Origin of the sequence: Pelomonas sp. BJYL3, assembly GCF_027257975.1 — a bacterium.
Lineage (GTDB): Bacteria > Pseudomonadota > Gammaproteobacteria > Burkholderiales > Burkholderiaceae_C > Roseateles_B > Roseateles_B flavus.
The window spans coordinates 1-57671 of record NZ_JANZKX010000005.1; the positions used below are offsets into that span (position 1 = coordinate 1).

Annotated in this window: 40 protein-coding genes (1 of these 40 running past the window's edge); 20 read left to right on the plus strand and 20 right to left on the minus strand. The window is 69.1% G+C overall.

All coding sequences use genetic code 11. The features are described 5' to 3' along the window. From O9Y01_RS15665 to O9Y01_RS15675, 3 genes are all read left to right on the plus strand, one after another. Positions 1-457 (plus strand): phosphopantetheine-binding protein (locus O9Y01_RS15665; RefSeq protein WP_269632544.1); only part of this gene is annotated, 457 nt, incomplete at its 5' end. Further along, positions 457-10989, plus strand: a complete 10533-nt coding sequence (locus O9Y01_RS15670; protein WP_269632545.1) for a non-ribosomal peptide synthetase — start codon at positions 457-459, stop codon at positions 10987-10989. The genes O9Y01_RS15665 and O9Y01_RS15670, both read left to right, overlap by 1 nt. Further along, positions 10986-11744, plus strand: coding sequence for a thioesterase II family protein (locus O9Y01_RS15675; protein WP_269632546.1), 759 nt, complete (start codon positions 10986-10988; stop codon positions 11742-11744). The genes O9Y01_RS15670 and O9Y01_RS15675 overlap by 4 nt, the downstream gene beginning before the upstream one ends. Before the next feature lie 23 nt (positions 11745-11767). Here the strand turns inward: O9Y01_RS15675 and arfB are convergent, their stop codons facing one another. From arfB to O9Y01_RS15690, 3 genes are all read right to left on the minus strand, one after another. Then, positions 11768-12160, minus strand: coding sequence for an alternative ribosome rescue aminoacyl-tRNA hydrolase ArfB (arfB, locus tag O9Y01_RS15680; protein ID WP_269632547.1), 393 nt, complete (start codon positions 12158-12160; stop codon positions 11768-11770). Between the two features lie 85 nt (positions 12161-12245). Beyond that, complete coding sequence (locus tag O9Y01_RS15685) at positions 12246-12593, minus strand: GFA family protein (RefSeq protein ID WP_269632548.1); 348 nt, start codon at positions 12591-12593, stop codon at positions 12246-12248. A gap of 28 nt (positions 12594-12621) precedes the next feature. Then, complete coding sequence (locus O9Y01_RS15690; protein WP_269632549.1) at positions 12622-13158, minus strand: nuclear transport factor 2 family protein; 537 nt, start codon at positions 13156-13158, stop codon at positions 12622-12624. Positions 13159-13274: 116 nt separating this feature from the next. On the opposite strand from O9Y01_RS15690, the gene O9Y01_RS15695 reads away from it, so the two are divergent. After that, complete coding sequence (locus tag O9Y01_RS15695; RefSeq protein ID WP_269632550.1) at positions 13275-13733, plus strand: hypothetical protein; 459 nt, start codon at positions 13275-13277, stop codon at positions 13731-13733. 465 nt (positions 13734-14198) lie between these two features. Here the strand turns inward: O9Y01_RS15695 and O9Y01_RS15700 are convergent, their stop codons facing one another. The 6 genes from O9Y01_RS15700 to O9Y01_RS15725 all read right to left on the minus strand — a co-directional run bounded on the left by O9Y01_RS15700 (position 14199) and on the right by O9Y01_RS15725 (position 22517). Continuing rightward, entirely contained in the window at positions 14199-15122 is a 924-nt protein-coding gene (locus O9Y01_RS15700) for an aldo/keto reductase (RefSeq protein WP_269632551.1), read from the minus strand. Between the two features lie 4 nt (positions 15123-15126). Further along, entirely contained in the window at positions 15127-17517 is a 2391-nt protein-coding gene (locus O9Y01_RS15705) for an alpha-amylase family glycosyl hydrolase (RefSeq protein WP_269632552.1), read from the minus strand. Next, positions 17514-18404, minus strand: coding sequence for a maltose ABC transporter permease MalG (gene malG, locus O9Y01_RS15710; protein ID WP_269632553.1), 891 nt, complete (start codon positions 18402-18404; stop codon positions 17514-17516). Before malG ends, O9Y01_RS15705 begins: the two co-directional genes overlap by 4 nt. Positions 18405-18611: 207 nt before the next feature. Continuing rightward, on the minus strand, positions 18612-20219 hold the full coding sequence (gene malF, locus O9Y01_RS15715; protein WP_269632554.1) for a maltose ABC transporter permease MalF: 1608 nt from the start codon (positions 20217-20219) through the stop codon (positions 18612-18614). 7 nt (positions 20220-20226) lie between these two features. Then, entirely contained in the window at positions 20227-21402 is a 1176-nt protein-coding gene (gene malE / locus O9Y01_RS15720) for a maltose/maltodextrin ABC transporter substrate-binding protein MalE (RefSeq protein ID WP_269632555.1), read from the minus strand. Next, on the minus strand, positions 21399-22517 hold the full coding sequence (locus O9Y01_RS15725) for an ABC transporter ATP-binding protein (protein WP_269632556.1): 1119 nt from the start codon (positions 22515-22517) through the stop codon (positions 21399-21401). Before O9Y01_RS15725 ends, malE begins: the two co-directional genes overlap by 4 nt. A 403-nt stretch (positions 22518-22920) precedes the next feature. Between O9Y01_RS15725 and O9Y01_RS15730 the strand changes: the two genes are divergently transcribed. The 7 genes from O9Y01_RS15730 (at position 22921) to O9Y01_RS15760 (ending at position 34288) form a co-directional block, all read left to right on the plus strand. Beyond that, a complete protein-coding gene (locus tag O9Y01_RS15730) occupies positions 22921-25404 on the plus strand; it encodes a glycogen/starch/alpha-glucan phosphorylase (protein WP_269632557.1) in 2484 nt (827 codons plus the stop codon). Between the two features lie 16 nt (positions 25405-25420). Beyond that, a complete protein-coding gene (glgB, locus tag O9Y01_RS15735; RefSeq protein ID WP_269632558.1) occupies positions 25421-27598 on the plus strand; it encodes a 1,4-alpha-glucan branching protein GlgB in 2178 nt (725 codons plus the stop codon). Continuing rightward, the gene (locus O9Y01_RS15740; protein WP_269632559.1) at positions 27595-28524 is read left to right on the plus strand and encodes an alpha/beta hydrolase; all 930 of its coding nucleotides are present in this window, start codon (positions 27595-27597) and stop codon (positions 28522-28524) included. Before glgB ends, O9Y01_RS15740 begins: the two co-directional genes overlap by 4 nt. Then, positions 28521-30680, plus strand: coding sequence for a glycogen debranching protein GlgX (glgX, locus tag O9Y01_RS15745; protein ID WP_269632560.1), 2160 nt, complete (start codon positions 28521-28523; stop codon positions 30678-30680). Before O9Y01_RS15740 ends, glgX begins: the two co-directional genes overlap by 4 nt. Before the next feature lie 27 nt (positions 30681-30707). Beyond that, a complete protein-coding gene (malQ, locus tag O9Y01_RS15750; protein WP_269632561.1) occupies positions 30708-32240 on the plus strand; it encodes a 4-alpha-glucanotransferase in 1533 nt (510 codons plus the stop codon). A gap of 152 nt (positions 32241-32392) precedes the next feature. Next, positions 32393-32983, plus strand: a complete 591-nt coding sequence (locus tag O9Y01_RS15755; RefSeq protein ID WP_269632562.1) for a hypothetical protein — start codon at positions 32393-32395, stop codon at positions 32981-32983. A gap of 108 nt (positions 32984-33091) precedes the next feature. Continuing rightward, entirely contained in the window at positions 33092-34288 is a 1197-nt protein-coding gene (locus tag O9Y01_RS15760) for a cation:proton antiporter (protein ID WP_269632563.1), read from the plus strand. A gap of 15 nt (positions 34289-34303) precedes the next feature. Here O9Y01_RS15760 and O9Y01_RS15765 read toward each other — a convergent pair whose 3' ends face one another. The 4 genes from O9Y01_RS15765 to O9Y01_RS15780 are packed head-to-tail and all read right to left on the minus strand — an operon-like array spanning position 34304 to position 37486. Continuing rightward, positions 34304-34723 carry a DUF6463 family protein gene (locus O9Y01_RS15765; protein WP_269632564.1) on the minus strand — a complete coding sequence of 140 codons (420 nt, stop codon included), beginning with the start codon at positions 34721-34723 and terminating at the stop codon, positions 34304-34306. An 11-nt stretch (positions 34724-34734) separates the two neighbouring features. Beyond that, positions 34735-36093 (minus strand): ABC1 kinase family protein, encoded by a 1359-nt coding sequence (locus O9Y01_RS15770; RefSeq protein WP_269632565.1) that lies wholly within the window; start codon positions 36091-36093, stop codon positions 34735-34737. Then, complete coding sequence (locus O9Y01_RS15775) at positions 36090-36626, minus strand: DUF2867 domain-containing protein (RefSeq protein ID WP_269632566.1); 537 nt, start codon at positions 36624-36626, stop codon at positions 36090-36092. The genes O9Y01_RS15770 and O9Y01_RS15775 overlap by 4 nt, the downstream gene beginning before the upstream one ends. Then, complete coding sequence (locus tag O9Y01_RS15780) at positions 36623-37486, minus strand: TetR/AcrR family transcriptional regulator (RefSeq protein ID WP_269632567.1); 864 nt, start codon at positions 37484-37486, stop codon at positions 36623-36625. The genes O9Y01_RS15775 and O9Y01_RS15780 overlap by 4 nt, the downstream gene beginning before the upstream one ends. Before the next feature lie 318 nt (positions 37487-37804). On the opposite strand from O9Y01_RS15780, the gene O9Y01_RS15785 reads away from it, so the two are divergent. Both O9Y01_RS15785 and O9Y01_RS15790 read left to right on the plus strand, forming a co-directional pair. Then, positions 37805-39991: a lipoxygenase family protein gene (locus tag O9Y01_RS15785; RefSeq protein WP_269632568.1), complete on the plus strand. Its 2187-nt coding sequence runs from the start codon at positions 37805-37807 to the stop codon at positions 39989-39991. Positions 39992-40057: 66 nt separating this feature from the next. Further along, entirely contained in the window at positions 40058-40597 is a 540-nt protein-coding gene (locus O9Y01_RS15790; RefSeq protein WP_269632569.1) for an NADPH-dependent FMN reductase, read from the plus strand. 112 nt (positions 40598-40709) lie between these two features. On the opposite strand, the gene O9Y01_RS15795 is transcribed toward O9Y01_RS15790, so the two are convergent. The 7 genes from O9Y01_RS15795 to O9Y01_RS15825 form a co-directional block, all read right to left on the minus strand. Further along, a complete protein-coding gene (locus tag O9Y01_RS15795) occupies positions 40710-45734 on the minus strand; it encodes a diguanylate cyclase domain-containing protein (RefSeq protein ID WP_269632570.1) in 5025 nt (1674 codons plus the stop codon). A 556-nt stretch (positions 45735-46290) separates the two neighbouring features. After that, entirely contained in the window at positions 46291-48882 is a 2592-nt protein-coding gene (gene acnB, locus O9Y01_RS15800) for a bifunctional aconitate hydratase 2/2-methylisocitrate dehydratase (protein ID WP_269632571.1), read from the minus strand. 36 nt (positions 48883-48918) lie between these two features. Beyond that, positions 48919-49338 carry a type II toxin-antitoxin system VapC family toxin gene (locus tag O9Y01_RS15805; RefSeq protein ID WP_269632572.1) on the minus strand — a complete coding sequence of 140 codons (420 nt, stop codon included), beginning with the start codon at positions 49336-49338 and terminating at the stop codon, positions 48919-48921. A 37-nt stretch (positions 49339-49375) separates the two neighbouring features. After that, complete coding sequence (locus O9Y01_RS15810; RefSeq protein WP_183102869.1) at positions 49376-49633, minus strand: AbrB/MazE/SpoVT family DNA-binding domain-containing protein; 258 nt, start codon at positions 49631-49633, stop codon at positions 49376-49378. 136 nt (positions 49634-49769) lie between these two features. Continuing rightward, on the minus strand, positions 49770-50312 hold the full coding sequence (locus O9Y01_RS15815) for a hypothetical protein (protein WP_269632573.1): 543 nt from the start codon (positions 50310-50312) through the stop codon (positions 49770-49772). Between the two features lie 186 nt (positions 50313-50498). Beyond that, positions 50499-51494 carry an HpcH/HpaI aldolase/citrate lyase family protein gene (locus O9Y01_RS15820; protein WP_269632574.1) on the minus strand — a complete coding sequence of 332 codons (996 nt, stop codon included), beginning with the start codon at positions 51492-51494 and terminating at the stop codon, positions 50499-50501. Between the two features lie 107 nt (positions 51495-51601). Then, positions 51602-52588, minus strand: a complete 987-nt coding sequence (locus O9Y01_RS15825; protein WP_269632575.1) for a malate dehydrogenase — start codon at positions 52586-52588, stop codon at positions 51602-51604. 305 nt (positions 52589-52893) lie between these two features. On the opposite strand from O9Y01_RS15825, the gene O9Y01_RS15830 reads away from it, so the two are divergent. The 7 genes from O9Y01_RS15830 to gltA all read left to right on the plus strand — a co-directional run. Further along, positions 52894-53688 (plus strand): GntR family transcriptional regulator, encoded by a 795-nt coding sequence (locus O9Y01_RS15830; protein WP_269632576.1) that lies wholly within the window; start codon positions 52894-52896, stop codon positions 53686-53688. A 103-nt stretch (positions 53689-53791) separates the two neighbouring features. Next, entirely contained in the window at positions 53792-54238 is a 447-nt protein-coding gene (gene sdhC, locus O9Y01_RS15835) for a succinate dehydrogenase, cytochrome b556 subunit (protein ID WP_269632577.1), read from the plus strand. A gap of 20 nt (positions 54239-54258) precedes the next feature. After that, positions 54259-54621, plus strand: a complete 363-nt coding sequence (sdhD, locus tag O9Y01_RS15840; RefSeq protein ID WP_269632578.1) for a succinate dehydrogenase, hydrophobic membrane anchor protein — start codon at positions 54259-54261, stop codon at positions 54619-54621. A 3-nt stretch (positions 54622-54624) separates the two neighbouring features. Then, positions 54625-56400, plus strand: a complete 1776-nt coding sequence (gene sdhA / locus O9Y01_RS15845) for a succinate dehydrogenase flavoprotein subunit (RefSeq protein ID WP_269632579.1) — start codon at positions 54625-54627, stop codon at positions 56398-56400. A gap of 10 nt (positions 56401-56410) precedes the next feature. Further along, the gene (locus O9Y01_RS15850; protein WP_269632580.1) at positions 56411-57118 is read left to right on the plus strand and encodes a succinate dehydrogenase iron-sulfur subunit; all 708 of its coding nucleotides are present in this window, start codon (positions 56411-56413) and stop codon (positions 57116-57118) included. Between the two features lie 50 nt (positions 57119-57168). Beyond that, on the plus strand, positions 57169-57438 hold the full coding sequence (locus O9Y01_RS15855) for an FAD assembly factor SdhE (RefSeq protein ID WP_269632879.1): 270 nt from the start codon (positions 57169-57171) through the stop codon (positions 57436-57438). Positions 57439-57488: 50 nt separating this feature from the next. After that, positions 57489-57671: the 5' end (the start) of a citrate synthase gene (gene gltA, locus O9Y01_RS15860; RefSeq protein ID WP_269632581.1), read on the plus strand. 1128 nt of this gene lie beyond the right edge of the window; 183 of the gene's 1311 nt are visible here — the first part of the coding sequence; it begins with the start codon at positions 57489-57491; the stop codon falls past the right edge of the window.

Consider the following 57671-nt stretch of genomic DNA (forward strand, 5'->3'; position numbering starts at 1 on the left):
GGCCGACGTGACCGCGCTGCGCGAGAGCCTGGGCCGGCGCCTGCCGGACTACATGGTGCCCTCGGCCTTCGTGGCGCTGGAGGCGCTGCCGCTGACGCCCAACGGCAAGCTGGACCGCAAGGCCTTGCCGGAGCCGGAGCTGGGCGGGCAGGCCCGCGAGTACGTGGCGCCGCGCAACGAGATCGAGGCGCAGCTGTGCGAGATCTGGCAGGAGGTGCTGGGCGTGGCGCAGGTGGGCGTCATGGACAACTTCTTCGAGCTGGGCGGGCATTCGCTGCTGGCCGTCCGCATGGTCGCCGCGATCCACAAGCGCCTGGGCTTCGAGGTGTCCGCCCAAGTGCTCTTCGCCGGGCCGACCATCGAGAGGCTGGCCGCACTGGCGCAAGCCCTGACCCTCAATGAAAACGCAGCACAGGCCCTGGGACCTGATGAAGCCTACGAAGAAGGAGTTTTCTGATGCCAAGTTCCATCCTGCAGCAGGCGGCGCAGCAAGGGGTGCACCTGTTCCTCAAGGACGGAGCCCTGGGCTTCAAGGCCAGGCCGGGCGCGCTCACGGCCGAGCTGCGCGCGGCCATTTCCACGAACAAGGCCGCGCTCATCGAACTGCTGTCCAGCCGTGTCGAGCGTGGCACCGCCGCCCGGATCGAGCGCCGGCCCCCGGGCCTGCGCGAGCTGCCCCTGTCCTACGCGCAGCAGCGGCTGTGGCTGCTGGATCAGATTGACGGCGCGGGCGCGCAGTACAACATGCCGGCGGCCCTGCGCCTCAAGGGACCGCTGGATGCGGTGGCCGTTGAGCGGGCGCTGACGCGCATCATCGAGCGCCACGAAAGCCTGCGCACCGTCTTCGTGGTGGGCGAGGGCGGGGCGCCGCAGCAGTGCATCCGCGCGGCCGAAGGCTTCCAGGTGCAACGCGAGGACCTCTCGAGCCTGCCGCCCCCGGACCGCGAGGCCGCGCTGCAGGCCCTGCTGGAGCGGGACCTGGCCCGGCCCTTCCAGCTCGATCACGACTGGATGCTCCGCGCCCTGCTGGTGTGCCTGGGCCCGCAGGACCACGCCTTGCTGGTCAGCATGCACCACATCGCTTCGGACGGCTGGTCCCTGGGCGTGCTGGTCAACGAGTTCAGTGCGCTGTATGGCGCCTTCTCTCAAGGAATGGACGACCCGCTCCCGGCCCTGGAGCTGCAGTATGGTGACTACGCGCTCTGGCAGCGGCAGCACCTGGACGGCGCCGCGCTGCAGGCGCAGCTGGACTACTGGGCCGAGCAGCTTGCCGGGGCGCCGGCCACCCACGGCCTGGCCCTGGATGCGGCGCGCCCCCAGCAGCAGAGCTTCGAGGGTGCGCGCCTCAGCCAGACCCTGGAGGCCCGGCTGGTCGAGCGGCTGCGCGGCCTCTGTCAGGCGGGCGGCGCCAGTCTCTTCATGGGGCTGCATGCGGTATTTGCGGCCTTGCTGGCGCGCCATTCCGGCGAGACCGACATCGTCATGGGTACGGCCCTGGCCAATCGCGAGCAGGCCGAGATCGCCGGCCTGATCGGCTTCTTCGTCAACTCGGTCTGCCTGCGGTCCGACCTGGGCGGCAGCCCGGGCCTGCGCGAGCTGGTCGAACGCAGCCGGCGCATGCTGCTGCAGGCCTATGCCCACCAGCAGGCGCCGTTCGAGCAGGTGGTGGAGCGCCTGCAGCCTGAGCGCAGCATGGCGCATGCGCCGCTGTTCCAGGTCATCCTGACTCTGCAGAACAATGCGCAGGGCGAGTTTGCCTCCCGGGACCTCTCGATCGAACCGATCGAGGGTGACACCACCTTTGCGAAGTACGACCTCACCCTGGACTGCGCCGAGCTGCCCGACGGCGGCCTGCACATCAGCTGGGACTACTGCACGGCCCTGTTCCGCGCCGGCACCATCGAGCGCCTGGCCCGGCATTTCGAGCGCCTGCTGCGGGCCATGCTGGACCAGCCGGACCGCAGCTTCCGGCAGGTGGACATGCTGGACGAGGCCGAGCGCCATCAGCTGATCCACGGCCTCAATGCCGGCGTCCGCCCCTGCCCGACGGATGCCCTGGCACACGAACTCGTCGCGCTGCAGGCGACCGTCCGACCCGAGGCAGTGGCCCTGGTGCAGGGCGCGGAGCACCTGAGCTTCGGACGCCTGGACCGCCTCGCCAACCAGCTCGCACACGCGCTGCAGGCACACGGCGTGGGCCGTGACGCGAGGGTGGCGGTGTGCCTGCCCCGGGGCATGGCCTGGGCCGTGAGCCTGCTGGGCATCATGAAGGCGGGCGGGGCCTACGTGCCCCTGGACCCGCGCCTGCCGCCTCAGCGCCTGGCCTTCATGCTGGAGGATTCAGCCTGCTCGGTGGCCATCGTCCACAGCGACCACGCCGCGCTGGTGGAGCGCCCCGGCCTGCAGCGGATCTGCATCGATGGCATGGCGTCCCTGGATGCGCTGCTGGGCGCCTTCAGCGAAGAGGCTCCCGACACGCAGGTGCTGCCCGATGACCTGGCCTATTGCGTCTACACCTCCGGTTCCACCGGGCGACCCAAGGGCACGGCGATCCCCCATCGCAGCCTGCTGGGTTTCATGCGCGGCGTCGACTACCTGCAGTTCGACACGTCCTGCGTCTTCCTCCAGGCGGCCTCCATGTCCTGGGATGCGCTCACGCTGGAGCTGTGGCCCGCGCTGTGCCATGGCGGGACGGTGGTGGTCTACGAAGGCGACGACGTCACGCCCGAGGGCATTGCCCAGACCATCTCGAGCCAGGGGGTGAACACGCTGTTCCTGCCGGCCGCGCTGTTCAGCCTGATGGTCGACGAGCAGCTTCAGGCCTTTGCGCCGCTGAAGCAGATGCTGTCCGGCGGTGACCGGGTGTCGGCACCGCATGCGCGCCGGCTCAAGGAGGCCTATCCCCGCCTGCGCATCGTCAACGGCTATGGCCCCGTCGAGTGCACGGTGGTGGCAAGCTGCCATATCGTCGACGGCAGCGAGGGCGCGGAGCTGCCCATCGGCCGCCCCATCGGCGACCGTCGCATCTACCTCCTGGATGCCGAGGGCGGACTGGCACCGCTGGGCGCCCCCGGCGAGATCACCATCGCCGGCGGCAGCGTGGCCCGCGAGTACCTGAACCTGCCGGAGCTCAGTGCCAGCCGCTTCGTGCCGGACCCCTGGTTCCCCGGCGAGCGCATGTACCGCACCGGGGATCTGGCGCGCTGGCGCGCAGACGGCATCCTGGAGTACCTCGGCCGTGCCGACCACCAGGTCAAGATCCGAGGCTACCGCATCGAGCTGGGGGAGATCGAGGCCGCCCTAGCCAGCTGCGAGGGCGTGGGCGACGTGGCGGTGGTCGCCCTGGGCACCGGTGCGCAGAAGCACCTGGTCGCCTATCTGACCGGCGAGTCCGACGCCGACACGCTGCGCGCCGTGCTGGGCCAGCGCCTGCCGGCCTACATGGTGCCCGCGGTCTTCATGAAGCTGGAGGCCCTGCCGCTGACGAGCAATGGCAAGCTGGACCGCAAGGCGCTTCCCGCGCCCGACTTCGCGGCCGCCGCCCGCAAGGACTACCAGGCCCCCCGCACTGAGCTGGAGCAGGCCCTGTGCCTGATCTGGCAGGAGGTGCTGGGTGTCGAGCGGGTGGGCGTCACCGACAACTTCTTCGAGCTGGGCGGCCATTCGCTGCGTGCCACGCAGGTGTTGTCGCGGGTCAGCCAGCGCCTGAACCTGAGCGCGCCGGTGCGGGCCCTGTTCGAGGCGCCGACGGTCGAGGGCTTTGCCTTGCAGCTCAGCCAGACGCGCACGCCGCCAGTGCGGCGGCGCCAGGACCGCGCCGTGGCGCCGCTGTCCTTTGCCCAGCAGCGGCTGTGGCTGATCGACCGCATCGAGCAGTCCAGCGCCCACTACAACATCCCCAATGCTCTGAGGCTGCAAGGCCCGCTGGACGTGCCGGCCCTGCAGCGCGCCTTCGATACCATCCTGGCCCGCCACGAGGTCCTGCGCTCCACGCTGGTGATGAACGAGCAGGGCGAGCCGGAACAGCGGGTGCAGCCAGCCCGCGGGCTGCCGCTGGCGATGCTGGACCTGAGCGGCCTGCCCGCCGCGTCGCGGGAGGCGGCGGTGGCGCAGGCCCTGCAGTCGCAGAGCCTGCTGCCCTTCGACCTGGGCCGCGACCTCATGCTGCGCCTGCACCTGATGCGCCTCGCCGACGAGGACCACGTGCTGCTGCTCGTGATGCACCACGTGGCAGCGGACGGCTGGTCCATGGAGGTGCTGGTGCAGGAGTTCACGACCCTGTATGGCGCCTTCTCGAGGCAGGAGCCTGACCCCCTGCCGCCGCTGGCGCTGCAGTACGGTGACTACGCGCAATGGCAGCACGAGCATCTGCAGGGCGAGAACCTGGAACGGCTCTTCCAGTACTGGGAACGGCAGCTCCATGACCTGCCGCTGGTGCACAGCCTGCCCCTGGACTTTCCGCGCCCCGCGCATCAGCGCTTCGAGGGCGCGTCGGTGAGCAGCCGCCTGCCGGCGCCCACGCTGGCCCGGCTGAAGGCCCTGTGCCAGCAGGCCGACGCCACGCTGTTCATGGGCCTGCATGCGGCCTTTGGCGTGCTGCTCGCGCGCTGGAGCAATGCACGGGACATCGTGCTGGGCATGCCCATCGCCAACCGCGAGCAGCCCGAGATCGCCCCGCTGATCGGCTTCTTCGTCAACACGCTCGTGCTTCGCAGCGACTTCAGCGAAAGGCAGGACTTCCATGCGGCGCTGGCGCAGAGCCGCCGGACGCTGCTGGAGGCCTTCGCGCATCAGCAGGCGCCGTTCGAGCAGCTGGTGGAGCGGCTGCGGCCCGAACGCAGCATGGCCTATTCGCCGCTGTTCCAGGTCATGCTGACCCTGCAGGCCTTTGCAGAGGAGGGCGGTGAAGGAATGCCCGGCCTGACCATCAGCGAGGTGGGGGGCACCGGCACCACCTCCAAGCATGACCTGATGCTGACCGCACGCGAGTTCGAAGGCGAGCTGGTGCTGGACTGGGAATACGACGTGGCCCTGTTCCGCCCGGAGACCATCGAGCGTCTGGCCGAGAGCTTCGAACGGCTGGCCGAGGGTCTGGTGTCACAGCCGCAGCGCGACGTGTTCCTGGGCCCCCTGCTGAGCCCCGAGGAGCAGGAGAGCTTGCTGGCTCTGGCACCGGCGGCCCGCGACGGCGACACGGCCCTGCAGGGCGTGCACCAGCTGTTCGAGGCCCGGTGCCGCCTCCAGCCGGAGCAGCCGGCCGTCACCTTCGAAGGCCGGACCCTGAGCTACGCGGAGCTGGATGGGCGTGCCAACCGCCTGGCCCGGCACCTGCAGGTCCGCCATGGCGTCGGGCCGGACGTCGTGGTGGGCGTCTGTCTGGAGCGCTCGCTGGACATGGTCGTGTCCCTGCTGGCGGTGCTCAAGGCCGGAGGCGCCTATGCGCCGCTGGATCCGAGCTACCCGGCGCAGCGCATCCATCACGTCCTCGCCCATGCGCAGCTGAAGACCGTGCTCACGCAGCGGCGGCTCGTGGCGGACGGCCTGGTGCCGGCCGGCAGTGCGCTGTGCCTGGATGAGCCGTCACTGCAGACGCTGCTGGACGCGGGCCCTTCGGAGGCCCCCGCCGATGAAGGCCTGAGCTCGGAGCATCTGGCCTACGTCATCTACACCTCAGGGTCGACCGGCGTGCCCAAGGGCGTGGCCATGCCCCATGGGCCGCTGCTGAACCTGCTGGCCTGGCACCAGAGTGACGCCTCCGGCCTTGCCGCCGCGGCGCGCACGCTGCAGTTCGCAGCCCTGGGCTTCGACGTGGCCTTCCAGGAGGTGTTCTCCACCCTGGCCACCGGCGGCCAGCTCTTCCTGGTGGACGAGGAGCTGCGCCGGGATCCGGTGCGGCTGCTGGCCTTCATCGAGGCAGAGAAGCTGCAGCGCCTGTTCCTGCCCGTGGTGGCCTTGCAGGCGCTGTGCGAAGCCGCGCTGACGGACGCGGCCGATCTGACGAGCCTGGAAGACGTCGTGGTGGCCGGCGAACAGCTGCGCATCACGCCGGCAGTCGTGCGCTTCGCGGAGCGTGCCCGGCTCCAGGGCCTGCACAACCACTACGGCCCGACCGAGACCCATGTGGTGACGGCGCTGCGCATGGGGCTGGAGCAGATCCGCACTCAGCCGCTGCCGCCGATCGGCTCCCCGGTGGCCAATGTCCGCATCCTGATCCTGGACGAGCATGGCCAGCTGGTGCCCAAGGGCACGGTGGGCGAGCTGTACGTGGAGGGCGCGGCCCTGGCGCGCGGCTACTACCGGGAAGCGCTGCTCACGCAGCAGCGTTTCGTCACGATGCCGCTGCCGGCGCACGGCCCGCATGACGGCCTGGAGCAGGGCCGGCGGCTGTACAAGACGGGCGACCTGGCTCGCTGGCTGCCCGACGGCAACTTGGAGTTCCTGGGCCGCAGCGACCACCAGGTGAAGATCCGCGGCTTCCGCATCGAGCTGGGCGAGATCGAGGTAGCCCTGTCTGCTTGCGAGGGGGTGCGCGAAGCCGTGGTGCTGGCCCGGGAGCTGGCCTCGCAGCAACAGCTGGTGGCCTACTTCGTTGGCGACGCGCAGGTGCCTGCGCTGCGCGAGGCCTTGGGCCAGCGCCTGCCCGAGTACATGGTGCCGTCCGCCTTCGTGGCGCTGGAGAAGCTGCCGCAGACGCCCAATGGCAAGCTGGACCGCAAGGCCCTGCCGGAGCCGGAGCTGGGCGCTGTCGAGCGGGCGTACGTGGCGCCGCGCAACGAGCTGGAGGCGCAGCTGTGCGAAATCTGGCAGGAGGTGCTGGGCGTGGCGCAGGTGGGCGTCACGGACCACTTCTTTGAGCTCGGGGGGCATTCGCTGCGCGCTACGCAGCTGCTGGCGAAGATCAGCCAGCGTCTGAAGCTCGGTGCGCCGGTGCGGGCATTGTTCGAGTCTCCTACGGTGGCGGGTCTTGCGGCCCGGCTGCAGCCTGTGCAGGCTCTGCCCATGATGCGCCGGCTGAATCGGGTCACGGCACCGCTCTCATTCGCACAGCAGCGGCTGTGGCTGATTGATCGCATCGAAGGGTCCAGCGTCCACTACCACATGCCCAATGCAATGCGGCTGCGGGGGGTGCTGGACCTGCAGGCCATGCAGCGCGCCTTCGACACCATTCTGGCCCGGCACGAGGTGCTGCGCACTGTGCTGACGGCGAACGAGCAGGGGGAGCCACAGCAGCATGTCCGGCCGGCAGCGCCGCTGCCGCTGGGGGTGGTGGACCTGAGCGGGCTGACGGGCGCGGCGCAGAGTCAGGCGGTGCAGCACGAGCTCCAGACGCAAAGCCTGCGGCCCTTCGATCTGAGCCGCGACCTGATGCTGCGAGTCCGGCTGCTGCGCCTGGGGGCCTCGGACCACATCCTGCTGGTGGTCATGCACCACATTGCCTCGGATGGCTGGTCCATGGATGTGCTGGTCAGGGAGTTCACGGCCCTGTACGGCGCCTTCTCCGCCAACAAGCCCGATCCGCTGCCGCCGCTGGCCCTGCAGTACGGGGACTATGCGCAGTGGCAGCGGGAAACATTGCAGGGCGAGCACCTGGAACGGTTGATGCGCTATTGGGAGCGGCAACTGGCCGCACTGCCGCTGGTGCACAACCTGCCGCTGGACTTTCCTCGTCCCAGCGAGCAGCGTTTCGAGGGCGGCAGGGTGACCGGCCGGCTGCCGGCCGCCGTGGTGGACCGCTTGAAGGCCCTGTGCCAGCAGGCAGATGCTTCGCTCTTCATGGGCCTGCACGCGGCATTCAGCGTCCTGCTGGCCCGCTGGAGCAAAGACAGGGACATCGTCGTCGGGATGCCCATCGCGAACCGGGAGCAAGCGGAGATTGCGCCGCTGATCGGCTTCTTCGTCAACACCTTGGTGCTGCGTTCGGATCTGAGCGGGACGCCGGACTTCATGCACGCGATCGGCCAGAGCCGCCAGACCGCCCTGGACGCCTTCGCCCACCAGCAGGCGCCTTTCGAGCACCTGGTGGAGCGTCTGAAGCCCGAGCGCAGCATGGCGTACACGCCCCTGTTCCAGGTCATGCTGAACCTGCAGGATGCCGGCGGGGACGCAGAGGAAGGCGAGGCTCTCCAGGGGGTTCCGCTGGCTCCGGAGGAGGACGACGCCGCCGTTGCCAAGTTCGACCTGACGCTCACAGCCGTCGAGGTGCAGGGCGAACTGCACCTGGATTGGGTTTACAGCACGGCCTTGTTCCGGCCGGGCACGATCCAGCGCATGGCGGACAGCTTCGAGCGATTGGTGCGGAACCTGGTGGCCGAGCCGAGGCGCAGCGTCTTTGAAGAATCCTTGCTGGATGAACAGGAGCAGACGCGCCTGCGGCTGGCGTTCAATGAGACGACGCGCTCCTGCGCGGGCGAGGCGCTGGTGCACCAGCGGGTGGAAGCGCAGGCGGCGCAGGACGCTGAGCGCATCGCACTGAACTGGGGCGACAGCCGGCTGAGCTATGGCGAGCTGAACCGGCGTGCCAACCGCCTGGCGCACCATCTGATGGGGCTGGGCGTGGGTCCGGACGTTCGGGTGGGCCTGTGCCTGCCGCGCGGGCTGGACTGGCCCGTGAGTCTGCTGGCGGTGCTCAAGGCGGGGGGCGCCTACGTGCCGCTGGATCCGCGCCTGCCGGCCTCGCGCCTGCACTTCATGGCGCAGGATGCGGGCTGTGCCGTGCTGCTCACGCACCGCAGCCACAGCGAAGCGGTGGTCCTGGAGGGGGCCGTGACGCTGTGCCTGGACGAGATGGAGGCGGTGCTGGCGGCCGGTCCTGAGCACAATCCGGAGCGTGCGGTCAGCGAGGAGGATCTGGCTTACTGCGTCTACACCTCGGGCTCGACCGGGCAGCCCAAGGGGGTGGCGGTGCCGCACCGCAGCCTGCTGGGCTTCATGAGCCATGTGGACTATGCCGCCTTCGACGCGGAGTGCGTGACGCTGCACTATTCCTCGGTGTCCTGGGACGTGCTGACGCTGGAGCTGTGGCCGGCGCTGTGCCACGGCGGCCGCTGCGTGCTGTTCGATGGAGAGGAGGTCAGCCCGCAGGCGCTGGCCCGTGCGCTGCAGTCCGGTCAGGTGAACACCTTGTGGCTGACGGCGGCGTTCTTCAGCACCTTCGTCGACACGCAGCTGGAGGCCCTGGGCGGCCTGAAGCAGCTCCTGGTGGGGGGCGACCGGGTATCGGTGGCGCATGTGCGCCGCCTGAGGGCGCGCTGGCCGCAGTTGCGCCTGGTCAACGGCTACGGTCCGGTGGAGTGCACGGTGTTCAGCGCCTGCTACGTGGTGCCGGAGGAGGTGGATGGAGAGCTGTCCATTGGCCGGCCGATTGGCGACCGGCGCATCTACCTGCTGGACGAGGTGGGCCATCTGGTGCCTGCCGGGGCGGTGGGCGAGCTGGTCGTGGCCGGTGGCGGGGTGGCGCGCGAGTACCTGAACCTGCCGGCGCTGAGCGAGGAGCGCTTCCAGGCGGATCCGTGGGTGGCGGGTGAACGGATGTACCGCACGGGGGATCTGGCCCGCTGGCGGGAGGACGGCACGCTGGAGTTCCTGGGGCGGATCGATCTTCAGGTGAAGATCCGCGGTTTCCGGATCGAGCTGGGAGAGATCGAGGCGGCGCTGGCGGCCTGCGAAGGCGTGCGCGAGGCGGCGGTGCTGGCGCGGGAGGTGGCTGGAGACAAGAAGCTGGTGGCGTACTTCACGGGCGAGGCCGAGGCGGCCGTGCTGCGGGAGGCGCTGGCGCAGCGGCTGCCGGAGTACATGGTGCCGGCGGCGTTCGTGGGGCTGGCGGCGCTGCCCTTGACGCCCAACGGGAAGCTGGACCGCAAGGCCCTGCCGGAGCCGGAGCTGGGCGCGCCAGCGCATGAGTACGTGGCACCGCGCAACGAGGTGGAGGCGCAGCTGTGCGAGATCTGGCAGGAGGTGCTGGGCGTGGCGCAGGTGGGCGTCACCGATGACTTCTTCATGCTGGGCGGGCACTCGCTGCTGGCCATGCGCCTTGCTGCCGAGCTGGCGCATCGGGCCGGGATCACGCTGCCGGTGCGCGTGATCTTCCAGCAGCCCACGGTGGCGCAGCTGGCGCGGTTCGCGACGAGCGAGCCAAGCCAGGCGTGGAGCAACCTGCTGTGCTTCGCGCCGGGAGAGCCCGCCCGGCAGGCGCCGGTCTTCTTCGTGCACCCCGGAGAGGGAGAGGTGGACTATGTTCGGCGCCTGGCTGGGCACTTGCCGAAGGACCTTCCCGTCTACGGCCTGGCTGCCCTGGGCTTCATGCCTGGCGAGACGCCCTTGCGCAGCGTGCCGGACATGGCCCGCGCCTACCTGGGCGCCATGCGCTCCGTGCAGCCCGAGGGACCGTACCGCCTTGCGGGCTGGTCGGCCGGCGGGACCATCGCCTACGAGATGGCGGTGCAGCTGCAGCAGGGCGGTGAATCCGTCGAGTTCCTCGGCTTGATCGACAGCGCCAGCTGCTATGCGGACCTGGCCCCGAAGCTGCCGCCGGAAACCGGCGACCCCGATCGGGACCTGGCCGCCATGCTCGACGCCGACCTGCGTCAACGGGCGCTGCCGGAGTCGCTGCAGGCGGCCCTGCACCGCCTGGCCAGCCAGGGCGATGTGGACGGCATGCTGGCCTTGTGCCGCGACGAGAGTGTCATGCCGCCGACGCTGGATCTGCAGACCTTGCGACGCCATGCCGCGGTGCGGGCCGGGATCACGCGAGCCCTGGCTTCCTACGAGCGTCCGTTCCTGCAAGGCAGAATCTGCCTCTTTTTGGCCGACGAAGAACGCGCCAGCCCGGACCTGGGCTGGGCGGCACAGGCTGGCCTGGACCTCGCAATGGAAACGCTCCGTGGGGACCACTACAGCATCGTCGCCGAGCCCCGTGTGGGCCAGCTGGCTGAGCGCCTGGCGCGCTGCTTGCCGGCCGCGGCCTTGTCCCAGACGCAGAGAGGTTCATGATCATGGAGACCCGCATGAAGGCCTGGATCGTCCGCCGCCCGCAGGCCCGCGCGGCGATGCGCCTGTTCTGCTTCCCCTACGCCGGGGGCGGCGCCAGCGTCTACTCGGCATGGCAGGAGGCCCTGGGGCCTTCGGTGGAGGTCTGTGCCATCCAGGCGCCCGGCCGGGAGAGCCGGATGGCGGAGCCGCCCATCCGCGAGATGTCGCGCTGGGTGGCAGACCTGGCGCCTGCCCTGATCGATCTGGCGCGCCTGCCTTTCGCCTTCTTCGGGCACAGCCTGGGGGCGGTCGCCGCCTTCGAGATGAGCCGCTACCTGATGCACAGAGGGCTGCCCCTGCCGAAGCTGCTCTTCGTCTCCGGCGCGGCCTCGCCCGCCAGTCGTGAGGGCAAGGGCCAGACCCATCTGCTGCCAGACGCGCAGTTCATGGAGCAGCTGGCGGAGATGGACGGCACGCCGGCAGAGGTGCTGGCCAATCGCGAGCTGATGGCCTTTCTGCTGCCCATGATCCGCGCCGACTTCGAGCTGAGCGGCTGCTACGCCTATCGACCCTCCTTGCGCTTGCCCGTTCCCATCGTGGCCTGCGCGGGAACGCATGACAGCCATGCCGAACCCGAAAGCATGCAGCGCTGGGCCCGGGAGACGGCGGGCGACTTCCGCCTGCAGGCCTTCGAGGGCGGGCACTTCTTCCTGCATGCCCAGGGGCCGGCCCTGCGCCAGTTCGTGGCGGACGAGCTCAAGCGCCACATGCTCTGACGGCGCAAGGGGGGGCGGGCGCCCTAGACCTTGCGGCGCAGCGCCTTGAGGTCCGAGCGCTGACCCTTGGCCTCCAGGCGGCGCCGCTTCGAGGCGCGGGTGGGCTGGGTGGCGCGGCGCACGGCGGGCACGTGGCTCGCGGCATCGACCAGGGCCTGCAGCCGCGCCAGGGCCTCGGTCTTGTTGCGCTCCTGGCTGCGCTCGGTCTGGGCCTTGATGACGATGACGCCGTCCTGGTTCAGGCGCCGGTCCGCCATGGCGAGCAGGCGGTCCTTCAGCCAGTCCGGCAGGGCCGAGGCCGCCACGTCGAAGCGCAGCTGCACGGCGCTGGAGACCTTGTTGACGTTCTGACCGCCCGGCCCCTGGGCACGCAGGGCCACGAACTCGACATCATCGGGACTGAGGCGCGCAGGCATGGGAACTGAGGGGAAGCGGGGAGGGAGGCACGGCGCCCATGGGCACCGCAGCCCTCATTGTGCCGCCGTCACGCGGCACCCGGCCTCACAGCGCACTGCCATCGAAGTGATGGATGGGCAGGGCGTCCAGGTCCAGACCCTCGACGCAGCGCACATTGACCGCTGCCACCTGCTGGCCCTTGGGGTCCTGGCCCTCGCCATAGGCGTGGATGCCGCAGCGGGGGCAGAAGCGGTGCTGGATGACGTGCTTGTTGAAGGTGTAGCGGGCCGCGGCGTCCTCGGGCGTCAGCAGCTGCAGCTGCTCGCGGGGCAGGAACCACAGCAGGGAGCCGCGGCGCTGGCACATGCTGCAGTTGCAGGCCAGGGCTTCCTTGAACTCGCCTTCGAACTCGAAGGCCACCTGGCCGCAGTGGCAGCTGGCTTTGTACTTCATGGGGGCTCCTTTCTTGCCGGGCTGGGGCTCAGGGGCTGTCGGGCGGCAGCTTGCTGATCTGCACGCTGACGATCTTCCACGCGCCCTGGCGTTTGACGTAGATGTCGATGTAGCGGTAGTGGGTCTTGAAGACCTTGCCGTCGTAGCGGCCCGTCATGCGGGTGCGGCCGCTGAGCAGGGCCACGTCGCCGTAGAGGCGGATGTCGAAGTCCTCGACCTTGTAGGGGTCGAGCTGGAGCTTGGGGTCCAGCAGGCCTTCGAGGAAGCTGGCGCGGTCTTCCACATGACCCTCGCCGTCGATCTGGCGGAAGTCCTCGGCCATGTTGGCGGCGATGGCCTCGCGACGGCGGGCCACGATGGCCTGATCCCAGCGGTCGGCCTGGGCCTGCAGCAGGGCCCGGGTCTCGGCTTCGGAGGGCGTGGTGGCGGCCTGGGCCTGGCTGGCGGCGGAGGCGGCCTGCGGGGCGGCAGGCGGCGTCGGGGCCTGGGGGCTGCAGGCGGCCAGCAGCAGGGCGGCCAGCAGGGGTGTCGATGGGAGCGCGGAGGCGGTACGCGTCAGGCGCATGGCGGGTCCTCGTAGTGGAGGGCGCAGCATAACGCCAGGCTGGCGTGCCAGCGCAGGGTCGGAGCGAGGCTCGCTATGATCCGGGCCATCAAGCGCACCGTCCCGAGGAAAGTCCCATGTCGTCCATCCAGATCCATCTTGGCCATGCCCCCTTCACGCTGGGCGCCAGCCGCGAGCAGCTGCGCGCCGCGGCCGGCACGCCGGACTCGCTGGAGACCCTGGCGGCCGAGGACGGGCTGGAGGCCATGGAGCACTGGTACTACGCCGAGCAGGGCGTGAGCGCCTCCTTCTTCGAGGCCGACGGCTGGCGCCTGGGCGAGCTGGAGTTCTCCGACGGGCGCTGGACCCTGGGCGAGGAAGCCGTGATCGGCTGCCCGGTGGACCGTCTGCCCGGCCTGGTCAAGGGCCTGAAGCTGGGCCGCCTCAAGGGTGCGCAGGCCGTGGAGGGCGGCGGCCGCTGCCATGAATGCCCGGATGCGGGCGTGGCCTTCTGGGAGGCGGGCGGCGTGGTGGCCAGCTTCAGCATCTTCCCGGCCTATGAGGAGGATGGTGAGAGCGTTCGTTGGCCAGAATGAGGTGGGTGAGCCCCTCGCCCGGTCTTGCCACGCTGGACGCGGGCAAGTCCGGTCGGTCCCCCGGGGGGACGGTGTTGTTTGCGGCTTCGAGCCGCAAACAACACCAACGGGGCCGGCTTGGGGCGGCCCGGCGCTCGGCCCGTTGGGGCTGTCGCCCCTTGCCCCCGGCTGGGAGGCATTGTTGGCGGCCTTGAGCCGCCAACAATGCCAGTGGTGCCGACTTGGGGCGGCCCGGCGCTTGGGCCCTTGGGGCTGCCGCCCCTTGCCCCCGGTTGGGAGGCACTGGTTGCAGCCTTGAGCCGCCACCAATGCCAGTGGGCCGATTGGGGCTGTCGCCCCTTGCCCCCGGTTGGGAGGCACTGTTGGCGGCCTTGAGCTGCCAACAATGCCAGTGGGGCGGACTGGGGCTGTCGCCCCTTGCCCCGGCGTTGAGCCGCCATCAAGGGCGGGCGGTGGCAGATGGCATCAGATCAGGCCGGGCCAGTGCGCTGTGTGGGGCACGAAGCGGTCGAGCAGGGCTTGCTGCAGCGCCTGCGGCAGCGGCCCTTTGGCGACAGCGGCGAGGTTGCGCTTGAAGTTGTCCAGCTGCCGCGTGCCCGCGATGACGCAGTCCACACCGGGCAGCCAGGCGGCGAAACGCAAGGCCATTTCATCCCGATGCATGTCAGGGGTCAGGTCTTGCCTGAGGGCCTCGATGCCCATGGCCTGCCAGCGGTCCCAGTACTGCCCTTCGGCGAAATCACCCGGGCGATGCGCGTGGCGCCAGATCGCGCCGGCCAGTGGTCGCTTGGCGATCACGCCCACGCCGCGTGCCGTGGCCTGTGCCAGGCGGCCGGGCACATTGGCCTGGTCGCACACGCTCACCGAGGTCTGCACGGCGCCGAACACGGGTTCGGCCAGGGCGAAGTCCAGCTCGGCGTTCTCGCCGGAATAGGCCGCCACGCGGATCTTGCCGGCGCGGCGGCAGTCGTCCAGGGCGCGGATGACCTCGCCGTGCTGCAGGATCTCCAGGGGGCAGGAATGCAGATGGGCGATGTCGATCACCTCGGTGCGCATGAGGCGCAGGGCGCGCTCCACGCCCTGCACGATGCTGTCGTAGGTCCAGTCGGGCACGCCCTCCACGCCATAGCCCAGCTTGGTCGAGAGCAGGAACTCCGAACGGCGGTGGGCCAGGTGGCGGCCCAGGCGCTCTTCCGACAGGCCGTAGGAGCGCGCCGTGTCGATCAGGGTCACGCCGAGGTCCAGCACGGCATTGAGCAGGGCCGCGGCCTCGGCCTCGCTGCTGCGCTCGTCGTTGAGGTGCATGGCGCCAAAGCCCAGGGCGCTGACTTGCAGGCCGGAGCGGCCGAAGGGGCGGAGCAGGGCAGGGCGGGGCGTCGGGGCGTTCATGCGTTCAGTCGTTCAGGAGGATGCGTCCGCCCAGCGGGGGCAGGGGCAGGGTCAGGCGGCCTTGCACGGCCTGGAAGACTTCGCCGCTGAGAGCATCGCGCCAGCGGGTGGGCATCTCGTGGCTCAGCGGGACGCTGGGGCGGCTCGCCGTGGCGGCATTGCTGAGCACCGTCAGCACTTGCGCCTCGCCCAGGCGGCGCGGCAGGGCCAGGTGTTGCCTCGTGGCCAGCAGCGGCGCCTGGGGCAGGCCCTGGCGCAGCACGGCATGCTGCTGGCGCAGGGCGGTGAGGCGGCGCAGCTCGGCATGCAGGCTTTCATCGGGCTGGCCGCCCTGGTCGGCCCAGGGGTAGGGCGCGCGGTTGAAGGGATCTTCGCCGCCACCTACGCCGACCTCGTCGCCGTAGTAGATGCTGGGCGCGCCCGGCGCGCTCATCTGCAGCAGCCAGGCCAGGCGCAGGCGCTGGCGGGCCAGGCGGCGCTGGGCCGGGCTGCTGTCGTCCCGTTCGCCCAGGGCGAAGAGGGCGCGGGGCTGGTCGTGGCTGGACAGCAGGTTCATGTTCGCCAGCAGCGATTGAGCGGGGTAGGCCTCGCGCATGAACTCCAGCTGGGCGGCGAGCTGCCGCGCGTCACCTCCCGCTGCGAAGTCCAGGACGGCGCTGCGGAAGATGTAGTTCATCGTGCCGTCGAAGCTGTCGCCCAGGAAGTACTTGCTGGCATCGAACCAGGTCTCGGCGATGGTGAGGACGTCGGGCCGGTGCGCCTTCACGGCGCGGCGCCACTCGCGCCAGAAGTCATCCGGCACCCAGGGCGCCACGTCCATGCGCCAGCCCGCGGCGCCGAGGTCCAGCCAGCGCTGCATCACGCTGTCCGGGCGGCCGTAGGCGAAGTCGCGGAAGGCACGGCTGGACTTGTCCAGCTCGGGCAGATCCGTCACGCCCACCCAGCCCTTGAACTGTCTGTCCGGCGAGGCCTGGCTGGGGTCGAAGCTGAACCAGCTGGCATAGGGAGAGTCCGCCTGGATGCGGCCCCCGCGGAAGGCGCCCCGGCTGTCGTAGCGGGCAAAGCGGTCGAAGTACAGCGAGTCCGCGCCCACGTGGTTCAGCGATGCGTCCGGCAGCACGCGCAGGCCGCGCTTCGCGGCTTCGGCGCAGAGCCGTTTGAAGTCGGCCTGGCTGCCCAGGGCCGGGTCGACCTCGGTGTAGTCCGCCGTGTCGTACTTGTGGTTGCTGGCCGCGCGGAAGATGGGCGTCAGGTAGATCGTGTTGACGCCCAGGGCCTTGATGTAGTCGAGCTTCTCGATGATGCCGGCCAGGTCGCCACCGAAGAAGTCGTTGTTGTGGACGCCATCGGAGCCGTCGCCGCTGCCGGGCTTGAAGGGCTTCTCGACCCAGCGGGCATGGCGCTCGACCTCGTGGTCCTGGTAGCGGTCCTGCACGCGGCCGCCGCCAGGGCGCGGGTCGTTGGACGGGTCGCCGTTGCGGAAGCGCTCGGGGAAGATGGCGTAGTAGACGGCGTCCTGCGCCCAGGCCGGCACGGCGTAGTCGGCCGCGTGGATGGTCTGGCGGTAGCGGCGGATGCGGCGCGTGTCGGTGGGCAGGCGTTCGACCACGGCCGGGCCCATGCTGCCCTTCTCGCGGGTCCAGTGGATGGTGTCCTTGTTGTTCTGCAGCGCGTAGCGGCCGCGGTCGGTCTCCAGCTCGAACCAGTAGCCGAAGACACCGACCTCGTCGAAGCGCACGGTCGCCGTGAAGCCCGTGCCCAGGCCGCGGCCCTCGGGTGTCATGGCGATGCGCTGCAGGGGCTCATAGTGCAGCTGCTCCTGGTTGCCGCTGAGCAGGCGCTTCTCCAGCACCAGGGTCGCGCGCAGCAGCCCGGGGCGGCTGCTGCCCAGGGAGAAGCGGATCTCCGTGCCCCGGGGCTGCGCACCGAAGGGTGACTTGGACCCTGCATACCGCGAATCGAACTGAGTGCTCAGCGCGGCCTCGTCGGTGATGCGGGCGGGCGGCGAGGGCTTGAAGGTCTGCGGGCCCAGGTCCAGCGTCGGCTGCCCCTGCGGATCGAAGCGCAGGCGCAGGGTGTGGGCGCCGCGGAAGTCCAGCTTGTAGTTGCCCACGGCCGCCGGGCCGCGTGCGAGGCGGCCTTGCGCATCGCCGCCCAGGGTGCTGTCCGGTGTCCAGGCCTCGTCGGCGATCTTGAACTCCTGCGGGCCCTGGGCGCGCAGGTTCAGGAAGTAGGCATCGCAGCGGTACTCGAAGGCCTGCTCGTCCTGCGCGGCCCAGTTGTTGAGGCCGCCGCGCAGGTAGAGCAGGGTGTCGCCAAAGGGGGCGGGCTGGCAGGGGCCGGCGTGGGCGACTGGCGCGAGCAGGGCCAGCGCTGCCAGGACAAGGGCCCTCATCCCTTCACGCCCCCGGCGGTCAGGCCCGAGACGATCCAGCGCTGCGCCAGCAGGAACACGAGGGTGATGGGCAGGCCCGAGAGCACGGCCGCGGCGGCGAAGTCGCCCCACAGGAAACGCTGGTCATGCAGGAAGTACTTGGAGCCCACCGCCAGGGTGAGGTTGCTCTCCTCGCGCAGCAGCACCGAGGCCACCGGGTACTCGATGATGGCGCCGATGAAGGCCAGCACGAAGCACACCATCAGGATGGGCACGGCCATGGGCAGCAGCACGCGGCTGAAGGCCTGCCAGGGGCTGGCGCCGTCGACCTTGGCGTTCTCCTCGATCTCGGTGGGGATGGTCTCGAAGTAGCCCTTGATGGTCCAGACATGCGTGGCCACGCCGCCCAGATAGGCCAGCACCAGGCCCGCATGCGTCTCCAGCCCCAGCAGGGGCACCTGGCTGCCGATGGCCTCGAAGATGGCGTAGATGGCCACCAGGGCCAGCACCGGCGGGAACATCTGCAGCAGCAGCATGCTGTTGAGCAGGCCCGCCTTGAATGGGAACTTCAGCCGCGCGAAGGCATAAGCCGCGGTGGTGGAGATGCCCACGATGGCGAAGGCAGAGATCGTGGCCACCTTGATGGAATTCCACAGCCAGGTCAGCACCGGGAAGGGCGGCTGCACCAGCGCGCCATCAGCACCTTGGTAGGGAATGCCCAGCGCCAGCTTCCAGTGCTCCAGGCTGATCTCGGTGGGGATCAGGCTGCCCGTGGCGAAGTTGCCCGGCCGCAGCGAGATGGACACCACCGCCAGCAGCGGGAACAGCGTCAGCGCCAGGAAGGCCCACAGCAGGGCGTGGGCTGCGAAGGTGCGCCAGCGGGCTTGCTTGCCTCTAACGATGGCCATGTCGGTTCTCCTGAGACGTTAAGTGCACGGCATGGACCGCATGGTGTTTCCCAGCGAAGGCCGAGGATCCGGCTTTGCCGGGCCTGCGGCCTTGCCCCCTCGAGGGGGCTGAGGTCGGACACAAACGGCATGCCGTTTGTGCCTGCCGAAGGGTCAGGCCACTGGCCTGACGCGGTCGGCACGACCGCGAAGCGCGTACGGGGTGGATCATGATTTCCGCATGAGGCGCAGGTTGAGCAGCGACATCGCCGCCACCAGGACGAAGATCAGCGTCGAGATCGCCGCCGCCAGGCCGAAGTCCGAGCCCGAGTCGCGGAAGGCGATGCGGTAGGTGTAGGACACCAGGATGTCCGTCTGCCCCGCCGGCAGCTTGGTGGAGAGGAAATCCGGGCGCCCGTCGGTCAGCAGCGCGATCAGCACGAAGTTGTTGAAGTTGAAGGCGAAGGCGCTGATCAGCAGGGGCGAGAGCGGCTTGATGATCAGCGGGGCGGTGATGCGCCAGAAGTTGGTCCAGGGCCCGGCGCCCACGATGGCCGAGGCCTCGTACAGGTCCGAGGGGATGGCCTTCAGCAGGCCGGAGCACAGGATCATGATGTAGGGGTAGCCCAGCCAGATGTTGACGATCAGCAGCATCAGCTTGGCCAGCAGCGGATCAGCGAACCAGGCGGGCTTGACGCCGAAGAGCGCGTCCAGGATGGCGTTGATCTCGCCGAAGTTCTGGTTGAACAGGCCCTTGAACACCAGGATGGAGATGAAGCCCGGCACCGCATAGGGCAGGAAGAGCAGGGTGCGGTAGGCGGTGCGCCCCTTGAGGTCTTCCCAGTTCAGCAGCACGGCCAGGAACATGCCGATGAAGGTGGCGCCCGCCACCGTGGCCAGCGAGAACAGCACGGTCCAGACGAAGATGCTCACGAAGGGGCCGCGGAACTCGGCATCGAAGAGCATGCGGCTGTAGTTCTGCAGGCCCACCAGGACCTTGTAGCCGGGCTGCAGGATCTCGCCAGCTTCATTGCGGTAGTAGCCGAGCTTGCCGTCGGGGGCATACCGCACGCCATCGGCCACGCGCAGCAGGCTGCCGTCCGCTTGCTCCACGTAATGCGGCGCCACGGGGCCGTACTCGCGCAGGCCCAGGTAGCGCAGCTGGGCCTCGGGGCCGCTGCGGTCGGGCAGCAGCAGCTGCAGCTGGGCCAGGGCCTCGCGGTGCTCGACGAGCTCGCGCAGGGGCAGGGCGGCCTGCAGCGGGCTTTGCAGGGGCAGGTGCTCGTCCTGGGCGGCCAGCATCGTGACCTTCAGCGGCTCACGGGTCTTGCGCAGGGCCAGCGGGGGGGAGACGTAGCGCGGCTGCGCCGTGCCCGGCGCGTTCAGCACCACGCGGAACTCGGGGCCATCGGCATGCAGGCTGAAGCCCATCACGCCGGACTCGATCACCTCGTGCTGGTCCAGCAGGTAGGCCCGCACGCGGGCCTGGCTCAGCAGGTGAGCCGAGGAGTAGTTGGTGAAGCCGATCTGCGCCGTGTAGACCAGCGGGAAGGCGATGAACACCGCCATGCCGGCCACGCCGGGAAAGAGGTAGCGCCAGGCGAAGCCGGCCCGCAGATAGATGTAGAAGGCCCCGCCGAACAGGGCCAGCGCGCCGGCCGCCCAGGCCGTCTGGCCCGCGGCGTAGATGGAGAAGACCAGGTACAGCGTGCCCAGCATCAGGGCGGCCACGACGGGCCAGCGCAGGGCCTGGGCCAGGCGGCTCCAGAGCGAAGGCGGCAGCGTGCCATAGGCCGCGGCCAGCGGGGAGGGAGATGCAGCGGAAGTCGGGTTCATGCGCGGCTCACTTCTTCAGGAGCATGCGGGCGGCAGCGCCGTCCAGCGCATCCTTCGGGCTCTGCAGACCATTGCTGATGGCCTCCAGCGCGGCGTCCATGGCGGTCCAGAAACGGCCCACCTCGGGGATGTTGGGAATGGGTTCGCCCAGGCGGGCGTTCTCCATGCTGGCCTTGATCAGCGGATTGACCGAGAGCTCGGCGTAGAAGGCCTTGTTGGCCGGCACGCCCAGGGGCACATCGGCGTCCAGCACCTTCAGGGCCTCGGGGCGCAGCAGGTGCTGCTCCAGGAACTCGCGGGCCAGGTCCTTCTGACGCGAGGGGGCGGAGATCATGCAGCCCAGCACGCCCACGAAGGGCTTGGAATACTGCCCCGGCTTCAGGCCCGGCACGGGGGCCACGCCGAAGTCGATGCGGGCGCGGCGGGCGTTGTCCCAGGCCCAGGGGCCGGAGATCATCATGGCCACCTCGCCGCGGGCGAAGCCGCTTTCCATCTCGGCGTAGTTGGCGCCTTTGGGCATGTGGCCCTCGCGCACCAGGCGGTTGATCATCTCGGCACCGGCCAGCGCGCCGGCGTTGTTGACGCCCACCTGCGTGGCATCGAAGTCACCCCGGGCATCGCGCCCGTAGATCTGCCCGCCCGCGCCGGCCATCACCTGCCAGCTGAAGAAGCTCTTGTTGTAATGCCACAGGATGGCGTGCTTGCCCTGGCCCTGCAGACGGCGGTCGAGCTCGATCACGTCGTCGAAGGTCTTGGGCGGCACGGGCACCAGGGCCTTGTTGTAGAGAAGGCCGGTGGTCTCGATGGCAATCGGATAGCCCCAGGTCTTGCCCTGGTAGCTGAAGGCGCGCCAGGCGGTCTCCTCGATCTCGGCGCGCAGCTGGGCCGAGGGGCGCAGCGGCGTCAGCAGGCCGGCCTTGGCCCATTCGCCCACGCGGTCGTGCGGCCAGCAGAAGATGTCCGGGCCCTTGCCGGCGCTGGCTGCCTGCTGGAACTTGTCGGTCGCGTCCACCGGGTGCTCCACGACCACCTTGACGCCCGAGACCTTCTCGAAGGCCTGGCCCACTTTCTGCAGGCCGTTGTAGGCCTTGTCGCCATTGATCCAGACCAGCAGGGTGGGCGGCGTGGCCGCCTGCGCCAGACCGCCCGCGAGCAGGGTCAGCGCGGTCAGTGCGGCCCTCATGCGCCCAGCTCCGGCGCGGCCAGGCGACGCAAGGCCTGACCCTCGGCGTCGAAGAGGTAGAGCGCCTCGGCGGGGAAGTGCAGTTTGAGCTGGTCCCCGCTGCGCAGGCGGTCGCAGCCGTTGCGGCCCTCGAACTGGCAGGTCAGGGCCTCCTCGATGCCGGGGAAGGGGCAGTAAGCGAAGGTGGTGCCGCCCAGCGACTCGACGAAGGTGACCGTGGTCTCCAGCGCGTTGCCCTCGCCCGTGGTGCGGATGTGCTCCGGGCGGATGCCCAGGGTGACCTTGTCTCCCACGCGGGCCCGGCTGGCGTCCACCAGCGCTCGCATGGTGAGGCCGCCGGCCAGGCGCACGTCGGCATGGTCCGCCGCAATGGCGGCGATCTCGCCCGCGATGAAGTTCATCTTGGGACTGCCGATGAAGCCGGCCACGAAGAGATTGCACGGGTGCTCGTAGAGCTCCAGCGGCGTGCCGACCTGCTCGATGCGACCGGCCTGCAGCACCACGATGCGGTCCGCCAGGGTCATGGCCTCGACCTGGTCGTGGGTCACGTAGACCATGGTGGTCTTGAGCTCCTCGTGGAGCTTGGCGAACTCGTAGCGCATGCGCACGCGCAGGGCGGCGTCGAGGTTGGAGAGCGGCTCGTCGAAGAGAAAGACCTCGGGCTTGCGCACGATGGCGCGGCCGATGGCCACGCGCTGGCGCTGGCCGCCCGAGAGGTCCTTGGGCTTGCGCTCCAGCAGGTGCTCGATGTGCAGGATGCGCGCGGCATGGCGCACGGCCTTGTCGATCTCGGCCTTGGGCACCTTGGCCAGCTGCAGGCCGAAGGCCATGTTGTCGTACAGGTTCATGTGCGGGTAGAGCGCGTACGACTGGAACACCATCGCGATGCCACGCTCGGCCGGCGGCACGTCGTTGACCAGGCGGCCGCCGATGCGCAGCTCGCCGCCAGTGATGTCCTCCAGGCCCGCGATGGAGCGCAGCAGGGTGGACTTGCCGCATCCCGAGGGACCGACGAAGACCATGAACTCGCCGTCCCGGATCTCCAGGTCGATGCCATGCAGGATTTGGGTCTCGCCGTAGGCCTTGGCCACGGACTGCAGCAACACGCTCGCCACTTGTCTACCTCCGCCGGCCTGCGAAGGGCAGGGCGGCTTGTCTCGCTCATGGGATGGTCCGTGCAGGGCCAGGACCTCGTTTGTAGAGAATATACAGTTCGAAATGTAGTCGCACAACATGATGCACCCGAATTCTTGCGGGACTGGTCATTGAAAATCAATAACTTAGATTGCTCATCGGGTTAACCCGCTGTAGTTAAACTACACAAATTCAGCGAGCTGGGTGATACTTTCGTCGTCGCGCTCACCGGTCACCCTCCGATGGGCTGTGTGTCCGATGCGCCGCGCGGCCCGTTTCGCTGGGTTCGCGGCCGACCGCAGGGGCCGGTCTTGGCTGCCCCAGGGATGAATGCCTATGTTGTCCACGCTTCTCAACGCGGCCCGTTCCACGGCGCGAGGTGCCATGAACTCCGAATCCTCTTCCTCTTCTTCCACATGCGGGCTGCAGGACGCCTTCAAGGCCGCCCTGCAGCGCGAACTGCAGCAGCGCGCCCTGGTGGGTGCCGCACCCGGCCGTGACGAGCTGATGCGCGCCGCCGCGGCCGCCAGCCGCGAGCTGCTGGCCCAGCGCTGGGCCGCCACGCAGGCCGCCGATGCCCGGCGCGGCGCCGACGCCGCCAGCCGCCGCGTGCACTACCTCTCGATGGAGTTCCTGATGGGCCGCGCGCTGAGCAACGCGCTGGCGGCCCTCCGCCTGGACGGCGTGCTGCAGGCGCATCTGCAGGCCCAGGGCCAGGACCTGTCCACCGTGCTGGAGCGCGAGCCCGACGCCGCGCTGGGCAATGGCGGCCTGGGCCGCCTGGCCGCCTGCTTCCTCGATTCCTTCGCGGAGCTCGGCCTGCCGTCCTTCGGCTACGGCCTGCGCTACCAGTACGGCATGTTTGCCCAGGGCATCCAGGACGGCCGCCAGGTCGAGTCTCCCGATGACTGGCTGCGCCTGGGCAACCCCTGGGAGCTGCCGCGCCCCGAGCTGCGCTATGGCGTGGGTTTTGGCGGCCGCGTGGAGGTGGACGCCAGCGGCGCTCGCCGCTGGGTGCCGGCCGAGGTGATGGTGGCCCAGGCCTACGACTTCATCGTGCCGGCCCACCACAGCGAGCGCGTCTCGACCCTGCGCCAGTGGCATGCGCAGGCCGCCGCGCCCATCGATTTCCAGGCCTTCTGCCGCGGTGACTATGCCGGTGCCGCCAGCCGCCAGGTGGCCGCAGACGCGCTGAACTGGGTGCTCTACCCCGACGACTCCACCGAGGCCGGCCGCGAGCTGCGCCTCAAGCAGGAGGCCTTCCTGGTGAGCGCCTCGCTGCAGGACCTGATCGCGCGCCATCTGCGCGAGTCCGGCTCGCTCCAGAACCTGGGCACGAGCAACGCCATCCACCTCAACGACACCCACCCGGCCCTGGCCCCGGCCGAGCTGATGCGCCTGCTGCTGGACGAGCACGGCCTGCCCTGGGACGAGGCCTGGGCGATCACGCGTCAGGCCGTCAGCTACACCAACCACACCCTGATGCCCGAGGCCCTGGAGACCTGGCCGGTGCGCATGTTCGAGGCCCTGCTGCCGCGCCATCTCGAGATCATCTACGAGATCAACCACCGCTTCCTGCAGGAGCTGCGCCAGCGCTTCCCGGGTGACGACGCCCTGGCCGCGCGGGTCTCGCTGATCGACGAGGGCGGCAACTACGGTGGCGAACGCCGCGTGCGCATGGCCGCGCTGTCCATCGTGGCCTCGCACCGCGTCAACGGCGTGGCCGCGCTGCACTCGGCCCTGATGGTGCAGACCATCTTTGCCGACTATGCCCGCATCTTCCCCGAGCGCTTCCACAACGTGACCAATGGCGTGACCCCGCGCCGCTGGCTGCAGCAGGCGAATCCGGCGCTGTCCGCCGTGATCGACGGCGCCATCGGCACGGCCTGGCGTCAGGACCTCTCCAAGCTGCAGGCCCTGGCCGCGCATGCCAAGGACGCCGCGCTGATCGACAGCTTCCGCAGCGTCAAGCGCGCCAACAAGCAGCGCCTGGCCGAGCGCATCCGCCGCGAGCTGGGCCTGGCCGTGAACGTGGACAGCCTCTTCGATGTGCAGATCAAGCGCATCCATGAGTACAAGCGCCAGCTGCTGAACCTGCTGCACGTCATCGCCCGCTACCAGGCCATCGTTGCCAACCCGGAAGGGGTGGACGGCCGGGGCTGGGTGCCGCGCACCGTGGTGATTGCCGGCAAGGCGGCCTCGGCCTATCACATGGCCAAGCTGATCATCCAGCTGGCGCACGACGTGGCCCGCGTGGTCAACAGCGATCCGCGTGTGGGGGACAAGCTCAAGCTCGTCTTCCTGCCCAACTACGGCGTGTCGCTTGCCGAGACCATCATCCCGGCCGCCGACCTGTCGGAGCAGATCTCCACCGCCGGCACCGAGGCCTCGGGCACCGGCAACATGAAGTTCGCGCTGAACGGTGCGCTGACCATCGGCACCTGGGACGGCGCCAACATCGAGATGGCCGAGCACATGGGTGTGGACCAGATGTTCGTCTTCGGCCTGCGCACCGAGGCCGTGGCCGGGCTCAAGAGCCTGGGCTACGACCCGCGCCTGTACGTGGAGCAGAACCGCCAGCTGCAGGGCGTGATCCACGCCATCGCCGAGGGCGACTTCTGCGGCGGCGACAGCGCCCGCTACAAGCCCCTGGTCGACAAGCTGCTGGGCGCCGACCCCTACCTGCTGATGGCCGACTTCAGCGACTACGTGGCCACGCAGGCGAAGGTCGATGCCGTCTATCGCGAGCCGCAGGCCTGGGGCGAGCAGGCCATCCGCAACGTGGCGGGCATGGGCTGGTTCTCCTCGGACCGCACCATTGCCGAGTACGTCGAGCGCGTCTGGTCGCCGGCTTCGCTGAAGGCCTGATCCCCGAGGCGTGGGCATGGTTGACGACAGCACCCTTCAGGCCCTGAGGGAGGCCCGCCATGGCGACCCTTTCGCCGTGCTGGGTCAGCATGCCGACGACGAAGGCCGGCTGTGGCTGCGCGCCTGCCTGCCCGGTGCGCAGGCGGTGCAGGTGCTGGACGCCGCCAGCGGCCGTGCCCTGTGCCGCATGACGGTGCGTGAGCCGGCTCTGTTCTTCGAGGCCCTCATCCCGCGCCGCCGCAAGCCCTTCGCCTACCGCCTCTTCGTGCAGTGGCAGGCCGGCGGCCCCTGGCAGCGCATGGACGATGCCTACGCCTTCGGCCCCCAGCTGTCTGAAGCCGAGCTGCAGCAGCTCGCGGCCGGCCTGCACCTGCGGCCCTGGCAGGTGCTGGGCGCCCATCTGCAGCAGGTGGACGGCGTGGCCGGCACGCGCTTCGCCGTCTGGGCACCGAACGCCCGGCGCGTCAGCGTGGTGGGCAGCTTCAACCAGTGGGACGGCCGCCGTCATCCCATGCGGCGCCGGCACGAGGCGGGCGTCTGGGAGCTCTTCATCCCGGCCGTGCAGGCGGGCGACCTCTACCAGTTCGAGATCCTCGCCGCCGAGGGTCAGGTCTTGCGCAAGGCCGATCCCTACGCCCGCCAGGCCCAGTTCCGGCCGGACACGGCCAGCATCGTCTGCGCCGAGCCGCCTCAGCTGCGCCTGCCCGTCGACCGCCGCCCGGTGAACCGCCGCGACGCGCCCATCAGCATCTACGAGGTGCACGCCCTGTCCTGGCGGCGCCCCCCTGGCGGCGGGCCCGGCGACTTCGTGGACTGGGACACCCTGGCCGCCACCTTGCCGGGCTATGCCGCGGGCCTGGGCTTCACCCACATCGAGCTGCTGCCCATCTCCGAGCATCCCTTCGATGGCTCCTGGGGCTACCAGACCCTGGGCCTCTATGCGCCCACGGCGCGCCTGGGCGACCCGCGCGGCCTGGCCCGCTTCGTGGCCGCCTGCCATGCCCAGGGCCTGGGCGTGCTGCTGGACTGGGTGCCCGCGCATTTCCCGGCGGACTCCCATGGCCTCGCCCAGTTCGACGGCACGCACCTCTACGAGTACGCCGACCCGCGCGAGGGCTTCCACCGCGACTGGAACACGCTGATCTACCACTTCGGCCGCCTCGAGACCCAGCAGTTCCTGGTGGGCAATGCGCTGTACTGGCTGGAGCAGTGGGGCGTGGACGGCCTGCGCGTGGACGCCGTGGCCTCCATGCTCTACCGCGATTACTCCCGCCCGCCCGGCGAGTGGGTGCCCAATGTGCAGGGAGGCCGCGAGAACCTCGAGGCCATCGCCTTCCTGCGCCGCATGAACGAGGTGATCGGCGCCGAGGCGCCCGGCGGCATCACCGTCGCGGAGGAATCGACCAGCTTTCCCGGCGTCAGCGCGCCCACCTCGGCCGGCGGCCTGGGCTTCCACTACAAATGGAACATGGGCTGGATGAACGACACCCTGCGCTACATGCACGAGGACCCCATCCACCGCAAATGGCATCACGAGAAGATGAGCTTCGGCCTCGTCTACGCCTTCAGCGAGAACTTCGTGCTGCCGCTCTCGCATGACGAGGTGGTGCACGGCAAGGGCTCGCTGCTGGGCAAGATGCCGGGCGACGACTGGCAGCGCTTCGCCAATCTGCGCGCCTACTACGGCTTCATGTGGGGCCATCCCGGCAAGAAGCTGCTCTTCATGGGCCAGGAGTTCGCGCAGGACAGCGAATGGAACCACGACGCCGAGCTGCCCTGGGACCTGCTGGACCGGCCGGCCCATGCCGGCGTGCAGGTGCTGGTGCGCGACCTCAACCGCGTCTACCGCGAACGGCCCAGCCTGCACCGCCAGGACTGCGAGGCCGCGGGCTTCCAGTGGCTGGTCAGTGAGGACCGCGAGCTGAGTGTCTTCGCCTGGCTGCGCCGCGAGCCGGGCGGGGAGCAGACCCTGGTGGTCTGCAACTTCACGCCGGTGCCGCGCGAGGGCTACCGCATCCCCATGCCGCAAGGTGTCCGCGCCTGGCGCGAGGTGATCAACACCGATGCCAGCTACTACGGCGGCAGCAACCTGGGCAACCAGCAGGCGGCACTGCCGGTGGTCGACGGCCACCTGCAGCTGCTGCTGCCGCCCCTGGCCACGCTGATGCTGGCGCCGGTGGAGGAGGGCGCATGAACCGCCGCCAGCTGATGCAGGGCGCCGCAGCGCTGGCCGTCCCTTGCACCGTGGTGGCCGGGGCGGATGCCTTGCCCCAGCTTGCCGCGGGCCGGCTGGAACGCCTGGTGCTGGAGGACGCCACGCTGGGGCCGCGCCCGGTCGACGTCTGGCTGCCCCCGAGCTACCGTGCCGACCGGCCGCATGCCGTGCTGTACATGCACGATGGCCAGATGCTCTTCGACCCGCGCAGCACCTGGAACCGCCAGGCCTGGACGGTGGATGCCGTGGCCGCGCCCTTGATCGCCGACGGCACCCTGCGCGACTTCATCGTCGTCGGCCTGCACAACCATGCCGAGCAGCGTCACGCCGAGTTCTTTCCGCAGGCCTGCTGGCCGGCGATCGAGAAGACGGCGCCCGGGCAGCGCTACCTGGCCGGGCAGCTGAAGCGCCCGCCGCTGTCCGACGCCTACCTGCGCAGCCTGGTGCGCGAGCTCAAGCCCCGCATCGATGCGCGCTACGCCACCGACCCTCGGCCCGCCTCCACCTTCCTCATGGGCTCCAGCATGGGCGGCCTGATCAGCCTCTACGGCCTTTGTGAGTATCCGCAGGTCTTCGGCGGCGCCGCGGCCCTGAGCACGCACTGGATCGGCCTGTACGAGCGCAACGCCGAGATCCCGGGTGCGCTGCTGAGCTACCTCGAACGCAAGCTGCCCGCGCCGGGCAGCCATCGCCTCTACCTGGACCGCGGCACCGCCGGGCTGGACGCGCTTTACGACGAGGCCCAGGCCCGTGTGGACGCGCTGCTGGCCGCGCGTGGCCACCGTCCGCCGCTCACCCAGACCCGTGTCTTCGAAGATGCGGACCACACCGAGCAGCACTGGGCCGCGCGCCTGGCGCTGCCGCTGCGGGCCCTGCTGGCCCGCCCAGATGACGCTGCCGCATGAAGACTGCCCTGCCTGACCATCTGAGCCCTGGCCGCACCGAGCCCCTGGGCACCCTGGCCCGCGACGGCGGCGTCAACGTGGCCGTGTTCTCGGAGCATGCCGAGGCCATCGAGCTGTGCGTGTTCGACGCCGAGGGCCAGCGCGAGCTGCGCCGCTACCGCCTGCACGGGCCCCATGACGGCATCCATCACGGCTTCCTGCCGGGCCTGGGGTCAGGTCTTGTCTATGCCTTCCGTGCGCATGGGCCCTATGCGCCCGAGTGCGGCCACCGCTTCAATCCGCACAAGCTGCTGCTGGACCCGTATGCCCGCGAGATCGTCGGCCACTTCGGCTGGCGGGCCGAGCACCACGGCTACGAGCTGGGCCACCCCGAAGGGTCCCGCAGCTTCGACCGCCGCGACAACGCCCTGCATGCCTTGAAGGCCCGCGTGGCGGCGCCGGCCGCCGGGCCTGGCCCGCGCGCTTCGGCGCCGCGGCATGCGGCGGCGGACCTGCTGCTGTACGAGGTGCATGTGAAGGGCTTCTCGGCCGCGCACCCTGGCATCCCCGAGGCCCTGCGCGGCAGCTACGCGGCCCTGGCCCATCCGGCGGCCATCGCCCATTTCCAGCGCCTGGGCGTGAGCACGCTCTCGCTGCTGCCGGTTCACTACGCCATCGACGAGCCCCACCTCGGGGAAAAGGGCCTGCACAACTACTGGGGCTACAACACCCTGGGCTTCTTCGCGCCGGACCCGCGCCTGGCCAGCAGCGCCGTTCGCCATGATCCGGCCCTGGTGGCGGCGGAGTTCCGCGCCATGGTCGCGGCTCTGCACGAGGCGGGGCTGGAGGTGGTGCTGGACGTCGTCTACAACCACACGCCCGAGGGCAACGAGTTCGGCCCCACGCTGTCCTGGCGTGGCCTGGACAACCGCAGCTACTACCGCGCCGTGCCGGACGACGCCAGCCGGGCCGAGAACCTCACCGGCTGTGGCAACACGCTCAACACCCAGCATCCGCGGGTCACCCAGTTCGTGCTGGATTCGCTGCGCTTCTGGGTGCAGGAGATGGGCGTGGACGGCTTCCGCTTCGACCTCGCACCGGTGCTGGGCCGCGGGCCGCGTGGCTTCGATCCGCAGGCCGCCTTCTTCACCGCCCTGCGCCAGGACCCGGTCCTCGCGGGCGTGCACCTGATCGCCGAGCCCTGGGATGCGGGCTATGACGGCTACCAGCTGGGCCGCTTCCCCGGCCGCTTCATGGAGTGGAACGACAAGTTCCGCGACGCCGTGCGCGGCTACTGGATCGGCCCGGCGGCCACGCAACCGCGCCTGGGGCATGCCATCAGCCGCGGCGAGTTCGCCCGCCGCTTCAGTGCCTCCAGCGATGTGTTCCACCATGCGCAGCGCCTGCCCACGGCCTCGGTCAACTTCATTGCCGTGCATGACGGCTACACCCTGCACGATCTGCTGAGCTACAGCGGCAAGCACAACCAGGCCAACGGCGAGGACAACCGCGACGGCCGCGACGGCGAGCTGGCCCACAACTTCGGCCATGAGGGCGAGGGGGCCCCCGCCGAGGTGCAGGCCACGCGCGAGCGCCTGCGCCGCGCCATGCTGGCCACGCTGCTGCTGGCCCAGGGCACGCCCATGCTCAATGCCGGAGACGAGCTGGCCAACAGCCAGCAGGGCAACAACAACGCCTACTGCCAGGACAACCCCCTGGGCTGGCTGGACTGGCGGCAGGACAGCGCCGCGCTGCAGTCCTTCGTGGCTCGCGTCAGCGCCCTGCGCCGGGCGCAGCCCCTGCTGCGGCACGAGCGCTGGTTCGTATCGGCAGGGCAGGGCGGGGCCGCGCATGCGGGCGATGCCCAGCTGCGCTGGTTCTCGCCGCGGGGCCACGAAATGCAGGTGCAGGACTGGCACCTGGGCCCAGAGCAGGCCCTGGCCTGCCTGATCTCGGCCCTGCCCGCCGGTGCAGAACCGAGCCTGGCCCTGCTGTTCAATCCGGAGCCCCAGGCCCTGGCCTTCCACGCGCCCGCCGAATGCCGCGGCACGCAGTGGCGCCTGCTGCTGGACAGCAGCCAGCCCGACGGCCGGCCGCTGGCGCAGGCACTGAGCCTGGACCTGGCCTTCGAGGTGCCTGCCCGCAGCCTCTGGCTGCTGCAGTCCCAGCCCGCCTGACCCGACGCCTTCCATCCCCCCCTTCTTTTGTACGAGACTGCGCGCATGGACCTGAACCAACGCCTCGCCGGTGTGCTGCTGCACATCACCTCCCTCCCTGGCCCGCACGGCATGGGCGACTTCGGCCCCGATGCCTACCGCTACGTGGACTGGCTGCAGTCCGCCGGCCAGGGCCTGTGGCAGTGGCTGCCCTCGACCCCCATTGGTCCTGGTGACAGCCCTTACCAGGGCGTCTCGGCCTTCGCGGGCAGCCAGTGGATGGTGGCCTTCGAGCCCCTGGTGGCCAAGGGCTGGATGAGCGCGCCGCAGCTGCCGCCGGAAGGCTTCGATGCCTCACGCGTGGACTACGGCCGCGTGCTGCCCTGGCGCGAGCAGCAGCTGCGCGCCGCCGAGGCCGGCTTCCGCGCCAAGGCCAGCGCGGCCGAGCGCGCCGAGTTCACCGCCTGGTGCGCCTCGCAGGCCGACTGGCTGGAGGACTACGCCCTCTTCATGGCCATCCGCAGCCCGCGCGGCGGCCAGCCCTGGTGGCTGTGGCCGCAAGACCTGGCACGCCGTGAGCCCGCTGCCCTGGCCGCCGCACGCCGGGAACACGCCGCCGAGATCGACTTCTGGCGTTTCGTGCAATGGTGCTTCGACTGGCAGGTGGCCGGCCTCAAGCGCTACGCCAACGAGCGTGGCGTGCGCATCATGGGCGACCTGCCCATCTTCGTGGCCCATGACAGCGCCGACTGCTGGGCCCGCCCCGATCTCTACGATCTGGACGATCAATTCCAGACCGTCACCGTGGCCGGCGTGCCGCCCGACGCGCTCTCCGCCGAGGGCCAGCGCTGGGGCAACCCGCTGTACCGCTGGGACCGCATGGCGGCCGAGGACTACGCCTGGTGGACGGCCCGCGTGCGCCGCGCGCTGAGCAGCGCCGACGTCTTCCGCATCGACCACTTCCGCGGCTTCGCCGGCTACTACGAGATTCCCGGCAGCAGCCCGGATGCCAAGCAGGGCGTGTGGCGCACCGGCCCCGGCAAGGCTCTGTTCGACGCCATCGAGAAGGCCCTGGGTCCGCTGCCCATCGTGGCCGAGGACCTGGGCTTCATCACTGAGGACGTGCATGCCTTGCGCGACGCCTGCGGCTTCCCCGGCATGAAGATTCTGCAGTTCGGCTTCGGTGGTGACGGCAGCCACGAGTTCCTGCCCCAGATGTGGCCGCGCGCCGCCGTGGCCTACACCGGCACGCACGACAACGACACCGTGCTGGGCTGGTGGCGCCACGCCAGCGCCCGCGAGCGCGCCTTCGCCGGCGCCTACCTGGCCTGCGGCGAGCACGACGTGCACTGGGCCATGATCCGCGCCTGCTGCAACTCCGTCGCCAACATGGCCGTCTTCCCCATGCAGGACGTGCTGGGCCTGGGCGGGGAACACCGCATGAACGTGCCCGGCATCCTCGGCGGCAACTGGGCCTGGCGCTTGCGCTGGGACATGCTCGATGCCGAGCACAGCCGCGTGCTGGGCCTGATCACGGCGGCCAGCGGGCGGGCGGATGTGGGGCTGATGCGACTGCCCTGAGCGGCTTTCCCCTGGGGGCGCAAGGGCACAATGGCGGCCTTCAAGCGGCCCCGGGTCATGCCCAGGGCGCCGATGGGGACGTGAAGGGAACGCGAAGGGAACACATGCCTGGCTCTGCATCGGGAATCGGAAGTCGATCATGGATCGCCGGGATGCTGCTGGCCACGTTTGCCGTGGCCGGGCGCGCCGAGGAGCCCCCGGCGCTCGGTTCGCCGCCACGGGTGCTGAAAGAGCTGCTGGCCAAGGGCGTGATCCAGGGGGTGCCGAACAGCGACTTCTTCTCCCGAGTCTTCGGCGTGCTGTTCCGCTGCGGTGCCTACAAGGTCAAGCCGGGCGAGCGCGAACCGGCGCTCTTCGGCGAATGCAAGCTGGAGAACGGACCGTACCGCTACGGCGTGGAATGGGGCCTCATGAGCTCCCGGCAAGGCGAGCTGGAGGTTTTCAACGGGCTCTACATCCGTGTGGCCTACCTGTCCAAGGCAGCCGTGCCGCTGACGGAGCTGTACCGCCAACTGCCGGAGCAAACGATCCCCACCTACCGGGATCACGCGGGAACGCTCTACAGAACGGACTGCGGCACCGCCGAGACGATCACGAGCGACCGCTCATCGGGCGGCGCCATTTTGGTGTCCATGAGCTCCAGAGGCGAAGGCAGCCGCTGTACCGGCACCCTGGACGGCTTCAGTGTCAGTTACCGCTTCCCGCAGTACGGAGGTGGCCTCCGCGTCTCTGTTCCGCGTTGAACTGCGGTTCCATCCCACCATGAAAACGCTTTCTTAGCATGAAACCCGATGTTCCGGCATCGGGTGAGCCCGCTGCCCGCCACGGGGCTTCGTCGCCATCATGGCGCGATGAACACGACCGAAATCTTCCTGATCGCCATGACGGTGATCTTCACGGTGCCCTATCTCGTGTGGCGCCTGGGAGGCACCGACTACTGGGCGCCCCTGGTCGTGGTGCAGATCATCACGGGCATCGTGCTGGGGCCGGGCGTGCTGGGGCGTGCCTTCCCGGACTACTACCAGTTCGTCTTCAACCCGGCGGTCGTGCAGTCGCTCAACGGGGTGGCCTGGTGGGCGGTGATGCTCTTCGTGTGGATCGCGGGCATCGAGCTGGACCTGAAGAAGGCCTGGGAACACCGGGTGGAAAGCGGCATCACGGCCGGCCTGGCGCTGGGCACGCCGCTGCTCGCCGGCAGCGTGGCCGCCCTGGCCCTGCTGGGGGGCGGCTGGATGGGGCCCAAGGCCGAGACCTGGCAGTTCGTGCTGGGCGTGGGCATGTCCTGCGCCGTCACGGCGCTGCCCATCCTGATCCTGCTGATGGAGAAGCTGGACATCCTGCGCCAGCCGTTGGGCCAGCGCATCCTGCGCTATGCCAGCCTGGACGACATCGCCATCTGGGGCGTGCTGGCCCTGATCCTGATGGACTGGGCGCGGGTGGGGCGCCAGGGCCTGTTCCTCGTGCTCTTCGCCCTGGCCACCTGGGGCCTGCGCCGCCTGATGCTGCGCCTGCCCGCCGCGGACCGCTGGTTCGTCAGCCTGATCTGGCTGGCCCTGGTGTCCTTCGGCGCGGACTGGTCCGGCCTGCACTTCATGGTGGGCGCCTTCCTGGCCGGCGCGGTGATGGACGCCGAGTGGTTCGACCAGGCCCAGATGGACCTGCTGCGCCACCACGTGCTGATGGTGCTGATGCCGGTGTTCTTCCTCTCCACGGGCCTGCGCACCAACTGGGAGATGGGCGGCTATGCGGTCTTCGGCGTGGCCGGCCTGCTGCTGGCGGTCTCGGTGGGCGGCAAGCTGCTGGGCCTGGAGATCGCCGGGCGCCTGCTGCGCTGGGCGCCGGGCGAGGCCCGCATCATCGGCTGGCTGCTGCAGACCAAGGCGCTGATCATGATCATCTTCGCCAACGTGCTGCTGGACAAGCAGATCATCACCTCCGAAACCTTCACCGCCCTGCTGCTGATGGCAGTGGGCAGCACCATGCTCACGGTGCCGGTGGTGGCGCCGATGCTGCGGCCGATGATGGGGCTGGTGAAGCGGGCGAGCTGAGGAGCGTTGGCCGCCTCAGCGCCCAGGCCGGCGCGGCCACAGGAGGCTCAGCGCTGGCGGCAGCACCAGCCAGAAGCCGGAGGCGGGCATCAGGCTCGCCCCCGCGGCGCACAGGCCCAGCAGGCCCCAGCCCAGCAGGCGCAGGCGCCGGGCCTGGCCCGCCTGCCTCAGTGGTCTGATGCACAGGGCCAGCAGGGCCAGCGGCAGCCCGAACAGCAGGAACCAGCTGACGGCGCCGCGCAGGGGGTCGGTGCCCACGGTGTCGATCCAACCTTGCGCCAGCATGGCGCGCAGCACCGGTGCGAAGACAAGCAGTCCGAACAGGGTGTGCACCGCGGCGACGGCCAGCAGCCAGGGGCCTTCCCAGGCCTGCCAGCGGGAGGGGCGCAGGGGCAGCGGCGTGTCGATCACAGGGGTGAGGGTGGCGGGAGGCATGGGCCGTCCTTTCAGGTCGTGGGTCCGAGGGTGGGTGGGCCGATCCAGCGGTTGCGGGTCTGCACCCGTGCCCCCAGGCGGTGGAGCAGCTGGTTGAGGCCCAGGTAGCTGCGGTCGAAGAAGGCCAGCTCGGTGGGCAGCTGGTGCAGGGCCTGCAGGGCCGTGCGCTGTGGTCCGGCCTGGAGTCTCGGCAGGCGCCGGTCCTGGCCGAAGTCATAGACCGGGCTGCGGAAGGGCGCGAGCTGCCAGTCCAGCAAGGGTGACAGCGCCGGTCGCAGCTCCGCGCGGAAGTGCTGCAGCGTCATCCCGGGGCTGATCAGCTGCAGGCTGAGGTAGGCCTGGTATAGCGCTGCATCGGCATCCGGACGCAGGGCCGCGTTCCAGGCCTGCGCCAGCCCGGCGGTGAATCCCTCCGACAGCCGCTGGGTGCAGCCGAAGTCCAGCAGGCCCAGGTGCCCATCGGCCATGAACAGGTAGTTGCCGGGATGCGGGTCCGCATGCAGCCACCGCAGCTCGAAGGCCATGCGCAGGAAGGCGTCGAAGATCAGCTGGCCGTAGTGGTCGCGCTGGGCCTGGCTGGGACGGGTGTCCAGCCACTCCTGCAGATGCTGGCCGGCCAGCGCCTCCATGACCAGCACCTGGCGCGTGCTCAGCTCGGGGACGGCCGCAGGCACCACCAGGCCTGGCAGGCGCAGCTGCGCGCGGAAGGCCTGCATGGCCTCGGCTTCTCGCGCATAGTCCAGCTCGGCCTCGAGGCTGCGCTCGATCTCGTCGAGCAGCGTGGCCAGGAGCTGGGGCGCCGGCAGGCCGCCGGCCTCGTCGAGCAGGCCGGTGAAGGGGCCGTCCAGCAGCAGCCGCAGCAGCTGCATGTCGCTGCGCACCGTGGCCGCCATGCCGGGGTACTGCAGCTTGATCGCGACCGCGCGGCCATCGGCCAGCCGGGCCCGGTGCACCTGGCCCAGGCTGGCCGCGGCAAAGGCCTGGGCGTCGAAGTCCGGCAGGCGCTGCGCCCAGTCGTGGCCCAGGGCCTGGCGCAGCTGGCGGTCGACCTGGGCCCGGTTCATCGGCGTGGCCTGGTAGCAGGCGCGCGCCAGCTGCTGGCGCAGGCCCTCGGGCAGCAGCTGGGGCTCGCCGGCGAGCATCTGCGCGGCTTTCAGGGCCACGCCCTTGAGCTGGTTCAGCGCGGTGAAGAGGATGCGGCCTAGCTGCGCTTCCTGCGCGGCGCGCGCGGCTTGGCGCTCCTCCTCGGTGCGTGCCAGGTCTTGCGCCTTGTGGACCAGCCGGCTCGCGCCGGCCTGGACCAGGGCGCGGCCCGCGATGGCGCTGCGCGCCAGGCGGCCGCTGCGCGGGGGGCGTTCGGCGGTCGTCATGCCTTGGGTCGCTGGCGGCGGCTGATCTGGCGCAGCATCAGGGGCACGATCAGCGAGTGGACCGGACCCACCACGGCCATGTAGAGCCAGCCCAGGCGGTTGTGCTCGTGCACCACGGTGCTGAGCGCCAGCCGGGGCGGCCCCTCCTGCGCGGGCAGGCGGCGCAGCGAAAGGCGCACATGCAGGTGGCGGTCGTTGTCGCCCAGCAGGAGTTCGTCCGGATGCAGGCCCTCCAGCGTGAAGATGCCGACGCGGTCACCCACCCGGTAGGCTTCGGCCGGCTTGGCGGCATCGGCCTGCAGCTGGCCGAGATGCTTCAGGCCCACCAGGCGGACCGCCCGGTTGCGCAGGCTCATCAGCAGGTTCATCCAGCGCGGGCTGCGGGCCGCCAGCTGCAGCCACAGCGCCAGCAGCTCCTGTTGCGGCTGCGGGTCGGGCAGGGCGTAGCAGTCGGCAAAGTCGGCGCTGGCCAGGGACGGCGCCAGCCGGCTCTCCGCCGGGACCGGGATCTTGGCGATGCGGTCCGCCTTCATGGCTTGCTCCGTGCCGTGCGCTGACGGGCTTGAGCGGGTGGCGATGCGGGTTTCGCTTTCGGCTTCCGTGTCGGCTTGGGTTTGGGTTCGGGCTCGGGTGCCCGGCCTGTGGATGGGCCAGCGGCGGCCACGGCCTTGCCCAGCCCGCGTCCGGCCAGGGCCAGCATCTGGAGCAGCTCGCCACGCTGGCCCTGCAGCAGGCGCGCCAGCTGGTTGCGCAGCAGGTAGGCGGCCAGCTCGCCGAGCTTGTTGACCACGCCGCTGCGCAGCACCATCACCAGCAGTCCCAGCACCAGCTCGCTGAGCTGGGTGGTGTCGGCGAAGTCTTCGCTGTCATCGTCCAGCCAGTAGGTGATCAGTCCGAAGAGCCCGTCGGTGAACAGGCCGGCCACCAGGCCCTGGTAGTCGCAGGGGGCGATCTCGCCAGCGGCCTCGGCGGCGGTCAGCCAGTCCTTCACCACGCGCTTGAGGGCGCTCTTGCCGGGCAGGCCGTCGCCCAGCAGCAGCAGCGGCGACTGCTGCGCCAGCTGGCGGGTGAGGGCCACGAACTCGCGGTCGGGCAGCAGGCGCTCCAGCACCGCGTCAACGAGGCGCTGCAGCCGCTCCTGCAGGGTGTAGCGCTCGAAGCCGCTGGTCTGCTCGGTAAGGGCCAGCGCTTCGGACAGCGCCAGCTCGTAGTAGCCCAGCACCAGCTTCTCCTTGCTGGGGAAGTACTTGTAGATCGTGGCGTCGCCCAGGCCGGCCTCGCGGGCGATCTGCTTCATGCTGGTCGCCTCGAAGCCCTGGCGGCTCATCAGCTCCACCGCGGCCTCGATCAGGCGCCGCAGGTTCTGGTCTTGCTGCTGCTTGGAGATCTTCATTGGCTATCCAAAAAATCAGTGAAAAGTTGCTTTTTTGGATAGTACGTATGAATAGCGGGCCTGGCAAGTGCGCGCTGAAGAAGGGTGGGCAGGCTGCCGCGCCAGCGCCCCTGTGCAGGGAAGGTGCGTGAAGCATCAACGGATCACACGCCGACTCTCGGGATTTTTCTGCCTTGCAGCCCGGTCGCTCGGTGGTACCGTGCTGCCCAGCCGCGCCAGGCAGTTGGTAGAGCGCGCCCCAACCTCAACAGCCCCGGCGTGCGCACGAGCCTGCAGACCCTTGCATCGTGAGCCGCCGCATCAGCGAGACGACTTCCGATGAGCCTTCCCGACATCGTCACCTCCATCGCCGGCAACGCCTGCCCGGCCCAGATCCCCAGCCTGCCGCAGCACCACGACGCCGAGGCGCGCAAGGCCCGGGCCTTCCAGCTCTCCATCGCGCGGACGCAGTACAACTACATGCAGAGCTACCTGGAAGGCGTGCCGCTGTCGGCCGACCTGCCGGATGCCGAGAAGTTCAGCCTGGACTACGAGGCCCAGGTCGTGCAGGTCTTCCTCGCGCTGACCGACAACTTCAAGCGCGTGGTGCTGATGCTGCTGGAGCGCGAGCTGCTGGCCGACGTGCCCACGGCCGCGCTGCGCCGCGTGGAGGAGGCCTATGCCAAGCTCAAGGACTTCAGCCTCCTGCACCCGCTGCGCGACATCGAGGAGCTCAAGGACTTCTTCGAGGCCCTGGCCGGCCTGCCTGCCGCACTGGAGACCCTGGGCAACCTGCCCAAGGATCTGGCCAAGATGGCCGTTGGGCTGGATGCGGTGTTCAAGGAATTCCTCGCGAACGGACCGACGGCCTTCCTGAAGTCCACGCTCTTCGACATGCTCAGCGAGGAGCCCGGCCGCAACTACCTGCAGGCCCAGGGCATCGAGGACTACGAACGCCTCTTCGTGAGCCTGCCCACGCCGCTGATGCTGTCCATCCAGCAGCAGCCCTGGATGCCCCAGGGCCAGGGCAAGCCCTGCCAGCAGGACTGGTTCTTCGGCTGGCTGCAGACGGCGGGCTACAACACCACGATGCTGCGCGCCGTGGTGCCCGCACCCGTCCCGCCGGACGTGGACGACCCGATGGAAGGCATCCAGAAGATGCCCCTGGCGGACCTGCTGGCCAAGATGCCGGTCACCGACGCCATGCTGCAGAAGGAGACCGGCCAGGCTAGCCTGACCCTGGCGCAGGCCGCGGAGCAGGGCCGGCTCTTCGTGTGCGACTACGCCCTGCTGGAAGGCGCCTGGGCCGACCCGCTGCATGGCGAGCAGCGCTACATGGCCGCGCCCATCGCGCTCTTCTACTGGAACCCCACGCCGCCGGCCGGCTACCCTTCGGTGCCCGAGGGCGTGCTGCAGCCCATCGCCGCGCAGCTGGCCCAGAAGCACGACCCCGAGACCGCGCCCATCTACACGCCCAAGGACGCCGGCAACGCCAACGACGCCAAGGGCTTCAAGTGGCGCATCGCCAAGTACTTCGTCAACGTGGCCGCGGCGATCCAGCACGAGGCCATCGCCCACCTGGGCGCCTGCCACCTGGTCATCGAGCCCATCGTGGTGGCCGCGCGCCGCCAGCTGGCCGATCAGCACCCCATCCTGAAGCTGCTGGCGCCGCATTTCCGCTTCACGATCAACATCAACGACTCCGCCATCCACAGCCTCATCATTCCGGGCGGCGTGGTGGCCACCAATGTGGGCCCGGCCATCGAGTGCACCCTGGGCGTGCTGGCCCAGGCCCACCAGGCCTACCGCTGGGACGACAACCATCCCGAGCGCCTCTTCCGCATCCGCGGTGTGGACGGCCTGCCCAAGTTCCCCTTCCGCGATGACACCCTGCTGCTGTGGCAGGCCACCCATCGCTTCGTCGAGCGCTACCTGCGCCTCTACTACAGCAGCGATGCCGAGGTGGCCGGCGACTACGAGCTGCAGGCCTGGATCCACGAGATGACCGCGCCGCAGTTCGCCGGCTTCAAGGGCATGCGCGGGCTGACGGCCACGGGCGACCCCAAGAAGCCCTGGCGCATTGACAGCCTCGCCTACCTGATCGAGGTGGTGGCGCAGATCGTCTACATCGCGGGCCCGCAGCATGCGTCGGTCAACTACGCGCAGTACCCGCTGATGTCCTACATGCCTTCGGTGGCTGGCACGCTCTACGACCCGGCGCCCGCACGCAGCACCGTGGTGGACAGCGAGCAGGACTGCATCCGCTGGTACCCGCCGCTGGATGTGTCGCTCTACACCTTCTCCTTCGAGTACCTGCTGTCGGGCGTGCAGTACGACACCTTCGGCCGCTACGAGCACAACCCGCGCAATCCTTACTTCGAGGACCCGCGCGTCGGTCCCCTGGTGGCCGAGTTCCAGACCGACCTGGCCCTGGCCGAGCGCGAGATCCGCGAGCGCAACCGTCTGCGTCCGGTCGAATACCCCTTCCAGCTGCCGTCCCAGATCCCGAATAGCATCAGCATCTGATCGACGGCAGCCAGGCGGCGCGGGGCAGGGGCTCCGCTGCCGCAGGGCTGGCAAGGAGTGATGACGATGGCAAAGAAGATCCTGGTCCTCAGCGGCAGCCTGCGCGCGGCCTCACGCAACACCGCCCTGGCCCGCTATGCCCTGCGCAACGCCCCCGAGGGCCTGCAGCTGGAGATGGCGGACCTCAGCGAGTTCCCCTTCTACAACGCGGACCACCCCGCACCGCCCCCGCCCGTGGCCCGCTTCTTCGAGCAGCTGCGCCAGGCGGACGGCCTGCTGCTGGCCTGCCCCGAGTACAACTACTCCATCGCCCCGGTGCTCAAGAACGCGCTGGACTGGGCCTCACGCGAGAAGGACAACCACCTGCTCGCCGGCAAGACCGTGGCCCTGATGGGCGCCGGCGGCGGCATGGGCACCTCGCGCGCCCAGTACCACCTGCGCCAGGTGGCCGTGGCCCTGGACCTGCGGGTGCTGAACAAGCCCGAGGTCTTCTGCAGCGCCTTCACCGCCGGCCTCTTCGACGAGCACAACGAGCTGGTGGACGAGCGCATCCAGGGCCTGGTGAAGCAGCTGCTGGAGGCGCTCAAGACCGCCCTGGCGCGCTGAGACGGCGCAAGGCCCCCTGGGTGCGGCGCTGCCTGCGCTGCGGGGTCAGGTCTTGCCTTGAGCCCGGGCGACCATGCCCGGCCGGGCCCGTGCAGGGCCGGTCCGGCGGGGCTCAGACCTGCGCGTCCAGGCGCGTCCAGCGCCGGCGCCCGGCCCGCTTGGCGCGGTACAGGGCCTGGTCGGCGTGGCTCAGCAGCATCTCGGGCGTGCTGGCCTCGCTGGCCTGCAGGGTGCTGCAGCCCAGGCTCAGGCTCACATGCGGGGCCGCGGCCGACTTGGCATGCGGGATGGCCAGGGCCTCGATGGCCTCCAGGCAGGCCTGGGCCAGGCGCTCGGCGGCGGCGCTGTCGGTGTCCGGCAGCAGCAGCGCGAACTCCTCGCCGCCGTAGCGCGCCACCAGGTCGCTGCCCCGGCTGGCCACGCCCTGCAGCAGCTGGGCGACGGTCTTGATGCAGCGGTCGCCCTCCAGGTGGCCGTAGTGGTCGTTGAACTGCTTGAAGTGGTCGATGTCCAGCATCAGCAGGGACAGCGGCGTGCCATGGCGCAGGCTGCGCCGCCATTCGATGGCCAGGCGCTCGTCGAAGGCGCGGCGGTTGGCGATGCCGGTGAGGCCGTCGCGCATGCTCATCTGGCGCAGCTCCTGGGTGCGGCGCTCCACCTTCTCTTCCAGCTGTTCGTAGAGCCGCGCATTGGCCAGGGAGATGGCGGCCTGGGAGCTCAGCAGCTCCAGGGTCTGCTGGTGGCGCGGGGTGAAGGCGTTCTCGAGCTGGCGGTTCTCCAGGTAGATCACGGCCACCAGCTTGCCCTGGTTGATCACGGGCAGGCTCAGTACCGACTTGGGCTGCTGCTGGCGCAGGTAGCGGCTTTGTGCGAAGCGCTCGTCCTCGGCCGGGCGGTTCAGCAGCTGCGTGCGGCGGCTCAGCTTGGTGTACTCGATCAGGCTGCTGGGCAGCACGGCCTCCGGGCCCTTGTTCAGCTCGTCCAGGGGGCGGCCGATGCGGCTGGAATCCATGCGGTGGTGCTCATCCAGGCCGCCAATGACCTCCACCACGAGCTGGCCGTCGTCGTCCAGCACGATGGCGCCCCGCTCGGCGCCGGCGTTCTCCAGCAGCACCCCCAGCATCTGCGGCAGCAGGGCGTCGAGCTGGATCTCCTGGGTCAGCAGCTGGTTGGCCTTGAGGAGGGAGTGCAGGTCCAGGCGGCTGATCTGGTCCAGGGAGTCACGCTGGTAGGGGCTGCTGCGGCTCTGGCTGCTCTGCGATCCCCGCGCGTTGGAGAAGGCCACGCCGGGCCAGCCCGTCTCGAGCTGCCGGCACTTGACCGCGGCGCCCCAGCGGCGGTAGTGGTAGTGGGCCTCGCGGATGAAGTTGCGCGCCAGCTGCTGCTGGTTCTGCTCGGCCCAGAAGCGGGCATAGAGCTCATTGGCCAGGGCGGCGCAGGGCGTGAAGCCGCTGGCCTGGGCCTGTTCGATGGCGCGGGCATAGCAGTCCATGGCACGCTTGCTGTCGCCCTCCACGCGAGCCAGCTCGGCCGCGATCATCAGCTGCTTGTGCCCGAAGTTGCTCTCGCCGTGCGCGGCCCAGGCTTCGAAGCGGGCCAGCAGCTGGCGCGCGACCTCGACGGGCTGCTCCTGCTCCGCGAAGCCCTCGCGCAGATGGCCCAGGGCCGAGTAGAAACTGGCCTCGACCATGGAGGGGCTGTCCGGCAGGCACAGGGCCACCATGGGCAGCAGGGGCAGGGCCTGGCGCCAGCCGCTGGCGTCGTCCAGCAGGAAGCTGTGGCGCAGCCGCGCGGCCACCATCAAGGACAGGGGAATGCTGGGCCGCAGCGGCTCGGCCTGCATGAGTTCACTGCTGCGGCAGCTGTGGGTGTCGAAGCTCAGCGGCGCTTCGGTGCGTCCCATCAGGGCCAGCAGCGGCTGCAGCACGCCGTGGCGCAGCATGGCCTCGGTGGCGGGCTGGCGGGTCTTATGCAGGAACTTGAGGCCACGCTCGCAGGCGAGCTCCAGGCTCTCCAGCGGCGTGCCCAGGGCGAAGTGGTTGACGGCGCTGAGCAGGGCGCAGTAGCCCGCCGCAACGGGATTGACGCCGCTCTGGCCCAGCTCCCAGCCCAGCTCGACCTGGGTGATGGCCGGGGCCAGGGGCTCGCACCAATGCTGGTAGAAGGCGCTGAAGTACTGGTAGACGGTGATGCGGAAATAGACGGCGTCCCGCTGTTCGGCCAGCTGGCGGGCCAGGTGGCCCAGGGCATAGCACTCGGGATAGGGCCGCTGCATCACCGAGCGCGAGGTCATGTGCGCGACATAGGCCACGCAGCTGAGATCGCACTGACCGTGCCGCAGCGTGGTGCTCATCATGCGGCAGGCGTTGAGCACGAAGGCGGCAAAGCGGCCGACCTGGTAGGCCGAGTAGGCCAGGGCCATGCCCAGGCGCATCTCCAGCAGGGCCTGACGGTCCTGCATCTCGGGGGCCCGCAGGATGGCGTCCTCGCCCTGCTCGGCCAGCAGCTGTTCGGTGCTGGCGAACTCGGCCGGGAAGCGGGCCTGGGCCTCTTCCTCGGTGGCAGGGAAGGGGCGGCCGATCTCGGCCAGGCCTTGCAGCAGGACGCCGACGGCATCGGCGAAGCGCCCCTGGGTGTGGTACTGCGCCGCCTGCACCAGGCCCAGCTCCACACGGCCCTCGGCGCTGGGGCAAGCCGCCTGGGCGCGCGGATACAGCAGCTCGGCGGCCTGGAAGTTGCCAGCGAGGTACTCGGCCTCGGCCAGCTCCTTGTAGAGGCCCAGCGTGCCGTCGGGATCCTGCCGCCAGGCGTCGTCTGGCAGCAGAGCGTGGGCGTGGCGCAGGAAGTCCACCGCCGTGGCATGGGCCGAGGCGGCCTTGGCGCGCAGCCCGGCGCGCAGGTTGAGCCCGCGCAGCACGGCGAGCTCGGCGGGGTCGTGGATCAGGCCGCGCCCCGCATTGAGGCAGGCCAGGATGCTGAAGAGGCGCTGCTCGCGCTGCGCTTCGTCGCTGGCGGCCAGCAGGCGGCGGCCGCAGCGCAGTTGCAGGGCCGCCTGCTCGTGCGGTGGGGTCAGGTCATGCGCGGCCTGCTGCACGCGGTCATGCAGGAAACGGTAGCGCGCCTCGGCCAGCAGGGTGGGCGTGCCGGTGAACTTGTAGCCCTCGTCCAGGGGCAGCACCAGGCTGGCCTGCAGGGCCGGCCACAGCGCGCGGGCGCAGGACTCGCCATCGAGCTCGCTGACGGCCATCAGCTCGCTGAGCGAGAAGCTCTCGCCCAGGTGGGCCGCGCTGGCCAGCAGGTGCTGGGTGAGGGGCGGCAGCACCCGCATGCCGTCCAGCATGAGGGTGACGACGTTGTCCGTCATGTCGCGCTGGCGGATGCGGGCGATGTCCCAGGCCCAGCGGCCGCTGCGGCGCTCGTAGTGCAGGTCGCCCAGCGCATGGAGCCGGCGCAGGAACTGGTTGAGGAAGAAGGGGTTGCCGCGGGTCTTCTCCAGGCACAGGCTGGCCAGGGGGGCGATCTCGGCGTCGGTGCTGTGCAGGCTGTCGGCGATCAGCTGCGAGACGTGCTCGGGCTGCAGGTGGTCCAGGTGCAGGCGGCCGGGGCTGGCATGGCCGGCCTGCTGCAGGCTCATCAGCATCTGCGGCAGGGGATGGCCTTCCTCCACCTCCTGGTCGCGGTAGGCGCCCACCACCAGCAGGCAGCAGTGGCCTTCCGGGTCGGACAGCAGGTGCTGCAGCAGTCGCAGGCTGGGGCCGTCCACCCACTGCAGGTCATCCAGGAACAGGGCCAGGGGATGGGCGCTGCTGGCCAGAGCCCGCGTGAAGGCGGCGAAGGCGAAGTGGAAGCGCTGCTCGTTCTCGGCGGCGGGCAGGGCGGGCAGGGGCGGGATCTCGCCGATCAGCAGGCTCAGCTGAGGCAGCAGGGCGGCGACGGAGCCGGCGGTGTCGCCCAGGGCCTGGCGCAGGGTCTCGCCCCAGTAGCCGCGGCGGTCCACGCCTTCGGAGGCCAGCAGCTCGACAAAGGGCTGGAAGGCCTGGCACAGCGCCGCATAGGGCTCGTTGCGGCGGTATTGGTCGCACTTGCCGCGCAGGAAGTAGCCCCGGCGGGCCAGGACGGGCCGGTGCAGCTCGGCCACCAGCGCAGTCTTGCCGATGCCCGAGGCGCCGCTGACCAGCAGCAGTTCGGCGCGGCCCGCACTGGCGCGCTCGAAGGCAGCCAGCATGGAGGCGGCCTCGGCTTCGCGGCCATACAGCTTCTGGGCGATGCAGAAGCGCTCAGGCGTGTCATGGCGGCCCAGCTCGAAGGCCTGGAGATGGCGGTGGTCCGCCCACTCGCGGGCGCAGCGCTCGAGGTCCTGCAGCAGGCCGTAGCTGCTCTGGTAGCGCTCGTCCGGGTACTTGGCGAGCAGCTTCTGCACCAGCAGGGACAGGGGCTCGGGAATGCTGCTGTCCAGCTGGTGCAGAGGCGTGGGCATCAGGGCCAGCTGGGCGTGCAGCAGGGCCATGGGGTCGCTCAGCTGGAAGGGGCGGCGGCCCGCGAAGAGCTCGTAGAGGGTGATGCCCAGGGAATAGAAGTCGCTGCGGTAGTCCACCTCCAGGCTGGTGCGGCCGGTCTGCTCGGGGGAGATGTAGTCCAGGGTGCCGCGCAGGCCGGGCCCGGGCAGGGCTTCTTCGCGATCCAGCGGCGAGGACAGGGCGAAATCACAGAGCTTGAGCCGCATCTGGCGCAGGTCCACCAGCACGTTCTTGGGGGCGATGTCGCCGTGGATCAGGCGGTGGGCGTGCACGTCGCTCAGGGCGCGGCACAGCTGCAGGGCCAGGCCCAGCTTCTCGGCCAGGTCCAGGTGCTGGCCCTCGATCAGCTGCGCCAGGCTGCTGGTGGCAAAGGCCTCCATCGCCAGCACCAGCTTGCGGCCGTCCTGGTGCAGGGAACGGGCCTTGATGACCCATTCGGAGTCAATCGATTGCAGGGTCTGGAACTCATGGCGCCAGCGCGCCAGCAGCTCGGGGGCGGGCTGCTCGCTGTCGGGGTACTTGAGGACGACGCGTTCGCCGTCCGGCGCCACGGCGGCAGCCACCACGGTGTCTGCATTGGCGTAGATGACGTCGGTCTGGCGGTAGCCGGCAATGAGCATCGGGGCGGAAGTTGGGACCGGGAACAAGGCCGTCCAAGCCTCCTCCTGGCAGAAGGCAATGGGCGGATGAAGACAGTCGACAGAGTGTCGCAAATGACTGATGACAGTCAGCAGGAAAACACCGATGGAGTTCGGGGCTTCCATCAGGAATGTGGCAAAGAGGCCCACCTGGGTACGGCTGTGGCGCCGGGGCGTTTCAGCGCCGGTTCAGTGCCGGCTCACTGGCCTCGCATCAGCCAGGGCGGCAAAGTGACCCACGCGCTGGACAGGGTGCAGGCGGCGATGGAGCTCGTCCAGCGCCGCCGCTGGGAGCGAGGCCCGGCGCGTCCAGGTCCAGGACCGCCGCTGCGGCAGCAGGCCGTCGTCCTGGGCCTGCAGGGCGCGGTGCCGGGGCAGCCCATGCAGGCCCAGGGCCGTCGGCAGGACTGGGGTCGGCGGGGCCGGAGTCAGCAGGTCAAGCCGGCAGCGCACAAAGAAGAACACCCCGGCTGCCGGCAGGCAGGCCAGGGTGTTGTCAGGGCATCGGCCGCCTGTCAGTGGCCGGGCCTCAGCAGCCTCAGACGTTCACGCCCTTGGCGGTGTCGGCGTACTCCTCGATCTGGTCGAAGTTCAGGTACTTGTAGATGCTGCTGGCGTCCTTGTTCACGATGCCCACGGCCTCGTGGTACTCGGCCACGTTCGGGATGCGGCCCAGCTTGGAGCACACGGCGGCCAGCTCGGCCGAGCCCAGGAACACATTGGTGTTCTTGCCCAGACGGTTGGGGAAGTTGCGGGTCGAGGTGGACATCACCGTGGCGCCTTCACGCACCTGGGCCTGGTTGCCCATGCACAGCGAGCAGCCCGGCATTTCGGTGCGGGCACCGGCCGTGCCGAAGGTGGCGTAGTGGCCTTCCTTGATCAGCTCGTTCTGGTCCATCTTGGTCGGCGGGGCGACCCACAGCTTGACCGGAATGTCACGGGCACCGCCCAGGACCTTGGCGGCCGCACGGAAGTGGCCGATGTTGGTCATGCAGGAGCCGATGAAGGCTTCGTCGATCTTGGTGCCGGCGACTTCGGACATGAACTTGGCGTCGTCCGGGTCGTTGGGGCAGCAGACGATGGGTTCCTTGATGTCGGCCAGGTCGATCTCGATCACGGCGGCGTACTCGGCGTCGGCATCGGCCTCCAGCAGGTCGGGCTTGGCCAGCCAGGCTTCCACGGCCTTGATGCGGCGCTCCAGGGTGCGCTTGTCCTCGTAGCCGTCGGCGATCATGTTCTTCATCAGGACGATGTTGGAGGTCAGGTACTCCTTGATCGGTGCCGGATTCAGCTTGATCGTGCAGCCGGCGGCGGAGCGCTCGGCGGAGGCGTCGGACAGCTCGAAGGCCTGTTCCACCTTCAGGTCGGGCAGACCTTCGATTTCCAGGATGCGGCCCGAGAAGATGTTCTTCTTGCCCTTCTTCTCGACGGTCAGCAGGCCGGCCTTGATGGCGTACAGGGGGATGGCATGCACCAGGTCACGCAGGGTGACGCCGGGCTGCATCTGGCCCTTGAAGCGCACCAGCACGGATTCCGGCATGTCCAGGGGCATCACGCCGGTGGCGGCGCCGAAGGCGACAAGACCTGACCCCGCCGGGAAGGAGATGCCGATCGGGAAGCGGGTGTGGGAGTCGCCGCCGGTGCCAACGGTGTCAGGCAGCAGCAGGCGGTTCAGCCAGCTGTGGATCACGCCGTCGCCCGGGCGCAGGGAGACGCCGCCACGGTTGCTGATGAAGGCGGGCAGCTCGCGGTGCATCTTCACGTCCACGGCCTTGGGGTAGGCGGCGGTGTGGCAGAAGGACTGCATGACCAGGTCGGCCGAGAAGCCCAGGCAGGCCAGGTCCTTCAGCTCGTCGCGGGTCATGGGGCCGGTGGTGTCCTGCGAGCCCACGGTGGTCATCTTGGGTTCGCAGTAGGTGCCGGGGCGCATGCCCTTGCCTTCGGGCAGGCCGCAGGCGCGACCGACCATCTTCTGGGCCAGGGTGTAGCCCTTGCCGCTGTCCACCGGGGCCTTGGGCAGGCGGAACAGGGTGGAGGCCGGCAGGCCCAGGAACTCGCGGGCCTTGCCGGTGAGGCTGCGGCCGATGATCAGGTTGATGCGGCCGCCGGCGCGCACTTCGTCCAGCAGCACTTCGCTCTTGAGCGCAAAGGTCTCGATGACCTCGCCGTTCTTCACGATCTGGCCGGCGTAGGGCAGCACGTCGATGACGTCACCCATCTCCAGCTTGCTCACGTCCACCTCGATGGGCAGGGAGCCCGAGTCTTCCTGCGTGTTGAAGAAGATGGGGGCGATCTTGCCGCCCAGGGTCACGCCGCCGAAGCGCTTGTTGGGCACGAAGGGGATGTCCTCGCCGGTGGCCCAGATCACGCTGTTGGTGGCGGACTTGCGCGAGGAGCCGGTGCCGACCACGTCGCCCACGTAGGCGACCAGGTTGCCCTTCTTCTTCAGGTCCTCGATGAACTGGATGGGGCCGCGCTTGCCGTCTTCCTCGGGCTTGAAGGCCGCGTCGGGACGGGTGTTCTTCAGCATGGCCAGGTAGTGCAGCGGGATGTCCGGGCGGCTCCAGGCGTCGGGGGCGGGGGAGAGGTCGTCGGTGTTGGTCTCGCCGGGCACCTTGAAGACGGTGACGGTGATCTTCTGCGCGACTTCGGGGCGCGAGGTGAACCACTCGGCATCGGCCCAGCTCTGCATCACGGCCTTGGCGTGGGCGTTGCCTGCCTTGACCTTTTCGGCGACGTCATGGAAGGCGTCGAACATCAGCAGGGTCTTCTTCAGGCCGGTGGCTGCCACTTCGGCGACCGAGGCGTCATCCAGCAGGTCGATCAGGGGCTTGACGTTGTAGCCGCCCACCATGGTGCCCAGCAGCTCGGTGGCCTTGGCCTTGGAAATGAGACCGACGGCGATGTCACCGTGCGCCACGGCTGCCAGGAAGCTGGCCTTGACCTTGGCGGCGTCGTCCACGCCCGGGGGCACGCGGTGGGTCAGCAGGTCGACCAGGAAGGCCTCCTCACCGGCCGGCGGGTTCTTGATCAGCTCGATCAGCTCGGCCACCTGCTTGGCATCCAGGGGCAGAGGCGGGATGCCCAGCGCGGCGCGCTCGGCGGTGTGTTGGCGGTAGGCAGTCAGCATGAGGGGACTCCAGGGACAGGGAAAGGAAGATGACTCTCAAGGCTTGGGCGCAATGACGCGCAGGCCCTTGAAATAGTCACGAAAGAAACCGGCGTCACGGGTGATCAGGCCCTGGCATTGCAGCAGGGCATGGGCACCGATGAGGAAGTCGGGAACGGAGCGCCGCGCCTGCGGCAGCTCGGACTGGCCCTGCAGGCGGGTGCGGTAGCGGCGCTGCATCTCGCCCGCGCGCAGCGCCGAGCGCAGCTCCAGGGGGGAGTAGCTGATGCCGATGGCTTCGAGCGTCTCCAGCACGATGTCGCTGTGGCCCAGGCCGGCCACGACCTCGCTGACCACCACCTCGCAGGCCACCACTGGGCCCGCGGACAGCGCCACGCGCAGCAGCTGCTCGGCCTGCTCGGCCTGCGGGCCGTCACCGATGTAATCGACCAGGATGGAGGTGTCGACGGCAATCATGGGAAGGGGTGCCAGTCAATGAGGGGGAGGGCGGGCTTCAGGCTTCGTCGGGTGGCGGATAGGGGTCGCCCGGGGCGCGGCCGCGGAGCTCGCGCATGACGTCGTCCGAGCTGGTGCCCGGTGGGAGCTTGATGCGGCCCCGCATGCGCGACAGGGCATCCCCCACATCCTTGCGCAGGATGATGCGACCGCCGTCCAACTCCACCTTGAGGGTGGTGCCTTTGGTCAGTCCCAGGGCGTCGCGGACGGCCTTGGGCAGGGTGATCTGCCCGCGTTCGGCAACAGTCGCTTCCATGCTCATGCTCCTCGGGGTATGCCGCTGAAAGTATGTAATGATTGTACGTACTTCTGACGGATCCCCAAGCCCGACAGGGAGACTCGGGCATGAAAAAAGGAGGCCGCAGCCTCCTTTCTGATTGAGTGCGGACGGCTCAGTTGCTGGCGGTCGTGCCCGGCGTGATGCCGATGCCGGTGCCGGGCTGCGGCGCGGCCGCGCCAGCGGCCACGAAGGCGCGCTGCTCGGCGTGCTGGCAGCTGTCCACCATGCGCTGGCCGGCCTTGGCGTTCATCAGCATGGACTTGGACGGGATCTGCAGCCACACCACGCCGGCATGCTTGTCTTCCAGGCGCACGGCACCGGTCGTGGTGGGCTCCGGCGTCATGTTGTAGACCATCTTGCCGAACTGCAGGCGGAAGCGGCCGGGCTTGTCCGGGTGGGGGGTGATGTGGACCTGCTGGTTGAACTCGCACTGGGCGTCACCGGCGTGCACGCGCGGGGCCACGGCCAGCTGCTCTTCAGACAGGGTGGCTTCCTCGGGCGGGGGCAGGGGGGCGACGGCCGTCTGGGGTTTCAGCTTGGAAGCCAGGCGGTTCTTGGGCGCCGCCGGCGTTTCCTTGGCGGCAGCAAAGGCCGTGCCTGCAAGCAGCAGGGCGCAGGCGCCCAGGGCGAAGGAGAGGGTGCGGAGGTGTTGCATGAGAAATCCTGTGCAGATGCTTGATTGTGCAAGCAAATGTGCTGTTTGTGGCTGCTTTGTCAGGCCCTGTGGACGACCGGCGCAAGCATGCGCCCCGTGCGGCCGGCTGTCTATGCCAGAAATCCCTTCAACTGCAAGAAAACGTGAGGCCTTCACTGGGGCGCCCGCGGCGGGCGGCCGGGCGCCTCAGCCGCTGAAGTAGGCCGCCTCGACCTCCGCCGGCAGCGCCTGACCGGTGCGGTGGGCGCGCTCCAGCACCTGCCAGAAATAGCGGTAGCTGGCGCGGTCGTGCAGGGTGTCCCGGTGCTGGATGGGGGCCCAGGAGGCCGCCTGTGCGGCCTGGATGATCTCGATGGCCTCGTCGATCTCGGCCATGCGGGGCGCGAAGGCCTCGATGATGGGGCGGATCTGGTTGGGGTGGATGCTCCACATCCGGGTGTAGCCGAACTCGCGTGCGGCGCGGCCGGCGGCCATCTCCAGGGCGTCGGTGTTCTTGAACTCGGTCACCACGCAGTGCGAGGGCGTCTTGCCGTGCGCATGCGCGGCCGCGGCGATCTCCAGCTTGGCGCGCACGACCAGGGGATGGCTGAACTGGCCGTCCACGGTCAGGCCGGCGCGGGGGATGGCGCCGCGGTGCGCCGAGACGAAGTCCATCAGGCCGAAGGACAGGGACTCGATCCGCGGATGCGCCGCGATGCGCTGCACATCGCGCAGCGCACCGTGGGTCTCGATCAGCACGTGCACGGGCAGCTCGCGCTGCAGGCCCAGGCGCGCGCGGGTGGCGTCGATGAAGGCGACGGCGCGGTCCACGTCTTCAAAGGACTGGGGCTTGGGCACCATCAGGTAGGCCAGGCGCTCGCCGCCGCCGGCCAGCAGGCCCTCGACATCGGCCTCGAAGGCCGCATGGCCCAGCGGATGCACGCGGGCGCCCACGCGGCCGTGGCGGTTCTGCGGGTCGTTGAGCACCTCGTTGACCAGCAGCACATGCTCGACCTCGCCGCCTACGGGCGCGCCGTCCTCGCAGTCGAGGGTGATGTCGAACACGGGTCCCATCTCGGCCTGCAGCGCCAGGCTCTTGCGCATGCGCGCCTCGACGCCGCAGTAGTGGTCGACGACGGGCAGCAGGGTGGCGGCATCGCCCTCTTCAAAAAGGGCCAGACGAGGGTGCGGCGCGGTGCTCATGGGCGGGCTCGATGGATCAGTGGCTGAAATGAAAAAGGGCCGGCACGGGGCCGACCCTTCACCGTATCACGAAGCGTAGTCCGTGATGCTGTCAGGCGCTGTGCTGATTACAGCAGGTGCTTGACGCCGTTCTGCTCTTCCAGCAGTTCGTTGAGGGTCTTGTTGATGCACTCTTGCGAGAAGGCATCGATTTCCAGGCCCTCGACGATCTTGTATTCGCCGTTTTCGCAGGTCACGGGGTAGCCGAACATCACTTCGGCGGGGATGCCGTACTCGCCCTTGGACGGGATGCCCATGGTGACCCACTTGCCGTTGGTGCCCAGGGCCCAGTCGCGCATGTGGTCGATGGCGGCATTGGCAGCCGAGGCGGCCGAGGACAGGCCGCGGGCGGCGATGATGGCGGCGCCGCGCTTGCCGACGGTCGGCAGGAACACTTCACGGTTCCACTGCTCGTCGTTGATCATGGCCTTGACCGACTGGCCACCGATGGTGGCGTAGCGGTAGTCGGCGTACATCGTGGGCGAGTGGTTGCCCCACACGGCCAGCTTTTCGATGTCGGCCACGGCCTTGCCGGTCTTGGCAGCGATCTGCGAGGCAGCGCGGTTGTGGTCCAGGCGCAGCATGGCGGTGAAGTTCTTGGCCGGCAGGTCCGGGGCCGACTTCATCGCGATGTAGGCATTGGTGTTGGCGGGGTTGCCCACGACCAGCACCTTGACGTTGCGCGAGGCCACGGCGTTCAGGGCCTTGCCCTGCACCGTGAAGATCTGGGCGTTGGCGGCCAGCAGGTCCGAACGCTCCATGCCGGGGCCGCGGGGACGGGCGCCGACCAGCAGGGCGAAGTCGGTGTCCTTGAAGGCGGTCATCGGATCGCTGTGGGCCTCGATGCCGGCCAGCAGCGGGAAGGCGCAGTCTTCCAGTTCCATGATCACGCCCTTCAGCGCGTTCTGGGCCTTCTCGTCGGGGATCTCCAGCAGTTGCAGGATGACGGGCTGGTCCTTGCCCAGCATTTCGCCGGAGGCGATGCGGAACAGCAGGGCGTAGCCGATCTGGCCTGCGGCGCCGGTGACGGCAACGCGAACGGGTTTCTTGCTCATGGAGGTCTCCGAAAAGGATGAAAAAGCTGTTCGTGGCGCCACTGGTTGCGGTGCACGGCGGTCATCCTGGAACGAGCGAGACCGAAGGGCGGGCAGGCGGCGGCGCGGTGGCCGCAAGTGTAGGTCAGAGTCCGGGCGTTTCCCCTATTGACCCATTTCAACGCTGCCACTTGAGGCCGGGCAGGCGAGATTATGCGGCGTCCTTTGCATAAAACTGACTGTCTTATGTCTTATAGAAGACATTTTTGAGAGGATTTACGGAATCCGCTCGACGCGGCAGGGCGCCCTGTGCTCGAATCCCGGCCATGCCGAATCCACCTGCAGTCCCGAGCACGCCTGGCCCTGAGCTCCAGCGCGGCGAGGCTGCGTCCGGCGGGCAGGCGTCGCCCGCGTTCTCGCCGCTGTATCGCCAGATCAAGGGCCTGATCATCCAGCGCCTCCAGGCCGGTGCCTGGAAGGCCGGCGAGGCCATTCCCAGCGAGATGGAGCTGGCCGCCAGCTTCGGCGTCAGCCAGGGCACGGTCCGTAAGGCTATTGACGAACTTGCGGCCGAGAATCTGCTGGTGCGCCGCCAGGGCAAGGGCACGTTTGTCGCCACGCATGCGGAGCAGAAGCAGCAGTACCGCTTCCTGCGCCTGATGCCTGATGAAGACCAGGAACCGGGCCTGGGCCGCCAGCTGCTGGACTGCCGCCGCCAGCGTGCGCCGGCCTGGATCGCCCGCCAGCTGCAGATGCGTGCGGGCGACGCCATGGTCGAGGTGCGCCGCCTGCTGCACAGCAAGGGCCGTCCGGTGGTGCTGGATGACATCTGGCTGCCGGGCAGCCTGTTCAAGGGTTTGACGACCGAGCTGCTGAACCAGCACCGCGGTCCTTTCTATGGTTTGTTCGAGTCGGAGTTCGGGGTGCAGATGATCCGTGCCCAGGAAAAGATCCGGGCCGTGGCGGCCGATGAAGAGGTTGCCGCGCTGCTGCAGGTGGAGGTCGGCGCGCCGCTGCTGAGTGTGGAGCGCCTGTCTTTCACCTATGGCGATCGTCCGGTGGAGCTGCGCCGGGGGCTCTACAACACGTCCACGCATTTCTATCGCAACGATCTGAACTGACGCTCTCTCAAAGAAAGAAGCCCGCAGCGGAGAAAGGCAAGGCCTGACCCTGTTGCGTTGCAATAAAATCCTCAGGTTTCACATTGATTACCAAAGGTCGGGTATGACGGACATCTCCTCCTCCACGACGACAAAGCAACGGCCGGTCTACCGCAACATCAACATCTTTACCGATGTGCGGACGTACCGACTGCCCGCGGCGGGTTTCGTCTCCATCCTGCATCGCATCAGCGGCTTGCTGATGTTCCTGCTGCTGCCCTTCGTCATCTGGATGCTGGACACCAGCCTGAGCACCGAGATCTCCTTCGACGTGTTCAAGAACGCCTTCGTGGCTGGCCTGGGCCCCATTCCCGGCGTGCTGGTCAAGCTCGTGACGCTGGCCCTGATCTGGGGCTATCTGCATCACTTCATCGCCGGCGTGCGTCACCTCTGGATGGATGCCACCCACAGCGTGAGCAAGGAGCAGGGCCGTTCCAGCGCCGTGCTGACGCTGTCGCTGTCCGTGCTGCTGACCCTGGCCCTGGGCGCCAAGCTGTTCGGCCTGTACTGATCAAGACTGAGGTTCACAGAATGAGTACTTACGGAACCAAGCGCATCGTCAGCGGTGCGCACTATGGCCTGCGCGACTGGATGGCCCAGCGCGCGACGGCCGTGCTGATGGCCCTGTTCACCATCGTGCTGCTGGCCCAGATCCTGTTCACCAAGCAGCCCCTGGGCTACGAGCTGTGGTCGGGCATCTTCTCGCAGCAATGGATGAAGTTCGTGACCTTCGCGACCATCATCTCCCTGGCGTACCACGCCTGGGTCGGTGTGCGCGACATCTGGATGGACTACGTGCCGGCCGTGGGCGTTCGCCTGGCTCTGCACGTGTTCACCCTGGTCTGGTTGGTGGGTTGCGCGGGTTGGGCGATCCAAGTCCTCTGGAGGCTGTAAAAAATGCAAGTTGGAAGCTCGCTCGCAAAGCGCAAATTTGACGTGGTGATCGTGGGTGCCGGTGGTTCCGGCATGCGCGCCTCGCTGCAACTCTCGCTGGCCGGCCTGAACGTGGCCGTGCTGTCCAAGGTCTTCCCGACCCGCTCGCACACCGTGGCTGCCCAGGGCGGCATCGGTGCCTCGCTGGGCAATATGTCGGAAGACAACTGGCACTACCACTTCTTCGACACCGTCAAGGGCTCGGACTGGCTGGGTGACCAGGACGCCATCGAGTTCATGTGCCGCGAGGCCCCGAAGGTCGTGTACGAACTCGAACATTTCGGCATGCCCTTCGACCGCAACCCGGACGGCACCATCTACCAGCGCCCCTTCGGCGGCCACACGGCCAACTACGGCGAGAAGCCCGTGCAGCGCGCCTGCGCCGCGGCGGACCGCACTGGCCACGCCCTGCTGCACACCCTGTACCAGCAGAACGTCAAGGCCAAGACCCAGTTCTTCGTGGAGTGGATGGCCCTGGACGTCATCCGCGACGCCGAAGGCGACGTGGTCGGCGTGACCGCGCTGGAAATGGAGACCGGCGAGGTCCACATCCTGCAGGCCAAGACCGTGCTGATGGCCACCGGCGGTGCCGGCCGCATCTACGCGGCCTCCACCAACGCCTTCATCAACACCGGTGACGGCCTGGGCATGGCGGCACGTGCCGGCATCCCGCTGGAAGACATGGAGTTCTGGCAGTTCCACCCCACCGGCGTGGCCGGCGCGGGCGTGCTGCTGACCGAAGGCTGCCGCGGCGAGGGCGCCATCCTGCGCAACGCCAATGGCGAGCGCTTCATGGAACGCTACGCCCCGACCCTGAAGGACCTGGCCCCGCGTGACTTCGTGTCCCGCTCCATGGACCAGGAAATCAAGGAAGGCCGTGGCTGCGGTCCCAACAAGGACTACGTGCTGCTGGACATGACCCACCTGGGCGCCGAGACGATCATGAAGCGTCTGCCCTCGGTGTTCGAGATCGGCCACAACTTCGCCAACGTCGACATCACCAAGGAGCCGATCCCCGTGGTGCCGACCATCCACTACCAGATGGGTGGCATCCCCACCAACATCAACGGTCAGGTGGTCGTGCCCAAGAACGGCAACCCCAACGAGGTCATCAACGGCCTGTACGCGGTGGGCGAGTGCTCCTGCGTGTCGGTGCACGGCGCCAACCGCCTGGGCACCAACTCGCTGCTGGACCTGGTGGTGTTCGGCCGCGCAGCCGGCAAGCACATCGTCGAGTTCAACCTCAAGAACCGCGAGCACAAGCCCCTGCCCAAGGACGCCGCCGACCAGACCCTGGCCCGCCTGGCGCGCCTGGAGTCGGCCTCCAATGGCGAATACGCCCAGGACGTCGCCAACGACATCCGCTCGACCATGCAGAAGCACGCCGGCGTGTTCCGCACGCAGGCCGTGATGGACGAAGGTGTCAAGAAGATCCTGGAAGTCGCCGAGCGCGTGAAGTCCATCGGTCTGAAGGACAAGTCCAAGGTCTTCAACACCGCGCGTGTCGAGGCCCTGGAAGTCGAGAACCTGATCGAGGCCGCCAAGGCCACGATGACCTCGGCCGCCGCCCGTCCGGAGTCCCGTGGCGCCCACGCCCACGATGACTTCCCCAACCGCGACGACGCGAACTGGATGAAGCACACCCTGTGGTACTCCGAAGGCAATCGCCTGGACTACAAGCCGGTCAAGCTGACCCCGCTGACCGTGGAATCTGTGCCGCCCAAGGTGCGTACCTTCTGAGGACAAGAACATGAGCCAAAAACGTACCTTCCAGATCTACCGCTACGACCCGGACAAGGACGCCAAGCCCTACATGCAGACCCTCGAGATCGAGCTCGAGGGCAACGAACGCATGCTGCTGGACGCGCTGATCAAGCTCAAGGCCGTGGACCCCACGCTGAGCTTCCGCCGCTCCTGCCGCGAGGGCGTCTGCGGTTCCGATGCCATGAACATCAATGGCAAGAACGGCCTGGCCTGCCTGACGAACATGCGCTCGCTGCCGCAGGTGGTGGTGCTCAAGCCGCTGCCGGGCCTGCCCGTGGTCCGCGACCTGATCGTGGACATGACGCAGTTCTTCAAGCAGTACCACTCCATCAAGCCCTACCTGGTGAACGACACGCCGCTGCCCGACAAGGAACGCCTGCAGTCGCCGGAGGAACGCGAGGAGCTGGACGGCCTGTACGAGTGCATCCTGTGCGCCAGCTGCTCCACGAGCTGCCCGAGCTTCTGGTGGAACCCCGACAAGTTCGTGGGTCCCGCCGGTCTGCTTCAGGCCTACCGCTTCATCGCGGACAGCCGTGACCAGGCCACCTCGGAGCGCCTCGACAACCTCGAGGACCCGTACCGCCTGTTCCGCTGCCACACCATCATGAACTGCGTGGACGTCTGCCCCAAGGGGCTGAACCCCACCAAGGCCATCGGCAAGATCAAGGAACTGATGGTGCGTCGCGCCGTCTGATGCCCGGATCCGCCCTGGACTCTTTGCAAAGGCCTTCATTCGTGACCAACTTGTCCGATGCCCTCATCGACGAGAGAGCCCTCTCCAAACTGAAGTGGCGCTGCCGCCGCGGACTGCTGGAGAATGACCTCTTCATTGAGCGGTTCTTCAAACGTTACGAGACCGTGCTGACCGAGCGTCAGGCCGAAGGCCTGCGCCAGCTGATGGACCTGTCGGACAACGATCTGATGGACCTCCTGCTGGCGCGCAAGGAGCCCGAGGGCGAGTCGGTCACGCCCGAACTGCTGGAGGTCCTGGGCATGCTCAGGACCCCCCTCTGATCTGTCAGCGCCGCTGACCTGTTTTTCCAAGAAGTCATAAGGAACGCCCCATGACACCGTCTGACGTCAAAGCCACCCTGTCGTTCTCCGACGGCAGCCCCAGCATGGACCTGCCCATCTACAAGGGCTCCGTGGGTCCCGATGTGATCGACATCCGCAAGCTCTATGGCCAGACGGGCAAGTTCACCTATGACCCGGGCTTCCTGTCGACCGCCTCCTGCAACTCGACCATC

Excerpts from the sequence above, each read along its gene's own strand:
- O9Y01_RS15670 (WP_269632545.1), top strand. The coding sequence starts at position 457 with ATGCCAAGTTCCATCCTGCAGCAGGCGGCGCAGCAAGGGGTGCACCTG.
- O9Y01_RS15675 (WP_269632546.1), top strand. The coding sequence starts at position 10,986 with ATGATCATGGAGACCCGCATGAAGGCCTGGATCGTCCGCCGCCCGCAG.
- arfB (WP_269632547.1), bottom strand. The coding sequence starts at position 12,160 with ATGCCTGCGCGCCTCAGTCCCGATGATGTCGAGTTCGTGGCCCTGCGT.
- O9Y01_RS15685 (WP_269632548.1), bottom strand. The coding sequence starts at position 12,593 with ATGAAGTACAAAGCCAGCTGCCACTGCGGCCAGGTGGCCTTCGAGTTC.
- O9Y01_RS15690 (WP_269632549.1), bottom strand. The coding sequence starts at position 13,158 with ATGCGCCTGACGCGTACCGCCTCCGCGCTCCCATCGACACCCCTGCTG.
- O9Y01_RS15695 (WP_269632550.1), top strand. The coding sequence starts at position 13,275 with ATGTCGTCCATCCAGATCCATCTTGGCCATGCCCCCTTCACGCTGGGC.
- O9Y01_RS15700 (WP_269632551.1), bottom strand. The coding sequence starts at position 15,122 with ATGAACGCCCCGACGCCCCGCCCTGCCCTGCTCCGCCCCTTCGGCCGC.
- O9Y01_RS15705 (WP_269632552.1), bottom strand. The coding sequence starts at position 17,517 with ATGAGGGCCCTTGTCCTGGCAGCGCTGGCCCTGCTCGCGCCAGTCGCC.
- malG (WP_269632553.1), bottom strand. The coding sequence starts at position 18,404 with ATGGCCATCGTTAGAGGCAAGCAAGCCCGCTGGCGCACCTTCGCAGCC.
- malF (WP_269632554.1), bottom strand. The coding sequence starts at position 20,219 with ATGAACCCGACTTCCGCTGCATCTCCCTCCCCGCTGGCCGCGGCCTAT.
- malE (WP_269632555.1), bottom strand. The coding sequence starts at position 21,402 with ATGAGGGCCGCACTGACCGCGCTGACCCTGCTCGCGGGCGGTCTGGCG.
- O9Y01_RS15730 (WP_269632557.1), top strand. The coding sequence starts at position 22,921 with ATGAACTCCGAATCCTCTTCCTCTTCTTCCACATGCGGGCTGCAGGAC.
- glgB (WP_269632558.1), top strand. The coding sequence starts at position 25,421 with ATGGTTGACGACAGCACCCTTCAGGCCCTGAGGGAGGCCCGCCATGGC.
- O9Y01_RS15740 (WP_269632559.1), top strand. The coding sequence starts at position 27,595 with ATGAACCGCCGCCAGCTGATGCAGGGCGCCGCAGCGCTGGCCGTCCCT.
- glgX (WP_269632560.1), top strand. The coding sequence starts at position 28,521 with ATGAAGACTGCCCTGCCTGACCATCTGAGCCCTGGCCGCACCGAGCCC.
- O9Y01_RS15755 (WP_269632562.1), top strand. The coding sequence starts at position 32,393 with ATGCTGCTGGCCACGTTTGCCGTGGCCGGGCGCGCCGAGGAGCCCCCG.
- O9Y01_RS15760 (WP_269632563.1), top strand. The coding sequence starts at position 33,092 with ATGAACACGACCGAAATCTTCCTGATCGCCATGACGGTGATCTTCACG.
- O9Y01_RS15765 (WP_269632564.1), bottom strand. The coding sequence starts at position 34,723 with ATGCCTCCCGCCACCCTCACCCCTGTGATCGACACGCCGCTGCCCCTG.
- O9Y01_RS15770 (WP_269632565.1), bottom strand. The coding sequence starts at position 36,093 with ATGACGACCGCCGAACGCCCCCCGCGCAGCGGCCGCCTGGCGCGCAGC.
- O9Y01_RS15775 (WP_269632566.1), bottom strand. The coding sequence starts at position 36,626 with ATGAAGGCGGACCGCATCGCCAAGATCCCGGTCCCGGCGGAGAGCCGG.
- O9Y01_RS15780 (WP_269632567.1), bottom strand. The coding sequence starts at position 37,486 with ATGAAGATCTCCAAGCAGCAGCAAGACCAGAACCTGCGGCGCCTGATC.
- O9Y01_RS15785 (WP_269632568.1), top strand. The coding sequence starts at position 37,805 with ATGAGCCTTCCCGACATCGTCACCTCCATCGCCGGCAACGCCTGCCCG.
- O9Y01_RS15790 (WP_269632569.1), top strand. The coding sequence starts at position 40,058 with ATGGCAAAGAAGATCCTGGTCCTCAGCGGCAGCCTGCGCGCGGCCTCA.
- O9Y01_RS15795 (WP_269632570.1), bottom strand. The coding sequence starts at position 45,734 with ATGCTCATTGCCGGCTACCGCCAGACCGACGTCATCTACGCCAATGCA.
- acnB (WP_269632571.1), bottom strand. The coding sequence starts at position 48,882 with ATGCTGACTGCCTACCGCCAACACACCGCCGAGCGCGCCGCGCTGGGC.
- O9Y01_RS15805 (WP_269632572.1), bottom strand. The coding sequence starts at position 49,338 with ATGATTGCCGTCGACACCTCCATCCTGGTCGATTACATCGGTGACGGC.
- O9Y01_RS15810 (WP_183102869.1), bottom strand. The coding sequence starts at position 49,633 with ATGGAAGCGACTGTTGCCGAACGCGGGCAGATCACCCTGCCCAAGGCC.
- O9Y01_RS15815 (WP_269632573.1), bottom strand. The coding sequence starts at position 50,312 with ATGCAACACCTCCGCACCCTCTCCTTCGCCCTGGGCGCCTGCGCCCTG.
- O9Y01_RS15820 (WP_269632574.1), bottom strand. The coding sequence starts at position 51,494 with ATGAGCACCGCGCCGCACCCTCGTCTGGCCCTTTTTGAAGAGGGCGAT.
- O9Y01_RS15825 (WP_269632575.1), bottom strand. The coding sequence starts at position 52,588 with ATGAGCAAGAAACCCGTTCGCGTTGCCGTCACCGGCGCCGCAGGCCAG.
- O9Y01_RS15830 (WP_269632576.1), top strand. The coding sequence starts at position 52,894 with ATGCCGAATCCACCTGCAGTCCCGAGCACGCCTGGCCCTGAGCTCCAG.
- sdhC (WP_269632577.1), top strand. The coding sequence starts at position 53,792 with ATGACGGACATCTCCTCCTCCACGACGACAAAGCAACGGCCGGTCTAC.
- sdhD (WP_269632578.1), top strand. The coding sequence starts at position 54,259 with ATGAGTACTTACGGAACCAAGCGCATCGTCAGCGGTGCGCACTATGGC.
- sdhA (WP_269632579.1), top strand. The coding sequence starts at position 54,625 with ATGCAAGTTGGAAGCTCGCTCGCAAAGCGCAAATTTGACGTGGTGATC.
- O9Y01_RS15850 (WP_269632580.1), top strand. The coding sequence starts at position 56,411 with ATGAGCCAAAAACGTACCTTCCAGATCTACCGCTACGACCCGGACAAG.